This window comes from Rhizobium sp. L9, from assembly GCF_002531885.1.
Lineage (GTDB): Bacteria > Pseudomonadota > Alphaproteobacteria > Rhizobiales > Rhizobiaceae > Rhizobium.
In genome coordinates this window covers 55,783-113,453 of sequence record NZ_NWSZ01000019.1, presented here as the reverse complement: position 1 = coordinate 113,453, position 57,671 = coordinate 55,783, and the positions used below count along the sequence as shown (strand labels likewise).

The following is a 57,671-nucleotide window of genomic DNA, read 5'->3' as shown; positions in this document are numbered from 1 at the left end:
CTTGCTGAAGACGTAGGTGATGTCTTGTCCAAATGTTTGGCTTTTCGCGTCAATCGTGCGCACAGTGACGAACTGCCCGCTGCTCGAATCGCGAACTCGCTTCTCCGTCACCGCGTTGCCACGCACTCCGGAGTTTGGGCCACCAAGCTTTTTGACGACGACTTTTGCCATGTTTACTCCAATTCTTCACGGTCCAATATAGCAAGCATCATCGAGCCCGAAAAGACCAATCCGAGCAGGTTGCGGATGGGATTGTTGGACGGCAGCCGGCCGGTCGAGATACGAGCAACCAGGTTGCAGAAGCATCGTGCAAGCTGCCTGCGCGCATTCTGCTTGGCCAAGTTCCCCAGTGTGGACAATGCTCCCGCGCGCGTGATGGAGTTCAAAGATACTTTGCTGAAAGGCAGACACTGCGGGAACTCTCTTCAGGCATATTCCGGCGCGGCGCCTGATGCGTTCTGCTACACTTGGCTGATAGTCATCTCTATTGCGGTTGCCGGATGCCATTTACCTCCAGCGGCATACCAGGCGACAGATTGTTTCGAGGAGTGACGCCTTAAACGGGACTTTAACACCATCTGCGCGTAACTCCCGTGGTGTGGGTTGCCGAATAACGATTCCGTGACGTTCATTGTCGTCATCCCACGTCGCTTGACTGCGACCAGAAAATGCAATCCAAAACGGCGATGCCGCAACGGTTTCGTCGGTGCGCTTGTACAGATTTTCTTTGAAAGTCTTCTTATATTCCGTCTCGGCTGCAAGGTGATCCTCGCGAATCTTGATTAGTCGGTCACCTCCCTCGACGAATTTTGCTATTTTAACGACAATCCGATCGGCGTTGGTCCGGGCAAGATTGATTTGGCTCAAGTCAGCAAAACGTTCCCGTAGAGCAATAGACCGCAGACCGTCGTAATACATGAAACAACGCATCGTCGGCCCGGCGTACAGATCCTCTCGGCCGCCGGCCAGCCAAAAGGCGAGCAGCGAGTGTCCAACCATCGCCGCTTCTAAAAAATCCATAGGATCTTTCAGGTTGAAGAAATGTCCCATCATCCTACGCAATTCTCGATCAACAAAAAGGCAAAGCGAGCCCACGCCGCCACGACGGTCTGCATCTAGTTCCTCGAGAAAGCGGGACCCGCTAATGTTGGTCCCCACTTTTTCCTTATGGCCATAAAGGCCATGAGAATACTCATGGGCGAGAGCAGTAACCACTGCAGCAACCACGAACGCCATCGGGTCATAATTACGTGCAGGAACCTCGTGCACACTGACAATTAGGTCGAAAAGCCGCTCTACCGAGGCCAGTGCTATTCGCGCGTAGTAGAACAACTCGCCGTCCTTCTTATTCATACCCGCCGGCCCGTTTGGCTCTCCACTCGGGTCAAGGACGAACGTAAATTCAGCCTTAGCTTCTTCTTGAGACGAGGTCGAAACATATCGGGAGATTGTTGCCAAGATAGTCGCCGTCTACCGGACAAGGCGGTCAGCTCTTACGACGTCTTGCGAAGTATGGCGCTGCGGATCGCTAAGATACGCTTCGGCGAGAGCGGCTGCGGCATCGTCGGTCAATTCAGGCATTGGTTCACCAGCGGAAAAGAAATTGAAGTTGCAGATCGATATCGCAAGGAAGCGAAAGAATTAGCTAAGAACAATTTTTGTGCGCGTTTATGCTCGTCGAAGTTCGCTTAGAGATGACAAGGTCCTCACGGCGACACATTCGCAGCATTGACCCCTCTTAAATATCGCCGCAGGCGCTTCACCGTCGCCACGAGGCCGACGCACAATCTTTCTAATCAGTGTCTGGGATTTTCGTCTCGCTGTGGACGACTGTCCGCCGAACGCCGATCCTGAACTTCGGCAGCGAGAACGGACATCCATGTCATTGCCGCCAGCGATTTGCCATCGGCCGCACTCCCGTTATTCCCCGCCCGGCTAGGCTCCTAAGATTCCTAGATAATGTGCCATAGTGAGGTAACAAGTTTTCGGGTCTTCGGTTCTGATCCCTTCAACTGCCGCAGCTTGGTTTTTCGAGTTGGACGCGGCCTGCACTCTCTATCTCTGGGGTACCTCATTCACTTTCCTGGCGATAGTGTGCGGCGTGTGGACCTGGAATATCTTCTCCCCAGGCCTCCCTGTGGCGCTGGTGGCGGGACTGATCATCTCGGAAACGGCTTTCGGTCTCATTGGGTGCCTTGTTGTTCATGGCCGATGGCCGAACATAATGGAAACTACCGGCGTGGCGGTAATGATCGCCGGCGTCGTTTTGGCGACCCCCGTCTTCCATAGTTAGCGGCCCAGATTGATGGCTTTGGCCCGAATGCCTTGAATTGGCGACCCTTCGCATGGTCGTAAGTGCACATGCTACATTAGCCGTCTCCGTCCGAGATTAGCGGCGTTCCATTAAGTTTTATGGCCACGGACGCACGAAATCAGCCCCACGCCCGCCGGATTGCGTCCAAGGCTGCCAATATCGTCGGATCTTGGACGCGAGCCTCCAGGCAAAGGAAACTCAGTGTCGTCGAGATTTTGATATTCTCAGCGATGACAAGGCCGTGTGCCTGTTGTTCATGAAGGGCAATCGACTCTCGGCAAAGGCTCAATCCCACCCCTGTCCGGACCATGGCGACCATGGACGTCTCCTGATCCACCTGGGCGACGATATTTTGCCGGACGCCTAAATCGGCAAACAAGCGCGACAGCAATCGATTGTGGACCGAGGCCTGTGGTGTGCCGATCCAGGGAAGCGATGCGAGTTGCGGCCAATCGGCGCCGCGCACGAAACCGGCAAGCGCTGGCGGAGCGACGACGCGATAGGTCAATTGTGCCAGTTCACGGGCATGAAACAGCGGCGCGGCGTTTTCGCCGGCCCTATCGGCGGAAGGATCGTAGTCGCTTGGGTCGCCGAGAAAGAAACCGGCATCGAGTTCATTTCGCCTTAGCCTCTCCGGAACATCGCCGCTCATTCCGTGACGCAGCGTGGTTTCGATGCCCGGTCCGCTTTCGATAAGCGCCTTCAGAAACGCGCCCAAGCGGGTGAATTCCGGATCGATGATCGTGCCGATCCGCAATTTTCCCCGGACGCGTGTCGATAGATGTCCGGCCGTCTGGCCGAAATCCGTCAGCGCCGCCAACACCTGTTCGGCCTTGGCAGCGAGCAGCGCGCCCTCCTGCGTCAGCTCCAAACCCGTGGAGGTTCGCTGGAACAGGAGGAGGCCGGTCTCTGCAGCAAGACGTTTCAGTTGCAGCGTCACGGCCGGTTGGGTGACATGCAATAGCTCCGCGGCGCGGGTGACATTGCCCTCCCGTGCGACGGTGACGAATGCCCTCAATGTTCTCAGGTCGGCCGACTGCAGCATATTAGTTTCATTTATAATGCCTTCTATCATTTGTCATTGGATTTTCCGGCTGAACCTCCGCTATGGCATTGAACACTGTAGGCAGGGAGGCTGGCATGCAGCGGCAGGATGTCGAAGCTTATGAGTATGCGTGGTTCCGTCTGAACGGGCGGGCAGTACAATGACGCGGGACGCTTCCCTCTCTTCCCATGATGCTTTTGATTATATCGTTGTCGGCGGCGGCTCAGCCGGTTGCCTGCTCGCCAACCGCCTCAGCCGCGATCCGGCGATGCGTGTTCTGCTGCTGGAAGCCGGTCGCAAGGATGACTATCCGTGGATCCATATTCCCGTCGGCTATCTTTATTGCATCGGCAATCCGCGCACCGACTGGCTGTACAAGACCGAGCCGGATGCCGGCCTGAACGGTCGGTCGCTGCGCTACCCGCGCGGCAAGACGCTCGGCGGCTGCTCCTCCATCAACGGCATGATCTACATGCGCGGCCAGGCGCGCGACTTTGACGGCTGGGCCGCGGAAACCGGAGACGCGGCGTGGAACTGGCAGAACTGCCTGCCGGATTTCAAGGCGCATGAGGATCATTACCGGCTGGACGCCGGCGCGGATCCGAAGACCGGCGGCAACAGCCGTTTCTCCGACATGCACGGCCATGGGGGCGAGTGGCGGATCGAGAAGCAGCGGCTGAAATGGGACATTCTCGAATCCTTCGCCGAGGCCGCAGTCGAGGCCGGTATCCCTCGCTCCGACGATTTCAACAGCGGCGACAACGAGGGCGTCGGCTATTTCGAGGTCAACCAGCGCTCAGGTTGGCGCTGGAACACGTCGAAAGCCTTCCTCCGTCCCGTTAAAAACCGTCCGAACCTGACGATATGGACGCAATCCCATGTCGAACGGCTGATCCTGGAAACCGAGGGTTCCGGCCGCAAACGTTGCGCCGGGGTCGTGGTCCGACGGCAGGGGCAGCGGGCAGAGGTTCAGGCGCGCCGGGAGGTCATCCTGTCCGCGGGCGCAATCGGCTCGCCGCAAGTACTGCAACTGTCGGGTATCGGCCCCGCCGGACTGCTGAAGCGCCATGGCATTGAGGTCGTGCATGACTTGCCGGGTGTCGGGGAAAATCTCCAGGACCATCTGCAGATTCGCGCCGTCTTCAAGGTCGGTAATGCAAAGACGCTGAACACGCTCGCCAGCAGCCTGTTCGGCAAGGCGATGATCGGGCTCGAATATGTTCTGAAACGCAGCGGCCCCATGAGCATGTCGCCCTCGCAGCTCGGCGCTTTCACCCGGTCGGACGACAGCCAGGCGCACGCTAATCTTGAATATCACGTCCAGCCGCTGAGCCTCGACTCCTTCGGAGAACCGTTGCACAACGTACCCGCCTTCACCGCGAGTGTGTGCAATCTCAACCCGACCAGCGTCGGAAGCGTGCGCATTCGCTCCGATAAGGCCGCCGACGCCCCGGCGATTGCGCCGAACTATCTGAGCACGGAAGAGGACCGCCGCATCGCTGCCGAGAGCTTGCGGCAAGTGCGCAGTATCGTGTCGCAGCCGGCATTGGCCAAATACCAGCCTGAGGAATGGAAGCCCGGCTTGCAGTTCCAGAGCGACGAGGAACTGGCCAGGTTGGCGGGCGATATCGCCAACACCATTTTTCATCCCGTCGGGACGACGAAGATGGGCCGTGACGACGATCCGATGGCGGTGGTGGACAGCCGTCTCAGAGTGCGGGGCATCGAGGGCCTGCGCGTTGTCGACGCGGGTATCATGCCGAAGATCACCAGCGGCAACACCAACGCACCGACGCTGATGATCGCCGAAAAAGCAGCCGGCTGGATCGTCGCCGATGCTCGGACATAAATGATTTCTGGGAGGACAGTAGCAATGACATCGATCGCGCGTTCCGCGCTTCCGCTTTCAGGCGTCCGGGTGATTGATTTTGGGCAGTATATTGCTGGCCCGGCGGTCGCCATGATTCTTGGCGATCTTGGCGCGACCGTCGTGCATGTCGATCCGCCCAGCGGTCCGCTGTGGGACAATCCCGCCAATGCCATCCTCAATCGCAACAAGCTGATCGTCAACCTCGACCTCAAGACGGAGGAGGGGGTGGAGCAGGCAAAGGCACTGGTCGCCGAGGCCGATATTGTTGTTGAGAATTTCCGCCCCGGCGTGCTCGCCCGGCTCGGGATCGATTTTGCGGCTCTCCGCAAGGCGCGGCCGGAGCTGATCACCCTGTCGATCCCCGGCTTTGCGTCCGACGACGAGCTTCGCCGCGATTGGCGGGCCTTTGAGACAGTGATCGCGGCCTCCTCCGGCGTCTTCACGGATATGGGTCTCAATCGCGTCCTGATGGGCATCAACCCCTCTTTCTCGCCGCTGCCGCTCTCGTCCGCCTACGGCACGATGCTTGCGGCGTCAGCAACGGTGCTGGCGCTTCAGGCGCGCGAGCGCACCGGGCACGGCGATAATATCGAGGTGCCGCTGGCAAGCGCCGTCATGGAGGGCCTGTCCTACAACTCGATCCTGATCGACGACTATCCGGTGCGCTACCAGACCCAGCGCGAGCGGGAGATCGAACGGCGGCGCAGGGAAGGTCTGGCGATGGATATGTCCTATGAAGACCTTCAGGAGTTCCTCGATCCCTTCTATCGCAGCTATATGTGCGCCGATGGGCGGATGTTCTACGTCGTCTGCCCCAGCCACAAAAACCATGCAAAGCGCTGCCTGCAAACGCTCGGTCTATATGACGAACTGGTCGCTGAAGGGCTGCGTGAGGAGGAAGACACCTATCTGCCGGTCTCGCAATGGTCGTCCGACGTCTCCCTTGGCGTCTATCCACTCCCGAAATTCTGGGCCGACAAGATCGCGGCCCGCATGAAGGAAGTTTTCCTCACGAAGACGGCGGCCGAATGGGAACGTATCTTCGGGGATGGCCTGTTTCCGGGCGCACCGCAGCGCTGGCTGAAGGAATGGATCGCCGACGATCACGCCAGGGCTGCCGGCCTGATGATCCAGGTGGACGATCCGGTCCTCGGCCGTATGACCCAGCCGGGGCCGATGGCCTGGCTGCAAGAGAGCGCCGAAGCCATGTTGACGCCGCGCCCACGGCGTTGGGGAACGGCCAAGGATGCCTTGGCGATGCTTGCGGACATGGAGCGCCCTTCCTTACCAGTTCCCGCGACTGACGCCCCCGGTGGCTGGTTGGACGGGGTCAGGGTGCTCGATCTCTGCAATGTGATCGCCGGCCCGCACTCGGTCGCCTATCTCGCCCGCTTCGGTGCGCAGGTGATCAAGATCGATCCTGCCAAGCCGCTCTACGACTGCTGGAACACCGTGATCTTCGGCATGTCGCACATGCGCGGCAAGCAGTCCGTGCTGCTGAATATCGGTTCGCCCGATGGCCGTGTCGTGTTCGAGGAACTGGTGCGCTCTGTGGACGTCGTGGTCTGGAACGCCACCGACCGCCAGGTCAAGACGATGGGACTCGATGCCGAAAGCCTTAAGACGCTCAATCCGAAGGTGATCTTCTGCCAGCTCGATTGCTTCGGCGGCGTGCGCACCGGCCCGCGCACCGACTATCTCGGCTATGACGACCTGGTGCAATCGGCAACCGGCATCATGCTGCGGTTCGGCGGATCGATGGAAACGCCGGAGGAGCATGCCCATGTGGGCACCATCGATGTCATGTGCGGCTTCGGCGCGGCGCTCGGCATTGCCACGGCACTCTACCAGAAATCGAGAACAGGGATCGCGGGCCGTCCGCGCACGTCGCTTTCGGCGCTGACCGGGCTCGCGCAGATACCGTTCTGCTACGACTATGCCGGGCGCGGCCCCTTCGACGAGCCGTCTGGCCGCGAAACCAAGGGGTATGATGCCTTGTCGCGGCTCTACGAAACGTCCTCAGGCGATCATCTGTTGCTATGCGCTTCAGAAACCGACCTGCCGCGCTTCGACAAGGTCGAGGGTATGAGGGGAATACTAGAGATGGCAGCATCGGATCGCGAGGCCCATCTCGCACGGGTTTTCATGACCGCGTCCGCGGAGACCTGGCGGCAACGGCTACACGAAGCGGATATCGGCGTATCGATCTGCGAGAATATCGAAACGATCCGGAGCCGGAGTGCCCGCATTGCCGACGGTACGCCAGGAATTGATCGTGGCAGCTATTCCTTCTCGATCTTCCCCAACCATCCGAGCGGGCACACCGTCACCCAGCTCGATCCCTTTGCCATTCGTCCGACGGTCGGCAAGGTCACGGCCGTCGCGCCGGCCGAGAAGTACGGAACGTCCACACGCACCGTCCTGAAATCCCTAAACCATAGCGAGGCTGAGATCGAAAGGCTGATTGCTTGCGGGACGGTCAGCGAGACATGGAGCGCGGAATATCTGCCGAGCTAGCAAGCAATGGCGGCTTTGGACTCTGAGGAGAATACCGGAGGCGCCGAGGCGCCCGCCTGCGGCAATCAATTGCGCGCGGTTTGACAAATTCGACGCAATCGCCCACCAGCTACGACATCTGTGGCGGGGCCAGCCTTTCTCGAAACCGTTGGAAGTGCCCACTTTGGCAGCTTTAAAGCTACCCGCGCGTGTCCCAAAAGGTTCGGCTCCCGGCGAAACGCTTCGCGTCGGCCAAGAGGATAATGTCCATTATTTAGGCAATCTCACCCTACGCGGTGGCTAGAGCTACATCGTCTTTCATGCTCGATTATCCTGCAGCTTAGCATTAAAGACGTGGAGAATTCTTATGGTTGAACCAGCTCTCTCGCAACTGGAGTCCGATGCTCTCCGTAAGGACCGGTTTCATCTGATTCAGGCCGCCCCGGTAGCCGGAAGTATTGGGGCTGAAGCTCGCGAGCTCATCACGTCTTCCGAAGATGTCTTCGTCTTTGACCAGAGCGGCAGAAAACTGATCGACGGACCGGCAGGCATGTGGTGCATCAACGTCGGGCATCGCAACCAGGCCCTGGCCGATACATTGCACGACCAGGCGATGTCCCTGACCTACTCGACACCATGGTATACAAGCAATGCGCCCGCGGAGAAGCTTGCGCAGATGCTTGCGGAGCGGGCACCGAGCGATCTCAACCATGTGTTTCTTACAACAGGCGGTTCTTCCGCGGTCGAAACAGCCATACGGCTCGTGCAGTTCTACAACAACGTACGCGGACAGCCGCAGAAGAAATTGCTGGTCTCCCGTCAAGGAAGCTACCATGGCTCGACCTACCTGACCGCATCGCTGAACGGCCGCCCACGGGATCACGACTGGATGGATGGCGCAAGCGAACTCGTAAGAAAGTTGACTTGCCCCAATCCCTTCCACAGACCGGCCAACCTGTCAGTGGAGACCTTTGAAGATTTCCTCGTCGATGAGTTTCGCTCGCTCATTGCGCATGAGGGGGCTGGGCGAATCGCCGCTTTTGTTGCCGAACCGATTCAGGCAAGCGGCGGAGTCTTGATGTCGCCGCCGAACTATCTCAAGCGCATGCGCGCGCTCTGCGCAGAAAATGACATCCTCTTTATCGCCGACGAGGTCGTCACCGCCTTCGGACGGCTCGGCCACATTTTCGCATCGGAGGATGTGTTCGGCATCCAGCCAGACTTGATAACCTTCGCGAAGGGCGTCACCTCTGGATATTTTCCCCTCGGTGGCGTCATGGTCTCGGAGCGTTTGTTCGCCGAACTTCGCCGCTCAAACCATCCCAACGCCAATTTCGTGCATGGTCTGACCTATTCCAGCCACCCCATCGGCTGCGCGGTGGCAATCCGCAATATCGAGTTGCTGGAAGACGGCCTCCTCGAGCACGCGCGTGAAATCGGTCCCTATTTTCAGGAGCAGTTGCGAACGCTGGAGGAACTCCCGCTCGTCGGCGAGGTTCGCGGTGCCGGCCTTATGGCGGGGATTGAATGTGTTGCCGACGCTAAGGCCGAGAATCCTCTCGATCTCGATTTGACTGTCGGTAAGCGGATCGACTTTCATTGCCAGGAGAATGGCCTGCTTGTCAGGCCTCTCATCAACATGTGCGTCATGTCCCCGCCGCTTACCATCAGCCGCTCGCAAGTCGACATGATGACCGATGCCCTTCGCAACGGCATTGAAGCCACCGCACAAGACCTGATCCGCGAGAAACTTTGGCGGCCGGCATGACCCGTTGGCTGCCTCTCTTTTGAGCAGAGGGGATGGCTAGACGAGAGGCAAGCAGCCTGCGCAATTTTGCAGCCGGAACTGAGCATTCTGGGGAAGTCTGCAGGTTTCGAAATGTCGGAATACTGGATTATCCAGCCAGAGAACAAGCGAGGGGAAAATGAGATTCACCGTCACATCCGCCGCATTAATTCTTGGCCTGAGCGCCACCGTCGCCCTGGCTGAAGGCAATCTCAACATCTACAACTGGGGCGAATACACCAGCCCCGAGCTGATTGAAAAATTCTCGAAGACATACAACGTCCACGTGACGTTGACGGATTTCGATTCCAACGACACGGCACTTGCGAAAGTGCGCCAAGGCGCCTCCGGATTTGACGTCGTGGTTCCGTCGCAAAGCTTCATCCCCACCTATATTCAAGAAGGGCTGCTTGCCGAAACAAACCCAGGGCAGATGGAAAATGCCAAGAACCTCGAAGAGACGTGGCGGGATCCCGCTTTCGACCCAGGCCGAAAATATTCCGTGCCGTGGCTTTGGTATACGAGCGGCATAAGCGTCAATACCTCAGCCTTCAAAGGCGACATAAATACCTGGAAGGTGATTCTGGATCCGCCGGACGAACTGAAGGGAAAGATCAATATCGTTCCCGAGATGAACGATATCATGTTCGCCGCGATCAAGTTCGAAGGTGGAACCTGGTGCACAAGCGACAAGGCTTTGCTCACCAAGGTCCGTGACCGCCTGGTCGAAGCCAAGAAGAGCTGGCTGTCAATCGACTATGCCGGCATACAGAGAATGGCTACCGGAGATGTCTCGGCGTCCCTCGACTGGAGTGGTTCCGCGTTGAAGCGGCGTACTGAAAACCACAGCATCGCCTATGGCCTTCCCAGAGAAGGCTTCACCTATGGCTCTGACAATGTGGTGGTCCTGAAGGATGCTCCAAATCTGGAGAACGCCAAGCTTTTTCAAAACTTCATCATGGCGCCCGAAAACGCAGCGTTGAATTCGGTCTATGCTAAATATGGAGCGGCCATTATTGGCGCCGAGAAATACTACTCCGACGATATGAAGGGTGCGCCGGAACTCGTCATTCCCGACGATATGAAATCAAAGGGTGAGCTTCTGACGCTTTGCGATCCGAAGATCTCGCAGCTCTACAGTCGCATCTGGCAGGACGTCCAGAAGTAGGTCAGCGAGCATGGCGGCCCGCTACCGATTTCGTTCACTCGCTTCGACGTCAGCGCGCTTGTTCTATCCGCTCCATCGACACTCGCTGCGCGATTTATGTTGAGGACAATATGACAGGTGAGTTTACACCGGGGGTCGCTATTCGACTGAACAAGGTAACCAAGACCTATGGTTCTGGGGATGGCGTCGTCGCAGCGGTCAAGAGCACCACGCTTGACATCTTCAAGAAAGAGTTTTTCACGTTGCTCGGCCCGTCGGGTTGCGGAAAAACCACTCTTTTGCGACTGATAGGCGGCTTCGAATATCCCACAACCGGCACCATCCTTCTCGATGGCAAGGATATTGCGTCGGTACCGCCGTTCCAACGTCCCATCAACACCGTCTTCCAGAATTACGCGCTTTTCCCACACATGACGGTGGCGGAGAATATCGGCTTTGGCCTGCGAATGCTCAAACGGCCGCGCCATGAAATCGCTGCCCGCGTTGATGAAATGTTGAAACTGGTGCGACTGGAAAATCTGTCCGGTCGGCGCACGGGACAGATATCGGGCGGTCAACAGCAGCGCGTCGCGCTGGCGCGCGCGCTCGCATCCGAGCCTAAGGTTTTGCTTCTCGACGAGTCGCTTTCGGCATTGGATTACAAGCTTCGCAAGGAAATGCAGATGGAGCTCAAAGCGCTCCAGGCCGCGACGGGCATCACCTTCATCTTCGTAACCCATGATCAGGAGGAGGCCTTGACGATGTCTGATCGTGTCGCGGTGCTGTCCTCAGGTGAAATAATGCAGGTCGGAACCTCGCACGAAGTCTACAACAGGCCGGCAAATCGTTTCGTGGCGAATTTTGTCGGTGAAACGAACTTCCTCCAGGGAAGAGGGCTCAGCACAGACCATCGCGGGACGATGATCGATCTTCAGGGGATCGGCGCCGTCGCCATTCCGATGAAGGACACGGTCGGCCACGGTGCCCTGGTAAACATCGTCGTCCGGCCCGAGCATTTGCGAATTCTCCCATTGTCCCAAGAACCGGCCAGCCAACTTACCGGGTCGGTGAAGACGGTAAGTTTCTGCGGTCCCGAGACGCAATACACTGTCGAACTGACTAATGGCTCGGGTCTTCTGTTGGTCCGCAAGTACAACACGCCGGACGAAAATCCGTCCATTGCCATCGGGGATTTGGTCTCGGTGAAGTTCACACCGAACACGGCACAGGTGTTGCCCGGCTGAGGAGACGTAGAGATGGCTAGCCTCGAATCCGTACGGTTGAAAACAGAGTGCCGAAGGCGATGGCTTTTGATTAGTCCTGCGATGTTGGTCGTCATTATCGGTGCGATCGCACCGCTTCTGGTCATCGTGATTTACTCATTCCTGACTCCTGGTCCGACAGGCGGCGTGAGTTTTACGCCATCTTTCGAGGCCTGGACGCGCGTGCTCTTCGACCGTGATCTTTTCGATGACACGCTGACGCTGTCTGGGACGAACCTCGAGATTCTGCTGCGCTCGCTTCTCCTGTCGCTGGCGACCACTTTTCTGTGCCTGCTCGTAGGATTTCCTACAGCTTATTTCATCGCGACCCGCAATCCGCTCAACCAGGAAGTCTGGCTTTTACTTGTCACCGTTCCCTTCTGGACAAATCTCCTTATCCGCACCTTCGCCATACAAGATCTCATCCGGAACGAAGGAATCATCAATACCCTTCTGCTCAAAGCAGGATTGATCTCTGAACCGATCCAGATGCTGTTCACGAATTTCGCGATTTGCCTCGGCCTGGTCTATGTCTACCTTCCTCTGATGATCCTGCCTGTTTATGCAAGTCTGGAACGGCTGGATCGAAACCTGCTCGAGGCAGCGTCCGACCTTTACGCCCGTCCATTCAAGGTGCTTTGGGAAATCATCGTGCCACTTGCCCAGCCCGGCATCATTGCCGGCTCCATTCTCGTTTTCATCCCTGCAATCGGTACCTATGTCACCCCCATCCTGCTCGGTGGCGGAAGAAAACTCATGATCGGCAACTATATCGAATTGCAGTTCGGCCAGGGTCGGGACTGGCCGTTCGGCTCCGCTCTTTCGCTGACCCTTATGGGCATCGTGATGGTGGCGCTGCTCGTCTATGTCCGTCATGGCGACACCCACGGACACGAACATGGCTAAGAATTTCCCCGTAACCCATCAGCGTGGCTTCAGTGCCGTGGCCGTCACCGCGTTCATCTTTCTGTACGCACCATTGGCCGTGGCTCTCGTTCTTGCTTTCAACGCGGGAACCAGCGTTGCGAAATGGGGAGGCTTCTCGCTTCGGTGGTTTCAAAGCGCCGCAAACAATCAACAAGTCATCGCGGCTTCTATCCTGTCTCTGAAACTTGCCGCCATATCCGCCGTCCTGGCGACAGCGGTGGCCACGCTGGCTGCATTGGCGATGACGCGGGGACCAAAGTTTCGAGGGTGGACGTTCACCTACGGCATAATCTCGGTCCCGTTGATGGTGCCAGAGATTGTAACCGCCGTGGCGCTCCTGGTTGTGAGCGCGACGTTTCGAGGCTGGACCGGCTATACTGGCCTGGCATATCTGATCGTAGCGCACACGGCATTCTGCGTGCCGTTCGCCTATCTTCCGATCCGCGCTCGTCTCCAAACGATGGACATCAGTTTGGAGCGTGCTGCAGGCGACCTCTACGCATCGCCTTGGAACGCGTTTCGCTTCGTCACGATGCCCCTGCTTTTTCCAGGCGTACTCGCGGGCTTTATCCTCGCCTTTGTCACTTCGCTGGATGACGTCGTGATCACCGAATTCGTAAAGACTGCCGGCCAGGATACGCTGCCGACCTACATGCTGGGCCAGGTCCGTCGCACAATTACACCCGAGGTGAATGCGATAGCAGCCGTGTTCTTCGTGATCTCCGTGGCACTTGTCATCTGCATCTACGCCGTCAATCAGCGAACGAAGATCAACTGAATTCTTAATCTCAGATCCGTCCGGATCTTTGAAACGTGGGTAATGCTCGATGAAAACGATTTTCTCGCCGCGGCAACAGGAACACCAGGGCCAGTTCGAATTTTACAACGGCGCTGTTGTTGAAGGTCATGAGAATACCTCGCGCGCAACGTTCATATTGAGCCGGATCGAGGAGGTGGGCCTCGGACCCGTCCTCGCCCCCCGGCCGCAATCCCTTGAGACCGCCAAACGGATCCACTCGACTGCGTATGTCGATTTTCTGGCGTCGGCGTGGCGGTTTTGGCGGGAAGCCGGACGCACGGGTACAGCTCTTCCCTACGCTTGGCCCGCGAGAGGCAGGTATAAGGATGTTGCGCCCGACTCAATCGACGCGTTGCTTGGACTATATTCGATCGATGCCAGTACGGGCTTTGTCGAAGGCACCTGGGAAGCCGTCAAGGCTTCGCACGACAGTGCCCTCACTGCAGCGGATTTGATCATCGAGGGAGAACAGGCTTGTTTTGCCCTTTGCCGTCCCCCCGGCCATCACGCCGGAACCGATTTCAATGGCGGCTACTGTTTCCTCAACAATGCCGCCATCGCCGCGCAACGCCTGCTGGACGCTGGCGCTTCGCGTGTGACAATCCTCGACATCGACTATCACCACGGAAACGGCACACAAGAGATCTTCTACGAGCGCGGTGACGTTCAGGTTATCAGCCTTCACGCCGATCCCCGCAATGATTATCCGTTCTTCGCTGGCTATGCGGACGAACGCGGTTCCGGCAGCGGAGAAGGGTTCAACCTCAACATACCGCTCCCAGATGGCACCGACTGGATGCAATGGGAGAGGGCACTAGAATTCGCGCTTGGTAGCATTCGGCAGCGTGGCCCTGACGTAGTCGTCATCTCCCTTGGCGTTGACACCTTCGAGGGCGATCCGATCAGTCGCTTCCGACTGTCGCACAGCCATTTTCCTCTTATTGGCGCCCACCTGGCCGGCCTTGGGACGAAAACCCTGTTCGTTCTGGAGGGCGGCTATGCCGTCGAAGACATCGGCGTGAACGTTGTCGGCGTTCTTTCCGGCTATGAGGATGCCATCCGCCGTTGAGGCAGTGGCTGCAACGAACAACAATGTTACTGGAGCAAGCATGCAGTCCGATAACGCACTGAAATTCTATATCGACGGACGATGGGTCATGCCGAGCGGCGCAGACCGAATGGACGTGATCAATCCCGCAAACGAACGTCCGTTTATGCAGATCGCGGTCGCCACCACCGAAGACGCCGACTTGGCCGTGCAAGCGGCCTTCGAGGCCTTCCCGACTTTCTCGCAGACAAGCAAGAGCGAGAGGTTGGAACTCCTGCGCAATGTTCTACGATGCTACAATGATCGCTTCGAAGATATCGCGCAGGCCGTCAGCACCGAACTCGGTGCACCTTTGAAATTTTCCCGCGGGGCGCAAGCCTGGGCGGGGCAGATTCATTTGGAGTCGACAATCGCGGCTCTTGAGGCATTCAGCTTCGACGAGCACAACGGAAGCTCGATGATCACTTGGGAGCCTATCGGCGTTTGCGCGCTCATCACGCCATGGAATTGGCCGCTAAACCAAATCGTTTGCAAAGTCGCGCCGGCTCTCGCAGCGGGTTGCACAGTCGTGCTGAAGCCGTCCGAGTTGGCGCCTCTCAGTGCGCTCATCTTCGCGGAAGTGCTTGAAAGAGCCGGAGTACCCAAAGGTGTCTTCAACCTGATCAATGGCACTGGCCCTGTCGTCGGACAGTATCTCGCCGGTCATCCTCGGGTCGACATGGTGTCCTTCACGGGATCGACCCGCGCGGGCATCATTGTCGCCAAGACGGCTGCGGAGACGGTCAAGCGAGTGGCTCAGGAACTGGGCGGAAAGTCGGCCAATATCGTGTTGACTGACGCTGACCTGGAAGATGCGGTCATCAAGGGCGTCGAAGCATGTTTCAGCAATTCGGGCCAATCCTGCGACGCGCCGACTCGCCTTCTTGTCCCGGCCGAGCGCCATGCCGAGGCGCTTGAGATCGCGAAACGAGCCGCGGCCGCCACGCGCGTCGGAGATCCCCTGTCTGAAAATACCGATATGGGGCCGGTGATCAGCCAGCAGCAATTCGACAAGATTCAGGGGTTGATTGGTGTCGGCATCGAAGAAGGCGCTATTCTGGTTGCAGGCGGACTGGGTAGGCCGGAGGGGCTGGATGTCGGCTATTACGCAAAGCCAACGATCTTTGGTGGTGTGACGCCGGAGATGACGATTGCCCGAGAGGAAATCTTTGGCCCGGTCCTTTCGATCATTCCCTATGATACGGAGGCGGACGCGGTACGGATCGCAAACGACTCGATCTATGGTCTTGCCGCCTATGTACAGGGCGGCGATCTGGAGAGGGCGAGAGCTGTCGCACGGAAACTGCGGGCCGGGTCCGTCTACGTCAACTACGCGCCGTGGGATACACATGCGCCGTTCGGTGGATACAAACAGTCCGGGAATGGCCGCGAGTACAGCCATTGGGGAATCCGCGACTTTATGGAGGTCAAGGGGATCGTAGGCTGGGGGACGTGAGCGTCTCCCTCTGATCCCTCAAATCAGGCGTACTCGCCACGCGGAGATGTCTCGTGCCAATGCATGGCGAGGACAGAGCAAGCTCGGTAGTGGCGGGTACCCGGCAATTCTAACCCCTCAGCGTTTCAGACGGCGTCTCGCCGAAAAGCGACCTATAACGCAACGCAAAGCGGCTCCAGTGAAAGAAGCCCCAGTCCATGGCGATGTCGGAAACCTTCCGCGGCGCGCAACGGGCGTGCAGCAAGTCGCGACGCGCGCCGTTAAGGCGAAGCAAGGTCAGCATTTTGTCGAGAGGTATCTGCGAGAAACTTTGACAGGAAGCCCTGAGATTGAAGGCCGATACACCGAGGTCACGCGATAGCGATCTTACCGTGTGCGGCCTGTCCGGCGCATCGAAAATCCTATCACGAATTCTCTTATAGATTTTTTCGGCCTCAGCTATTTGCGGTGTTTCGCGAACGACGCTTTTCTGGAAAAGAAACTCGAAACGATCCGTAATGACGTCCGCGAGCACGTCATCGACATTTTCCTTGGCGTAAGGACATGATTGTTGACTCGCGGCTTTGAGCAGCGATAACAGCCAATCTGCGAGAAATGCCGCATGTTCTAATGGAGCTTCGACAAGGTGCGCTTTGCTACTGTGGTATTCATCGCATATGGCGTCGCGCCTGAGAACGAGCATCAGCAAATCACTACCAGCATCCATGAAGCCGATGCGATTGGTCCAATTTAGAGCGAAGCCCGAGACGCCGAGCGCTTTCTCGCCGCGAGCCAACTCACTTTCGTCGAGTTTGGGGTAGTAATAGAAGATCACGCTTCCTTCGGGCGCGGAAAACGCTTGTTCCGTGCCGACACTGATGGTCTCGCGCAAGATCTCCACACCGGGGAGCAGAATGGCAGCCGTTCGACCGTCATAGCCGCCGGTGGATACTTGTCGGTACTCTTGCCGCCAGCCCGGCAAGGACGTTTCTTGTTCCACCGCGTCATGGAAGGTGGTCTCAAAATACACGTCCTGCGTACCTCCAGTTACACTTTGATAAACCCGGTCAAGCGCATGCGTGAAAGAAGCTCTAGCATTGCGATACTGCACCAGCTCGGCCGTGTAGTAAACAAAGCCTGGAAATGGCATCGCTACGAACAGCTTTGGTCGGTCCCAGCAGAGCCGCGCAGCTAGCACAACCAGAAATACGTCTAGCCCAACATCGGACGCCGCTCGTTGCTCCCGTACCATGCTCCAATTTCGGCTTCATAGGCGAGCGCGATGCTCAATGCTTCCTGATCGCAATAGGTCTTGCCAACGATCTGAATTCCGGTAGGCACTCCGCTTGGAGCGCGTCCCGAGGGTACGCTGACGACCGGGCAACGGCTGAGCGTGTTGAAGGGATGGGTCATCAACCAGCCGAGCATCGGCTCGACATCCTGACCGTTGATCTGAAGTCCGCCCGAAGGCTCGAAATCCGCGCTGACGGCTGGGAGCGCCAGGGTTGGGCAAATGAAGGCGTCAAAGTTCTCCATCATCGGGCCAAAAGTCCCGTACATCTCGCCGGCGAGCTCGAGAGATCTCAGGTACTCTCTCATTCCCTTAACACGAGCACTTTGAGCGAAGGAGCGGGTATAGCCGCTTAGCTCGTCGCCATGCGTGTCGAGATATTGCGCGACCCATGTCCCAAAGATTGACGCGAGATAATCTCGCGCCGCGTCCTCCGCGCTCAGGCTCCAGCCGAGATCGACTTCGACGACTTCGGCGCCCATGTCTCTGAGACGGTCAATTGCCTCTAGAGTGTTCTTCCGCACATCCTCGCTCACTTGTTTGAAGCCGAGATCGATAGAGTAGGCGATCCGCTTCGATTTCAGGTTTGCAGGTTGGTGCGCTATTTCGATTTTCGGCCGCAAAGAGACCACGTCGAGGGGGTGAGGCCCACTCATAACGTTTTGCATGAGGATGCAGTCGGCAACGTTGCGAGCAAGCGGACCGGGATGGTTGTAAAAATCGAAGCCGAAGGGAGCGAGATCGGCATTCCGGCCATATGGCGGCTTGTAGCCGACCAATCCGCAAGCCGACGCAGGAATGCGAATAGACCCACCGATGTCTGAACCGGAAGCGAGCGTCGTGAACCCCGCTGCCAGAGCCGCCGCGGAACCGCCGGAGGAGCCGCCGGTGGTGAATTCACGGTTCCAGGGATTGCGTGTAACGCCCCACAGGCGCGAATGGGTAAAGCCGGCGCATGAAAACTCGGGCGTTGTGGTTCGGCCCATGATGACCGCCCCGGCATTGATCAGATGCTCGTTCACCGGCGATGTTACAGAAGCGACCTCCTCTTTGAAGATCAACGAACCAAATGTCGTGATCTTGCCAGCAATGAGGCTCTCATCTTTGATGGCCACCGGAATACCCTCCAGTGGCCGCACCTGTTCGCCGCTGCGGTATCGCCGCTCAGCCTCTCTTGCCGCAGCAATCGCGTCGTCCGCATAGAGGAATGAAAATGCGTTAATGTCGGAGCCGATCTCAGCAATGCGCGCCAACTGTGCGTTCAGAAGCTCGACCGGTGACAAACTTCCGTTTCGAAAGGCCGCGAGGGCTTCGGTGGCCGGCAAATAGCAGAGTTCCAAGTCGCTCATTCTTATGCTCCACGCGATGGCCTTCTGATCACAGCTTGCTAACAGGCTGATCGATAAATTGCCCTGGTAGCATTGTCGGACTAGCGGTCTCTATCCTCCCTTGTTTGGTGGTGGAGCCTATTTTTTAGGCTATCGAAAGGAACGTGCATCCTTTCCCTTCTGGTTGGACTAATTCTCGCCAGGTGCGATTGGCGCATCAGACGGCGAGTTGCGTAAGATCCTCGGAAGTCAACCGCAGCGCGGCGGTCCGGGCGAAACTGTCGACCTGCTCGGTCTTCGTTGCCGAGGCGATAGGTGCAACCACCGCCGGCAGAGCCATCAGCCATGCGAGCGCGATCTCGCTGAGGCTTGCTTCGTACCTATCCGCCACCGCTTGAAGAGCGTCGAGAAGGGCGAAACCGCGGGGCGTAAGATATTTCTCGACATCCTCCCCACGGACCGATCGCGATAGGTCCGCTCTGTTGCGATACTTTCCAGAAAGAAAGCCGGAGGCGAGGCTGAAATAGGTGACCGCGGCGATGCCTTCCTGCACGCACAGTTCCTGCATCGGCCCTTCAAAGCCCGAACGGTCGTGCAGATTGTATTCGGGCTGGAGGACCGTGTAGCGAGGCAAGCTGTCTACGGCGAGGGCAAAGGCCGCCTGCATCTGGTCCGCGTCGAAATTAGATGCACCGATCGATCGGATCTTGCCGGCCTGAAGCAGCCTGTCGAAGGCCGAGAGTGTCTCTTCCTGGGGCGTCTCGGGATCCGGCTGATGCGCGAAATAGAGGTCGATAACATCAGTTCCGAGCCTGTAGAGGGAGTGCTCGACGGCCTCGAGGATCCACCGACGCGACAGGCCCTTGCGGCCGTCGCCACCCATATCGGAACCCACCTTGGTAAAGATCACCACCCGCTCGCGCATACCCGGCCGTGCCTTGAGCCAGCGGCCGATCATCGATTCGGATTCGCCCTGGAATTGCCGGGCGCCCAGTTGGAATAAACATCGGCCGTATCGATGGCGTTGAAGCCGTGATCGACGAAGGCATCGAGCAGGCGGAACCCCGTCTGTTCGTCGACGTTCCAGCCGAAGACATTGCCGCCCAGGACTAAGGGAGCGATGGAGAGGCCGGAATGACCCAGTTTGCGTTTGATCATTGTCTTTCTGTCATCCGTTCAAAGTGTAAAACTGGGCCGGAGATGCCTAATGTCCATTCATCGGGCTCAGCATCCTTCCAGCCATTCCGCTGTCGTCATGACTCTTGCGAAGCCCGCGGCCAGGGTCGCGGACGTGCCTGCCTTGATCGTGTCCTGCGCTGCCGTCTCGGACAGGTCGGGGCACCCGGTCGCGTCGACGGGGAAATCGACGAAGTAGTCGAGGTCATGCCCATGCCTCGCCGTCGCTTCGCAGCAGAAATTGGTCATGAATCCGGTCACCACGATCCGCTGTATCGACCTTTCCCGCAGCATCCGGTCGAGACCTGTGCCCACGAAGCTGGAATAGCGCTGCTTGCTGATCGTGAGGGCGCCAGCGGGAATCCTGAGCCTCGGGTCATCATCGACGTCTTCGGTGCCCGCGACAAATCCGAGTTCGCCCACCTCGCCGCTGAAATCGAACATTCGGCCGGCATCCGAGCCATCGGCGCGATGGACATGGCGGATGTGAACCACGAGGTCGCCCGCCGTTTCCGCCGCGGCCACGATAGCGTTGATGTTGGCGATCACGTCGGCATTGCCGACGCAATGCAAGGGCGAAGCCGGGTCGGTATAGACCTTTTGAACGTCGATCACGAGGATTGCGCGCGCCATATCATTCCTTCCGCTAAGCTGGTGCAACATAGTTGCGATGGCCGAAATCCTCAGATTCCCAGCGCAATTCCGTCTTTCCGTGGTTCCGATGCGCCGATGAGTGTGCCGTTCTCCCAGTCGATGCGGATCGCCTGCGCGCCGCCGATCGGGTCCCCCGCGGGAGAGAAGGTGAAGCCCCGCCGTTCGAGTTCGGCTTTGGTTGCGCCGTCAATCGTGTGCTCGGCCTCTACTCTCGTTCCATCGGTTGTCGGCATTACGCGCGGCATATCGATCGCCTCCTGCATATCCATCCCGTAATCGAGAACCTTGGAGATCAAATGCGCATGGCCAAGCGCCTGGTAATAGCCGCCCATCACGCCGAAGGGCATCTCCACCCGGCCATTGCGGGTCACCATGCCCGGGATGATCGTGTGCAGTGGTCGCTTCGAGGGGCCAACACAGTTTGGATGACCGGGTTTAAGCGAGAAGCTCTGGCCGCGATTGTGCAGAATAACGCCGGATCGTGGTCCCACGAGGCCTGTGCCGAAACTGTCGAAGATCGAATTGATGAAGCTTACGGCATTGCGGTCACGGTCGACGACCGAGATATAGACGGTGTCGCGATGAAGCGGCATTTCGAACGGCGGCAGGTCGGTCAATGCTTTCTTCAAGTCGATCATCGCCGCGAGCCTGTCGGCCAACGCGTCCGACAGCAACTCATGGACTGGTACTTCCGCCTTGTCCGGATCGGCAACCCAGGCGTCACGGGCGGCATAGGCCAGGCGTGTCGCCTCGATCTCGATATGCAACCGGTCCGGCGATTGCGGGTCGCCCTTGGCCTCGAAGCGGCTCAGGATGTTGAGGATCAGGAGTGCGATGATGCCCTGGCCGTTGGGCGGGCATTCGTGAATCGCAAAACCGCGAAAGTCGGTGGTGACAGGGGCTACATATTCACCGCGCGCGTTGGCGAAGTCCTCCATCGTGTGATGCCCTCCCAGAGAACGCAGATAGGCGACTATGTCCTCGGCGACGGGGCCGCCATAGAAGCCGTCGCGACCCTCGACGGCGATGCGCTTCAGGGTTTCCGCCAGTTCCGGCTGCCGATGCACCTCGCCGATCTTCGGGGCTCGTCCGCGGGGAAGAAAGATCCGCGCTGCCGTCGCGTCGGCGGCAAGCAGTTTTTCTTCCAGCGACCAATCGCGATTGACGCGCGGCGTGATCGCATAACCATCTTCGGCAAGGCGGATTGCCGGCGCCAGCACGTCAGCGAAAGGGAGTTGGCCGTGATCGGCGTGCAGGCGTGTCCATGCGTCGATCGCCCCGGGGATGGTGACCGCAGCGGGTGACTGGCGCGGCACCTCCGCTAGCCCCCGCTGGTCAAACCAGTCGGCCGTCAGCGCGGCCGGGGTGCGGCCCGAGCCATTGTAGGCGATGACCTTGTCCGACCCGTCGGGCGCATAGAGTGCGAAGCAGTCGCCGCCGATGCCGGTCGAGCCCGGTTCGACGACGCATTGTACCGCGCAGGCGGTGATGGCGGCATCCATGGCATTGCCGCCGCCCTCCATGACCTGCAGCGCCGCAAGTGTCGCTGCGGGGTGCGAGGTCGCCGCCATCGCGTGGCGCGACACGGCAACGGATCGCGTCGGCTTCTCGAAGTTGCGCATTTGGTTCATTCTCCTCGTCATTGGCGGCAGGGCATGCCTCAGGCCCGCGCCCGATAGGGCGTGAGCCGGATTTCGAGCGCGTTCAGCGCCGAGATGATTGCAAAGTTGATCGTGAGATAGATGGTCCCCGCGGCGACAAAGACCTCGACGGCGCGATAGGTCTGCGAGATCAGGTCTTGAGCGATGCCGGTGACCTCCATCAGGGTGATGATTGAGGCCAGCGACGTGCCCTTGACCATGAGGATGATCTCGTTGCTGTAATTCGGGATCGCCTGGCGCAGGGCCAGAGGCAGCACAATCAGGCGCAGCGTCAGAAGCTTCGACATGCCTGAGGCCGTAGCGGCCTCGACCAGGCCGCGCGGCACAGCCTTTATCGCGCCGCGCAGAATTTCGCTTCCATAGGCAGCTTCATTGAGACTGAGCGCGATGATGGCGCACCAGTAAGGCTCGCGGAACAATGACCAGGTTCCGATCGCTTGAAGCCACGGCCGGAACTGACCGAGACCATAATAGATGAGGAAGATCTGCACCAGCAGGGGTGTTCCGCGAAAGACTGCAACGAAGGCACGGATGGGTAAGACCACGATCCGGCGATTTCCCTGTTGGGCGAGTGCGAGCAGCAGGGCCATTAGGAAACCGATGCCCATCGAGGCTGCAGTCAGCTGCAGGGTCAAAGGCAGGCCAGCAAGCAGGACGGGAATGATCTGTAGAAAGAAAGCGACGTCGATCATGCGTGGACCATGCATCTCCAGGCCCGCGCCTCGCCATACCGGAAGACGGAAGCGGTTACCGCGGCGATAACGAAGTAGAGCGCGGCGGCGGCGACATAGAAGATGAAAGGTTCCCGCGTCGAGCCGGCTCCGATCTGCGCCTGGCGCATCAGTTCGACGAGGCCGATGACGGAGATCAGCGCCGAGTCTTTGAGCACCAACTGCCAGACATTGCCGAGCCCCGGCAGGGCGTGGCGCATCAGTTGCGGTACGATGACGAGGCGCAGCGATTGAGATCGGGACAGGCCAAGCGCCTTGCAGGCGTCGGACTGGCCACGGTCCACGGCCTGGTAGGCGCCGCGATAGACCTCCCCCTGGTAAGCGCCCGATATGACGCCGATCGCCAGGACGCCCGTCGCAAAAGTCGGGAGCCCGACGAAGCCGGCAGCGCCCAAAAACCTGCCAATCTGCGTCAGTGCAATACTGCCGCCGTAGTAGAGCAGGTATATCGTCAGCAAGTCGGGCACACCGCGAAATACGGTGCCGTAGACATGGGCGAGCCAAGCGGGGACGCCGCGAGAAGAGAGCCGGCCTGCAGCTGCCGCGGCACCAAACACCGCGCCGAGCAGAAAGCCCAGAACGGACAGCGCAAGCGTAACACTGGATGCGAGAAGCAGCGCAGCTCCCCAGCCTCCCCTTTCCAAGCCCAAAAGATGCATAAGGTTGATCATGTGAGTCCTAGCCTTTCAGCGCGCTGCCCGGCGCAAACGGCCCGCGCCGCTCCGCCGGGCAGGTCTGCCCGCGCCTACTTGACCGGTGTCACATCTGTCTTCACCCATTTCTCCGAGATACGCTTGATGGTGTCGTCGGCGATCGCCTCGTCTATTGCGGTATTCAGCATCTCCTTGAGCTTCGTATCTTCCTTGCGCAGGCCAGCGCCTGTTCCCAGTCCGAACATGCCTCCTACAAAGCCGGGTCCGGCCAAGGTGTAATCGGCAAATTCGGGCTTCGAGAGTGTCGCGGTGAGCGCCGTCTGCTGCGCAAAAATAGCGTCGATCCGCCCCGCGGCCAGGTCGAGGTCATGTTGCTCGGTCGTCTTGTATTCACGGATTTCCACGGTGTCGCCGAAATATTTCTTTACGAACTCCCCCATCATAGTGGCCGACTGTACGCCGACCACCTTACCCTTCAGCAGGGGCTTCAGCTTCTCGATCGCGGCCATGGATGCGGCCTCGTCGTCCAGATTGAACTTTTCCTCGGAAAGGCCGAGCTTGCCGAGCTCGCTGTCCTTGGCAACCGCGAACCCACCCGGGTCAACCGCGTAGGGCTGGGTGAAGTCTATGGTCTCGAGCCGTTTTGGCGTGATGAACATGCCCGCCATGATCACATCGAACTTGCCGACCTTGAGCGACGGAATAAGCCCGTCCCAGTTCTGCGCGATGATCGTGCATGTGATCTTCATGCGCGCGCAGAGATCATTGGCCAGTTCGATTTCGAGCCCGTCCAGTTTGCCGTCGGCATTGGTGAAGTTCCAGGGCGCATAGGCACCCTCGGTCGCGATGGTTATCGCCTTTGGAGCGTCCTGGGCGAGGGCTGTCTGGCCAAAGCCGAGCATGCCAAGTACAGCCGCGACCGCGGCCAGCTGATGAATTTTCATGTCAGTTCCCCTTTTTAACTCTTATCTAGCTGTTCCCGTCGCCCACACCCGATCTGACGCCGGTCTAGGGCATTCTCTCCGGTCGGCGTTGATCACCGGCTTGGAGTTACGAACTCGGCCAGCATTGGTGCCGTGCCGAGAATATGATCCCGCATCACCTGTTCGGCGTGGCGCTCGTCGCCGGAACGCAAAGCCGCAATCAGTGCGGCATGCTCTTCCCGGGCGGAAAGCGGCTTTTCGACATAATCGAACCAGATGCGCATGTAGGGTTCGATCACCGCGTGCAGCGCCGAGATCTGGTGGATGAGCTTGGGCCTGTGGCTCAGCGCGCATATCCTCCCGTGAAATTCCTGGTGCCGGACCACCCAATCATTGCTTCCGCTCTGGCCAGCGCGCTCCATGCGGTCAAGCAGGCGTTCCAAGTCATCGAGTTCGTCGTCGTCGATCCGCGGCATCGACAACCTGACGGCAAGCCCCTCCAGCACGGATCGCATTTCGAAAATCTCGTAGAGTTCATCAACCGTGAGCCCGGCGACGATGCAGCCGCGGTTGGGACGCAGAACCACCAACCCGTCGGACGCAAGGCGCCGGAACGCCTCCCGCACCGGCATCCGGCTCATGCCGATCTCGGCTGCGATGTCCTCAGGAATCAAGCGTTCGCCCGGTTTGTAGCGTCCGAGCCGAAGGGCCTGCTGGATATGTCGATACGCTTCTCCCTCTGCCGTCGAGCTATGCTGTCCAAATGAAGCAATGGAGGAAGACATCGAAGGATCACTCCGGATTTTTGTATCCAATGATACAATCATGAGCCTTCCTCTTCGTCAAGCTTCCTGACCGGCTTCGGTCTCGACCTGTATCGTTGGCTCAGCTGCGTAGGTGAGCCGCCCCCCACAGATCGTGTAGCGCGGCGCGACTTTGACCATTTCGTCGGGCGCGATGGCTTGAAGATCGTGATCCCAGATGACAAGGTCGGCGACGAAGCCCGGTTTCAGCTGGCCCTTCCAGGATTCGGCAAATTCGGCATAGGCACCCCGGACAGTATAGGCGTCCAGCGCCTCCATAAGAGTCTGCCGATTGTCCGGCTGATCGTCGGTCCAGGACTTACGCGTCATGGCCGAATGAATTGACAGCATCGGCGACACTGGGGAAACCGGCCAATCTGTCGAGAAGATCAGGTCGATGCCGGCGTCGCGAATGGCGCGCCAGGCGTACGAGCGCGCCCAGTTCTCTCGGCCTATCCGCGACAGCGTCGGCTCGAGCGGCAGGCCCATCTGGCCAGGGGGGACGGTGGGTTGCATGGAGGCGACGATCTTCATCTTCGCCATGCGGGTAAGATCATCGGCGCGCACCACTTCGATGTGTTCGATCCGGTGGCGGCTGTCGCGTTCGCCGTTGCTGGCTTCGGCGGCCGCGTATCCGTCGATCACATTGGCGACGGCGCCGTCACCGATGGCGTGGACGGCGATCTGCAGCCCGCGCCTGTCCGCCTCCATGCAGACGCGGTCGAAAGTCGCCTGGTCGAAGCGCGGCTCGCCCTTCCAGCCGGGCCGGTCGGCATAATCGTCGTACATGACGGCCGTGTGGGAATCGAGAACGCCGTCCATGAACATCTTGACGGTGCCGGAATTCAGCCATTCGCCATTGAAGTCGGCCTGCATCTGTGCGGCCTTGTCCATCTGCGTGACGATGTCGCCGCCGGTATAATGAAAGGGAATACGTCCCCGGCAGATCAGCCCGCCCTCGGCCTGGATTTCCGACAGAAGCTCCAGTTGGTAGCGATTGCCGTCCATGTTCTGGAAACTCGTGATGCCGTGGGCGGCTAGATGCTGAAGGCCGCGCTTTATGAGGGCACGGTCATAGGCGCGGTCGGCAGCGCTGGGTGCCGGATCCGGTTCGCCGCCGGTACTGAGGCCAAGAAGATCGCGGCCGCCGTTTGCCCCAAGGGCGATGACATCGTCGAAGGCGTAGTGCTCCCGCAGTTCGCCGGTCGCGAGGCCGTCCTCGCCCATCACGATCTCGTTGCCCGGCGGGAGGGTGCGGCCCTCCAGGATGCCTGCCTTTGTCAGCGCGATCGTGTTCGCCCAGATGGTGTGATGGTCCGGCGACATGACGGCCAGTGGCCGGTCTGCCAGAATCGAGTCGAGAACGTGGCGATCCACACCGCGGTTGTCGGCGAGAATAGTGTAGTCGCACCCGTTGGCGAGCAGCAGGCGCTCGGACGGCTTCGATGCTGCGTAAGCCAATATCGAAGCCTTCATGGCGTCATATCCCTTGACGTTGAACAGCGAGAGCTGGTCGAGTTCGCTCGATCCGCCGAACAGGTGGATATGGCTTTCGTTCATGCCGGGCGTGATCGTGGTACCGCCTGCATCGATCACATGCGTTGCTGAGGTGCGATAGGCGGAAATCTCGCTTTCGCTGCCGACGGCCAGAATGCGGCCACGGGCGATCGCAATCGCTTCTGCCTCCGGTTGCTCCGGGTTCATGGAGAGAACGCGGCCATTGGTGATAATCATCTCTGCTGAAGTGGTCATGATCTAACCTCAAGGGGTACGCAAAAGATTGACGCTTTCTGATCCCAAGCCCACGCTCAAGCTGCGCGGGTAATGTGCTTCACGCCGCGATAGGCCGCTAACCCCCAGGGGCCGAGTTCACGACCGATGCCGCTCGCCTTGAAGCCACCCCACGCCGTGTTGGGGAAGATCATCTGGGGCGTGTTTACCCAGACATGACCGGCGTCGAGGCGGCGTGCCACGTCGGCAGCCGCGTCGCCGTCAGTTCCGACGACGGTGGCAGCCAATCCGAACTCGGTATCGTTGGCGAGCGTGACTGCCTCGTCGGTGTTGGTGAAACTACGGATCGCGAGGACAGGCCCGAAAATCTCTTCTCTCCACATCGGATGATCAGTGGGTACGTTGCGGTAGATGGAGGGCTCGACGAAGAAACCCTGCCGATCATGCACGGGGTTGCCGCCGGCGACGCAATCCAGCCCGTCGGCGCGCGCCTTCTCCAGAAATGCCTTCACCTTGGCAAACTGTTCAGCGGTCGTTAGCGGTCCAATTTGCGCACCCGGATCTTCGTGACCCGCCACCAGAAGCTGGTTGGCCTTGGCAACAAGGGCCTCCGTGAAGTCGTCGGCGATCGTGTCAGCCACGAGGAGACGGGAGGTTGCCGAGCACATCTGGCCGCAATTGAAGAAAATCCCCGCAGCAGCAATCTCAACCGCCTGGGAAATATCCGCATCACCGAGGACAACGATGGGGGATTTTCCACCAAGTTCGAGCGACACGGGAACAACGCGCTGAGCGGCTGCCGTCATGACCCGACTGCCGGTCGCGTTCGACCCGGTGAAGGAAATCTTCCGGATGCGTCGATCGGCGCACAATGCTGCGCCGATATCGCCGCCGCCGGGCACGATGTTCAACACACCGACCGGAAGGCCGACCTGCGCTGCCAGATCGCCATAGATCAATTCCGCCAGCGTTGTGAATTCCGAAGGCTTCAGGACGGCGGTGCAACCTGCCGCCAGCGCCGGCGCCAGCTTCCACGCTGTCGTTACCATCGGGAAGTTCCAGGCGACGATCAGGCTGACCGGCCCGATCGGCTCGAAGTGGGTGGCGCCCGTTAACGCACCGTCTGCCAACTCCACGGGCTGGCCCTGCTGGGCGTCCAGATGTTCGGCGAGGCCGGCATAGTATTCAAATGTCGCGGTCGCATCGTCGACATCGATTTCAGCCTCGTATCGCGGCTTTCCGTTGTTGAGTATCTGCAGGGCGACAAGGTGGGACTTCCGTTCCTTCAGCCCCTTGGCGATCGCACGCAGAAAGCCGGACCGCTCGCGACCGCTCGTCCGCCTCCAGTCCTCGAAGGCCCGCGCAGCCGCCTCGCTCGCCTCCGCCACCTGCTCAACGGAGGCCGGCATGAAGCTCGCGAAGGTTTCGCCGGTGGATGGATCGACGGATAGAATGGACGCTGCACCATGCCCGGCATGCCAGCGGCCATCGATGAACACGCTTTCCGGACGGTCAAGAAGAGGAGAGGGGATGCACAGATTGAGCGGAAGGGAGAATGTCGTCATTACAGCGGGAACCCCATTTTATGGACCATGTTTATCCAGTGTTTGCGCCATCCGCCCTTCTGGTCGACCTCGTCGAGTGCATACATAGTCAGTTTCGCGCCGATCCAGCGGAAGGGTTCTGGGGGGATCCAGTTCGGTAAAGTCCGGGCGAAATCGAGGTCTAGATCAGGACCCGATTTCCCATCCAGAATGTCAAGTCCGATGGACGCGCCAAAGCGCGTTGCCGTGACGCCATAACCGGAATAGCCCCCTGCATAGATAGCTTTGCCCCCGTAATACCGCTGAAAATGCACGGCAAGGCGCATGGTGAGGTCGATCGGACCAGACCAGGCATGGGTGAACTTGATATCTGCGAGTTGGGGGAAAGTGGTAAAGAAGTTGCCGGCGAGCCGGTCATAGGTCTCGATCTTGCGATCGTCCGCTGGGTCGGGGTTGTTATTGAAGAAGTAGCCCACACGACCGCCGAAGATAATCCGGTTGTCGCGCGTCAGCCGCATATAATTCAGCTGCGTTCGAGTGTCGTAGACGCCCTGGCGATTCTTCCAGCCAAGCCTCGAGAGTTGCTCTTCTGTCAGCGGCTCGGTCGCCAGAACGCGGTCTCGTGCCGACACGATGCGCGTCTTGATGTTCTTGTGGCCTGCATTCCAGGCGTTGGTAGCAAAGAGGACCTTCGGAGATTTGACCTGGCCGTCATGCGTGACGATGGTCAACATTGTGCCATTGTCTTCCACAACGGTCATCGGAGTATGCTCATAGATGCGCACGCCCAGATTAAGCGCCGTTCGCTTCAGCCCCCAGGCTAGCTTCACCGGATGCACGATTCCGCTGCGCTCTCTCGACCACATGGCGCCTTCGAACAGCGGCGAAGCGAGTTCCGCTCGCGTTTCCTCGCGATCCATCAGAACCACGTCGTGGCCGTAACGCTTGGCGAGATCGAACTCTTCGCGCAATTTACTCATACCCGAGGGGCCTACGGCCACCGTCATCTCGCCCGACCATTCCAAATCCGCATCGATCGCATGATCCTGGATCGTCTTGGTCCAGCCATCGAGGTTGTCCTTGCCAAGTCGCTCGAGCGCTGGCAGATCTTCGGGAAAGATGCGGTTTGCGTTGGAGAGTCCATGCATCACCGAGGTGGAAACGATACCACCCGGTCTCCCGGAAGCACCGTGGCCGACCTTGCCGGCCTCAATAATGATGATATCCCGGCTCGGATTCGCCTGTTTGGCCAGAATGGCGGCCCAGAGTCCGGTGAAGCCGCCGCCGACAATGGCAAGGTCCGCATCGGTACGCCCCACGAGGTGTCTTTCGCTATCGGGAGCGAGCGGGTTGTCGAGCCAGAAGGGATAGAGCGTCGCATCGGACAATGCCTTGGGAATTGCAGTCATTTTGTGTGTGCTCCCAGCAATTTCGGGAGGTCCCCAAAACGCGCGACCAGCGAGAAGATGACGATGGTCAGGATGACGAAGAAGATCGAGGCGGAAGCCATAACGGGCGTGTAGCCGTAGCGGAGCGAGTTGAAGATCCGCATCGGCAATGTCTCCAGAACGGCACCGACCGTCATGTAGGCAATCAGATATTCGTTCAGGGAGACGACAAAGGCGAAGGCGAAGCCGGAGATCACGTAGGGCCGAACCAGGGGAAAGACGACGGTGCGCAGAATTACGCGGTTGTCGGCACCCATGGTCGCGGCGGCTTCCGGCAGGCTTGCGTCGAGGGTGCTGAAACCAAGCGTCAGGGAGACGAGCGGCAGGGACACGAGAAAGATGCCGTGACTGACGATGACGGTAAAATATTGCCCATAGAAGCCGGTTTGCGTCCAGAAGGACAGGAAGCCAAGCGCCGTGATCACCGGCGGCAGAAGAAAGGGAGCGAGGCCGATCGTGGTGACGACCTTTACCCAGCCCAGCCGGTAGCGCCAGTTGAACCAGGCGATCGGGAAGGCGATCGCGACCGCGAAGGCTGCGGAGAATAGCGCGATCATCGCGCTGTTGAGCACGGCGCCTGACCAGTCGGCCGAACGAAAGAGATCTCCATACCAGTCAAGATTGAACCCCTGCGGCGGAAAGGTCAGCGACTTCTTCTCGTTGACGGAGACGCCGAACACGACGAGCAGCGGCGCTGCCAGTATGATGCCGAGCAGGCTGAAGGCAATGCGGCGAAGGGAGACCTGGCTTATCATGCGCGCTCCTTGCGACCGAATTGCACGACGGTGATCACGATCAGAAACGTCACGATCACCAGGAACACTGCAAGCGCTGCGGCGAAGGGGATGTTCGACTGCACAAGCGCCTGGTCGCTGATGGCGACCGACAAGGTCCAGTGCTGGGGACGGCCCAGGATCTGGGGCATCAGATAGGTGCCGAGCGTGAAGACGAGCAGCATCAGAAAGGTCGTGACGATCGTGTTGCGCTGCATGGGCAGCACGACGCCGAAGAAGGTCCGGAGTGGCGACATGCCGAGCGTTCGTGCGGCTTCCTCGATATGCGGATCGACTCGCGACAGGATCGGGTAGAGCACGAGAACGGCATAGGGGAAAGCGGTGTAGACGACACCAGCCACGAGCGCCGCGAGGCCAGGCGTATAGGAAGCCGGCCTATCGATGAATCCGATGAAGACGAGAAAATTGCTGATCCCGGCCGTGCGCGACAAAAGTGTCGACCAGGCAAAACCGACAATCGATTCCGACAGCGACAGGATGGAGAGCAGAAAGATCAGCCAACCGATCTGCGTCGTCCGCGGCGCATGGACCAGAAGGTAGGAGAAGGGAAAGGCGATCACGATCGCGATGGCGGCGACAGCGAAGGCCAGGCCGAAGGTCGCAACGAGCAACCCCACGAAAAAAGGGCTGACCAGGCGCCGGTAGTTCGCAAGCGTGAACGTGGTTTCAGAGGCCCCAAAACCTGAATTCTCATGGAACGACGTCAGGACCATGGTGCCGAAAGGCACCACAAAGAACACGACCAAAAGCACTGCGGGTACGATGATCGGTAGATAACCTGCAATTGTCCTCGGACTTGAAGCGTTCATCGGATCACCTCAGAACAACGCAGGTCGCGCCGTTGACACGAACGTGGACGGGCCGACCCACTGTCAGACCGCTCTCGTGCCGAGAGGGGAGGGCGACAACAACGTCCTTTTCCATGCCCTCGACGGCAACATTGACCTCGATCCCGGACCCTAGGTGGCGCGCGAAGGCAATATGGCCGAAGAAGCTGCTGTCGTTGGCCTCGTCGTGAAGTTCCAGATCTTCTGGGCGGACAGAGAAGGTGAAGGCGCCCGACGCCGGCGCATCGCTGACGGTGACGGTGCCGCCGGGGACGCTGACCCGCCCGGGCGAGACGACACGGCCCTCGATCAGGTTTGCCGCACCGATGAAATCGGCAACGAAGGCGTTGGCCGGGTTGCGGTATATCTCCAGCGGCGGGGCGACCTGCTGGATTACGCCGCCGGACATCAACACCACCAGGTCGGCGGTCGTCATCGCCTCCTTCTGGTCATGCGTGACGAGAAAGGTCGTGATGCCGAGTTCCTGCTGCAGGCGCTTCAACTCGACCTGCATCGCCTCGCGCAGCTTCGCATCGAGCGCTGACATGGGCTCGTCGAGGAGGAACAGTTTCGGTTTGAGTGCCAGGGCGCGGGCGATTGCTACACGCTGGCGCTGGCCACCCGAAAGCTGCGTGATGGACCGGTCCGCCACGCCCGGCAGGTGAACGAGCGAGAGAAGCCTTTCCACCTCCATTTTCTGCACGCGCTTCGACGCGCCGCGGATGCGCAGGGCGAAGGCTATGTTCTCACCGACCGAGAGATGCGGGAAAAGCGCAAGCGACTGAAACACCATGCCGAAATTGCGCATATGGGCAGGCTCGTTGGTAATGTCGCGCCCGTCGAGAAGGATCTGTCCCCCCGAGGCATCCTCGAGGCCCGCGATTATCCGCAGCAACGTGGATTTGCCGCAACCGGACGGCCCCAGAAGGCATAGAAATTTCCCGTTCTCCACATCGAGGGAAATGTTGCTCAAAGCGTTGATGGGGCCATAGGCCTTGTTGATTTCGCGGATAGCCAGTCCGGACATATCTTCCTCCGGCAGGGCACGCTGAAAGCGCCACCTGCTTTACGATTGCTCGCGGCCAAAACGCAGCGCGGCGGTCAGCCCTGCTGCATCTCTGTCCAGACCTGATTGATGAATTCCGTCTTCAGCGCCTGCATCTCGTAATGCGGCCTTACCGGATCGATATCGGAGGAGACGGAATCGAATTCCTCGTCCGTTAGATCCATCGTTGACCGCTCGACGACCGGCGCGCTGCCGAGTTTACGGGCAAGCTTCGCCTGGGTCGAGGGCTGCGACATGTAGTCCATGTAGACATAGGCGAGATCGAGCGAGGAAGCCGCAGCCTTCGTCACTGCCCACGTGCCGTAGTCATAGATGCCGCCTTCGATGGGCATTGTGGACCGAACGTGGAAGCCGTCCCGCACCGCCAATCTCGTCACATCGTGGAAATACTGGCCCATGGGGATTTCGCCTGATTTGAGCGCCTGTTCGAACTGCGCTTCGTCCCGGTACCAGAGACGCACATTCGGCTTCAGCTCGCCGACCTTGGCTGCCGCCTCGCGGATGCCGTCATCGGTGTCGAGATGCTTGATGCCGCCGAAATAGACCTTGGCCGCGACTTCAAGGAGATATGAGTTGCCGACATTGGCGAGAAGACCAAGGCAGTCCTTATATTTTGGGTCCCAAATGTCCTTCCAGGAGGTTGGGGCTTGCGGATAGACATCTGTGTTGGAAACCAGCGTGACATACCAGCTCGTGGCGCCGATCGCGACGATCTCGCCGTTGCCATTCTCGCGCACCAGTTCCGGCTTGATGTATTTGATGCTGGGGATCTTCTTCGGGTCAAGCGGCGCCCAGAGTCCGGAATTCGAACCGCGGATGACGGGAACGCCCGCCATCATCGAGATGTCGACCGGCGACTTGCCGGCCTTGGCGGCCTGCTCCAGCTGGATCAGCCAGACCTCGCCCGTCGGCTCGCCCACACTCTCGACCTCGATACCGGTGGCGGCAGTGAAGTCCGGAAAAATTTCGGCGTCAAACGTGTCTTTGAAGTAGCCGCCATAAAGACCCACGCGCAGCTTTTTCTCCTGCGCCCGTGCGATATTCGGAAACCCGCTGACGATAGGTGCCAGAGCGAGCCCCGACAGCCCCTTCAGCATGCTGCGACGTCCCAAGGACGTGTTTGATGTGCTTTCAATCGGCATGACGTTCCCCTGCATTTTTGGATTTATCGAGGGAATGTCACCGATCGACTCGCGCAAATACATGACAATTTCCGCGCGGTCACTTCGGGAAAACCCGAACTATTTCGGGGTGAAGGTCCACTATGGTCAGTCGTGTCATGAGGAGAATTTTTCAATGGTGGACCAGGCGCATCTCGACGCACTTCGAGCCAAATATGGCAACGCCTCTGGCGGCGATATTTTCGAACCGCATTTTCGGGAGGTTGCACAATCGCAATTCAAGGGCGGCGACAAGCGCAAGTGGCCATTCGCCGGCATTCCGACGCTTCTCGACGCGCCCGGTTTGCCGGAGGCTCAAGACGACGAGCATTTCGGCGGACTGGATATCGCGCTGGTCGGTGTACCCATGGATCTCGGAGTGACCAACCGCAATGGCAGCCGTTTCGGCCCGCGCGCCTTGCGCACCATCGAACGTATCGGCCCTTACGACCATGTCCTGCGTACGTCGCCGATGAGCAAGGCGAAGATCGCTGATATCGGCGATGTCCCGATGTGCAGTCGCTTCGATCTTGCCCAGTGCCACCTCGATATCGAGACATTCTACCGCAGGCTTGCCGGTGCAGGCGTGCGGCCTCTCAGCGTAGGCGGCGACCATTCCATCACGTCGTCGATCCTCAAAGCGCTTGGTGAAAAGGAGCCGGTGGGTCTCATTCACATCGACGCCCATTGCGATACGGCAGGTCCTTATGAGGGAACGAAATTCCAGCACGGTGGGCCGTTCCGCCTGGCGGTGCTTGATGGAGTCCTTGACCCGCGCCGCACGATCCAGATCGGGATCCGCGGCCCCGCCGAATATCTGTGGGAATTTTCTTATGAGAGCGGCATGACGGTGGTGCACGCCGAAGAGGTGGGCGAGGCCAGTCTGCCCCGTCTGATCGAACGGGCGCGCGAAGTCGTCGGCGACGGCCCGACTTATGTCTCCTTCGACATCGATAGCGTGGACCCGGGCTTTGCGCCGGGCACGGGAACGCCGGAAGTGGGCGGCCTCCATCCGCGGGAGGTCCTGCAGATCCTGCGCGGGCTGAACGGCTTGAACATCATCGGCGGAGATGTGGTCGAAGTCGCCCCACAATATGATGCGACGACCAACACGGCGCAGATCGCCGCGCAGGTTCTGCACACGATCCTCTGTCTGATGGTCAACAGCGGTCAGGTCGGTGGAGCCTAGAGGCGCGGACGCACATGCATCACGGCAGGCCGGGGGTTTGCGCTTCCGTGCGTTTGGTGCAATCTGTCGTCATGAAGATATCCGGTTCCGACCTTCACTTGTTTCGTGTGTTCGAAAGTGTCGTGCGCAATGGCGGTATCTCTGCGGCCCAGATGGAGCTCTCACTCAGCCAGCCGACAATCTCCAATCATCTGACCGCGCTTGAGCAACGCCTGGGAGTGAAGTTATGCGAGCGGGGACGCCGCGGGTTCTCCCTGACGGACGACGGACGGCGGGTTTATGACATCAGCGTGGAATTGGGAGAGATGCTGGACGCCAGTTCGGCGCGTTTGTCTTGCCTGCGGAGCGCTCTCGCAGGAAAGGTGAGCCTCGGCATCGTGGACTGCCTGGCGACGGACCCACGTCTGCATATCTCCGGTGCGATCGCCGAACTCTCGAGAACTGCGCCTGAAATCGAACTGAACCTCAAAATCATGCGGCCGAACGACATCACGAGAGCGGTCGCCGCAAACGAGCTCGACGTGGGCATCGGCGGTTCCGACATCAAGGTGTCGGGTCTTTCTTACCGGACCCTGTACCGCGAGGAGCACGCGGTTTTCTGCGGATCGGGCCATCCGCTGTTCGATGCGACGCACGACGCGATCACAAGTGCGGATTGCTACAAATATCCTTGGGTCCACCGCGGCTACTGGAACGGCGTCGCGAGCCAACGCCTCCACAATTCCATCCTGAACCGCATGGCCTTCGACATCGAAGCGGAGATGTTGATGGTGTTGTCGGGGGCCTATCTGGGCGTTCTGCCGGTCCACTATGCGAGCCTGTTCGAGCTGCAGGGGCGCGTCCGCCGGCTGCCCATGCCAGACGAGGACTATTTCGCCGACATCGACCTCGCCATACGGGCGAGCGAGCAGGCTGCCAATGTCAGTTTTGTCGCCGAGGCGATCGTCAGGGCGCACGGCTTACATTTGTAAACGTCAATGTATCGGTTCATTGAACGTTATTTTTAGCGGCTCTGCCGCCGATCTAGTCTGGCGCCCGGGCGGATGGAGGCTCTGGCGAGACGCAGTCTTCCCCGGATACTCTGCTCTGCTCTCCGGCGGGGCGTGCCGACGACGAGTGGGGACGGCAGATGCAAAAATGCGAAAGTAACATCCGCAATCTGATTTCGGTCGACAATGCCGACATCCGTCTCATCCGGATCTTCATCCGGGTCGTGGAAGCCGGGGGCCTCTCGGCGGCACAGGCCGATCTCAACCTCTCCCTGTCCACCATATCGGGAAAGATAACGGCGTTGGAGGAGAGGCTCGGCGTCACGCTCTGCAAGCGGGGTCGCGGCGGTTTCGAACTTACCGAAAGCGGCCGTTTGATCTTCGACGAATGCCAGCGGCTCTTCGGTTCGCTCGACCAATTCAGCCGCAAGGTGTCCGGCTTGCGCTCCAATCTCAGTGGCAATCTTGCCATCGGCCTGGTCGACAACACGATAACCGATCCGGTATCGCCCCTCGTGCGGACCATCGCAAAGCTCGCCGAAATCGCGCCGGCTCTCCACCTGTCCATTGAGATGAAATCGCCGGGTGAATTGCTGCGCGAAGCCGTATCGCGAAAGCTCGATCTTGTCGTCGGCAGCTTCCCGCGTATGGCACTGGGCCTGGCCTACATCGACCTCTACGACGAGACGCAGAATTTCTACTGCGGTGAGGGTCACCCGCTGTTTTCCATGCCTGACGAGAAAATCGGCATTGACGAAGCGCGAACGCACCGGATCATCGGGCGCAACTATTGGGCTGCCCGCGACATCAAGATTTTCGCAATCAGCAGTCCGCACGCGACAGTATCCAGCATGGAGGCTGAAGCCCTCCTGATCCTCTCCGGCTGCTATCTCGGCTATCTTCCCGAACATTATGCCGCGCAGTTCGTGCGCGCGGGACGGATGAGGCTGATCCGGCCGAACCTATTTTCCTACAAGGCCAAGTTCCAGGTCGCGACGCTGGAGGACTGGAAAAGCCGTCCGCCCCTTCGGGCCTTTGTGGATGTCATCAAGAGCACGGTGAATGCCGCAGCGATGCGAGCCGCTTAGCACCAGTTTAAACGACGGCAATCGCGGTTTCTGGCGGGAAATTCTTGAAGAGAAGGAGACCAATCGAACGGCTGGGCCAGCAGCACCTGGGCAGCACCGCTCTGCTGACGAGTCTAACGCCCGACGGGCGCGAGGCCGGCAGCACACGCGTAGGCAAGGAGCGATGCCGACTAAAAGCTGTCGAGTTGCGGAGTTTAGTTGACGACGCGTAGCCCTTCACTTCGGGAAATCACGAACAAAATCCTCAGGCCGTTACCGTAGATAGTTCAGTGTTGTTCATCGGGCAAATCGCAGTTTGCTTGATGACATTCTCTTCGGGAGGAAATCTTGATGGCAAGATCGCTGCGTCGGACTTTAAATCGGCTTGTCGCCGCAGGGTCCATGTTCATTCTGTCGGCGGCAGGCGCTCATGCGGCACAGCTGTTCATATTCAATTTCTCGGACTATTTCGCGCCGGACACCATCTCCAAGTTCATCGAGAAGACCGGCATCGATGCGCGGGTTGATTTCTTCGATTCCCTCGAAGTCCTGGAAACACGCCTGCTGGCAGGCGGCAGTGGGTTCGACGTCGTTTTTCCCAGCGCAACGGTCGGTGAGCGCCTGATCGCCTCCGGCGCGTTGCAGCCGATCGACAAGAGCAAGCTGAAGAATTACGGCAACCTCAATCCCGAACTCCTGAAGATGCTTGGCGAGCATGATAGCGGGAACGCCTATCTCGTTCCCTACATGTGGCTGACCACTGGGATCGCTTATAATCGCGCCATGATCGACGCGAGGCTTCCCGATGCGCCCGTGAACAGCCTCGCCATGGTGTTCGACCCAAAGATTGCGGCAAAGTTTGCCGACTGTGGCATCGGTATCGTGGATGCGCCGAACGAAATTATCCCGATGGCGCTCAACTATCTCGGCCTCGACCCCTATTCCGCGAAGGAGGAGGACCTGCAGAAGGCACAGGACCTGCTGATGGCCCTTCGGCCGAATGTGCGGCACATGCAAAGCGGCAAGCTGATCGCGGACATGGCCTCTGGACAGCTCTGCCTAGCCGTCATGTGGAGTGGCGACACGGGGATTGCGGCTGCGCGGGCGCAGGAGGCGAAGACGGGTCAGGATGTCCGCTATTCCCTCCCGAAGGAGGGCACAATCGTCTCCTTCGATACGCTGGCGATCCCCGCCGGTGCGGCGAATGTCGAACAGGCGCTCCAATTCATCGACTACATCCTCGATCCCCAGGTAATTGCCGATATCAGCAACGCAGTCTTCCTTGCTAATGCGAATGCCAAAGCCACGCCGCTGGTGAGCTCTCAGATCACCAGCGACCCCAACATATACCCGTCTGACGACGTCAGGGCGAAGCTCTTCGCCGACCGGTCCCTGCCGGCCCGCCAGAATAGAGAGCGGACCCGGGTTTGGACCACCTTCCGCGCCGGCAACTGAGCGCGCTATCGTTGAGAGCGGTGGATATGCAGCAGTCTTATTTGACGGTCGACGGTCTGAGCAAGACCTATGGAAGCTTTGTTGCTATCAACGGCGTGTCGCTGGATGTCGGCAAAGGCGAATTCTTCTCGCTTCTCGGACCTTCTGGCTGCGGGAAATCAACCCTGCTGCGCATGATTGCGGGCTTTGAGGCGCCGACCTCGGGTCGTGTGCTGCTGGACCAGTCCGATGTTACCATGGTGCCTGCTGAGAAGCGTCCGACCAACATGATGTTCCAGTCCTACGCGCTCTTTCCACATCTCGACGTCGCGAAAAACATCGCTTTCGGCCTCGTGCAGGAGCGGCTGCCTAGAGCCGAGATTGAGCGCCGCTTGGCCGATGTCGCCCACAAACTGCAGCTGAAGGTCTTGCTGGACCGGAAGCCCTCGCAGCTGTCGGGCGGCCAGCGGCAACGCGTGGCCTTGGCTCGAGCGCTGGTCAAGCGCCCGAAGATACTGCTGCTCGACGAGCCGCTGGGAGCGCTCGACAAGAATCTGAGAACCGAGACCCAGGACGAGCTCGTTCGCCTGCAGAAGGATTTAGGCCTCACCTTCGTCATCGTGACGCATGACCAGCACGAGGCCATGACAGTATCATCACGCATCGCCATCATGCAGTCGGGCCGGGTGCTTCAGGTCGGCTCACCTGAAACGGTGTATGAGGCCCCCATTTCCCGCTATGTCGCGAAGTTTCTTGGGGAGGCCAACATCTTCGAGGTGGCGACTGCCAAGCCAGAAGGCGCGCAGGCGCGGCTCACCCTGTCTGGCTTCGACGGCCAGTTCGGGGCCAGGCTGCCGGCCGGCGTTTCGCCGGATGGTCCGTTCTGGCTATCGGTGCGGCCGGAACGCGTCGAGCTTGGTCGCGGCGGGCCGGGCCTTCCAGGTGTGATCGAAGACATTACATACACCGGCGTACAGCGGCGCTACCGTGTGCGCCTAGCAACGAACGCGACGCTCGACGCCCTCAAGGTCAATTTGGGCAGCGACGACGATCTCACCGTCGGGGTTTCCGTCGTCGCAAGGTGGGCGGATGACGCCGCTCACCTGCTCGGGGAGTGAGCGCAATGATCGCCTCGCACCGGAATCGCCTCGGCCAAAGAATTCTGATCCTGCCGCCCTTCCTCTGGCTTGGCATCATGTTTTTGCTCCCGACCATTCTGGTGGTGGCGATTGCGCTGTCATCCACGCGGGTGGGCATGCCGCCTTTCGAGCCGCTTTTCAGTTGGAATGGCGTCCTCCTGTCGATCAAGCTCAACTTCGAGAACTTGCAATTCGTGCTGCGCGACGGGATCTATGCACGCGCCTACCTGAACAGCCTGAGGGTCGCGTTGGTCGCGACGATCATTACGCTTCTCGTCGCCTACCCGCTGGCCTATGGTATTTCCCGTTGCCGCCGCTCCTGGCGTTCCGTTCTGATCTTCCTCGTCATCGTGCCGTTCTGGAGTTCGCTGCTCATCCGCGTCTATGCGTGGATGGCGATCCTCAGCAGTGACGGGCTGCTGAATGCCGCCTTGTATGCCCTGGGAATCATCGACCATCCGCTGCAGATCATGAACACACAAACGGCGGTTTATGTCGGCATCGTCTACACCTATCTCCCCTTCATGATCCTGCCAATCTATTCGAGCCTGGCGGATGCTGACCGCACTCTTCTGGAGGCTGCCCGCGACCTCGGATGCACGCGCTTCGGAGCTTTTTGGCGCGTCACCTTTCCCTTAAGCCGTTCTGGCGTGGCAGCCGGATGCGCACTGGTCTTCATTCCGGTCGTCGGCGAATTTGTCGTTCCCGACCTGCTCGGCGGTGCTGATACGCAGATGATCGGTCGCACCATCTGGGTCGAATTCTTCAACAACCGGGATTGGCCGGTCGCTGCCGCCGTTACCGTGCTCCTGCTGCTGCTTCTCGTCATCCCAATCGCCTTGCTGCAATCGCGGCTGTCCAAGATGAGGGTCTAGCCGTGTCAGACGCCAATGCCCTGAGCTGGTTCAACCGCCTATCAATCTTTATTGTCATGGCATTCCTCTATCTGCCAATCGCTATCCTGATTGTCTTCAGCTTCAACGAGTCGCGGCTGGTGACCGTGTGGGGCGGGTTCTCGACGCAATGGTACGCATCGGCCCTTTCCAACGCGGCCCTCATCGAAGGGGCGCGGGTCAGCTTCACCGTCGCTGCCGTCTCCGCGACGGTTGCGACCCTGCTTGGCCTGCTGGCCGCGCTTGTGGCGGTACGGATACGGCGCTTCCGCGGGCGCAGGCTCTTCCTCGGTCTTCTGGCGGCGCCCATGGTCATGCCGGAAGTGGTGCTCGGCGTCTCCATGCTTCTGATGTTCGTTACGCTCGGCATCGATCGTGGCCCGTTGACGATCATACTGGCGCACGCCACGTTCACCATGTGCTTTGCGGCGGTCGTCCTGCAGTCGCGGCTGACGGAACTCGATCCCTCACTGGAGGAGGCCGCGCGTGACCTCGGCTGCCAACCGGCGACGGCCTTTCTCAAGGTTGCCCTTCCGAACATTCTGCCGGCTCTGATCTCCGCCTGGCTGCTGTCCTTCACGCTGTCTCTGGACGATCTCGTCATCTCCAGCTTCACAACCGGACCGGGCGCGTCGACACTGCCGATGAAGATCTATTCGCAGATCAAGTTCGGGGTGACACCCGAGATCAACGCGGTCTCGACTATGATCCTCGGTATTGTTGCATTCGGCCTTCTCGTTGTCGCCGTTATCACGCGCCGGTCCGATCAAAGATTTCCGGGACACTGAGGGCGCCGGGCAGCCCCAAAGGAGCAAATAGATTTGCAGGCGAGCAAGGTCCAACATCTGATTTCATTCTATGCCGGATGGCAGTCGCGTTGGAGAAACCCTTCACCAGACAGTTCAATCAGGAGCCTTGGTCTGCGTCGGCCTTGTAAGCGCGGCGCAGCCCGCGCAGGCCAAATCCGTCAAGATCGTGAGGTATTCCGGTGAACAGGCAGCCCCATTCCACGCAAGATCCGATCGAGATGCTGCTCGCAAGTATTGCAGCGCCGGACCTCCCCCAGGCGCTCGTGGCGAGTCGCGTTGCGGCAGCCTATGGCCTCAACGGCAGCTGGCGCCGGCTGGGCGGCGAGAGGGAGCAGAATTTCCGTCTCGTCACCGCAGACGGCGCGCAGTTCGTGGTCAAGGTGGCCTCGCTTGCGGAGCCCACCGAAAGCCTCCAGTTCCAGATCGACGCCCTCGAGCATGTCGCAGCGATCGATCCCGGTTTTCCCGTGCCGCGCGTACGGCGTACGCTAGCAGGCGCCCCGATGGCCGATGTGGCAGACGAGGCCGGCCGGAGCCATGCACTCAGAGTCATGAGCTTCCTGCCGGGGCAAACCCTGCTCGACCAGATCCAGGCATCCGGGCGTTCCTTGGGCGCGCCGGAACTGATGACGCTCGGCGCGATGAGCGGACGACTGGCGCGTGCCTTGCAGGGATTCTACGGTGGTGGGGCACCGAAGCGCATGCCTTGGGACCTCAAGAACGCGCCCCGGCTCCTCGAGCGGCTGCATGTCCGTATGCCTGAACGGATCAAACAGGTGGCGCTTGCCCTGTTACCGGAACTTTCGACGGTCACGACGCAGGCTCTGCCGAAGCTTCGCGCGCAGGTGATCTACAACGACTTCCACGAGTCCAACGTGCTCGCGGAGGTCGATCCGGCTTTCGGCGTCAAGGGTGTCATCGATTTCGGCGACATGGTTTGCGGGCCTGTCGCGCAAGATCTCGCGGTCGCAATCGCCTCACTTATCCACTGGACACCGGATCCCGTCTTCGCTGCAACCTGCCTTGCTCGGGGTTACCAGCGCTTCATGCCGCTCGAAGACGATGATTTGGCCGTGCTCCGCAAGCTTGTTCTCGCCCGTCTTCTGCTGCAGGTTGGCATCGTCTCCTACCAGTCCATCACCAACGTGCCCGGCACATCGCTCGACGATCTTCAGACGCTTTATATGGATGCAATCGAGCGCATCGCTGAGGTGACGGATGCCGCCTTCGTTGCCGGCATGCTGCCGTCAGTTGTCCCCTTCAGCACGGCCGCCGCGGATGCACGGGCCGTGCCCAAGCCCACCCTGCTTAAGCAACGCGAAGCGGTGCTCGGCAAGACCTACACGTTCTACAACGAACCGCTCGAACTCGTTCGCGGCCGCGGCTCAAAGGTCTACGATGCTCTGGGCACCGAGTATCTCGACTGCTACAACAATGTCGCCAATCTCGGACATTGCCACCCTTACGTCGTGGACGCCCTTACCCGGCAGGCAAGCACGCTGAATACGAACACGCGCTATCTCCACGCGGAAATCGTAAGGCTTGGTGAGCGACTGTCTGCGACGCTGCCGTCTCATCTCGATACCTGGATCTTTGTCTGCACCGGCTCGGAGGCCAATGATCTCGCCGTGCGTATGGCGCGCGCCGTGACGGGCAAGGAAGGCATCGTCGTCACCGAGAACAGCTATCACGGCAATACATCAGTCGTGTCGCCGCTCTCGCTCATTGATTACGACGCAAGGGATCGGCCGGCCTGGGTGGAAACGGTGCCGCCGCCGAACCTCTACCGCGGTCTCTACCGGCTCAGTGACGATGACGCCGGCTACAAATATGCCGGCCATATTGATGACGCCGCGCAACGCCTGAAAGAAAAAGGGGAGGGATTTGCGGGACTGCTGACCGATTCCATCTTCGATGCGAATGGCGCACTGGTCCCGCCGGACGACTATCTTGCGCGCGCCTACAGTGCCGCCCGGCGCCACGGTGCGCTGACGATCGCCGACGAAGTCCAGATGGGCTTCGCCCGGTCGGGCACCCACATGTGGGGCTTCCAGGCCTTCGACGTAGAGCCAGATATCGTCACCATGGGCAAGCCGATGGGCAACGGCCATCCGCTGGCGGCACTCGTGACACGGCGCGAGATTGCCGCGACCCTGCAGATGAAGGGCGGCTATTTCAACACCTTTGGAGGCAACACCGTCTCGGCCGCAGTCGGCAATGCGTGTCTCGATGTCCTCTGGGGAGAGGACCTGCAGGGCAACGCTCGCAAGAACGGGGGCATTCTCAAGGTCGGGCTCGACGACCTTCTGAAGCGGCACGAGCTGGTCGGCCACATTCAGGGACGCGGTCTTTTCCTCGGCGTCGAACTCGTAACCGACCGCGACACGAGAGCTCCCGCGAAGCTTGCTGCGCGCTGGGTACGCGAGCGGATGAAGGCGCTCGGCGTTCTCGTATCCTCCACCGGTCCCTTCGGAAACATCATCAAAATCAGGCCACCGCTGGTGTTCAGTGATAGCGATGCTGCGAGGTGTCTTGAAGCTCTTGAAACGGCTCTCGAGGAGGTGCCCTTCCATCTTCGCTCGGCAACCGTCTAGAAAGGTGTCGTCCGTTCAAGTCTGTCACCATTCACTTCAATTCTGTTCACGGAGGCAAGAAAGTGCCAATTGCCGACCTCGTCCATCCCGAACTGGGCGCCTATACGAGCAAGGTTCTCATGCCAGACGACTTTGCCCAATTCTGGACTGAGACCATTGCCGAGGCCCGAAAGGCCAGTGGTACAGTCACCATCGTCAAAGCCGCGACGTCGCTGAAGGCTGTCGAAACTTATGACGTCACCTTCCCGGGCTTCGGCGGCCATCCAATCAAGGGTTGGCTGATCATGCCGGCGCAGCGGGAAGGACGCCTTCCGCTGGTCCTCCAATACATCGGTTACGGCGGCGGTCGGGGATTCCCACACGAGCAGTTGCACTGGGCGGCTTCCGGCTATGCCTATTTCCGCATGGACACACGCGGCCAGGGCAGCGCATGGAGTGTCGGCGATACGGCTGATCCGGTCGGCTCCACGGCATCCTTCCCAGGCTTCATGACGCGCGGGATTCTCGACAGGAACGACTATTATTATCGGCGGCTTCTGACCGACTGCGTGCGCGCCATTGATGCCCTGATAGAGTTGCCGTTCATCGACGCCGAGCGTATCGCTGTCTGCGGCGACAGCCAGGGTGGTGGGATGTCGATCGCTGTCGCGGGTCTCGACCCGCGCGTCAAGGCGGTTATGCCTGATGTCCCATTTCTGTGTGACTTTCCACGCGCGGTCCAGGTGGCGTTACGAGAACCCTATACCGAGATCGTGCAGTTCTTGGCCCAGCATCGCGACAAGAAGGAAAAAGTCTTCGAGACGCTAACCTATTTTGACTGCGTCAATTTTGCGCGGTTGTCGAACGCGCCCGCACTGTTTTCGGTCGCCATGATGGACGAAGTCTGTCCGCCCTCGACAGTATACGCGGCGTTCAATGTCTATGCGGGTAAAAAACAAATTGTGGAATACGACTTCAACAATCACGAAGGCGGCCAAGCTTACCAGGAGCGCCACCAGATGGCTTGGCTCGGCGGGCTTTTCGGGGTCAATTGATTAGCCGTACGTTCTCAATTCGAATATGAGCGCTTCTGAAAACGCCGGCGGCATTGCGCAAGATCGCCGAGGACGATTTCGGCGCTCTGGGAGACACGTCAACGCTCGCCGATCCGGCCGTCGTCGAGGATCTGATCGCCAACCGGCAACATAGGACAGTTCGCCGCCCGTGAGAAAATAGTAATGCCGTCATCTTGTCAGGGTATCGTGTTCCCACCGCAGTGGCTCTGCTCGGTTCCATAAAAAGGCGTTATGCTCTAAGCCAAACATATCAGCCACTTAGTGTATTTAATAAGGGTATCGTCGGTTCAGATCCCTTCAAGAGCAGGGGCATCGACTTTTAGGGACAGTCAGTTCTGCGGTCGCTATCTTACATGCAATGAACCCGGCGCTGCAGCTGAGCCGACACCCTGGACGGAAGAAGACCTTCGAGATTACCGGTGAATCCTCGCTAGCATGTTATGCTTCGATGCGCTGTTGAGTTTGCCGGTCGAAAAAATGAACCTTTGGGCTACTGAAGGACAGTTTTACGCGCTGCTCTGGAACGAGCTCGACGCGTTCACGGACTACCCAAGTTAGCTCCTTGCCCTCTACCTCCACGGCAACATGCGTCTCTGAACCCGTTGGTTCGACCACCCTCACAATCGCGTCCACGCCGTCTTCACCGCCGAGAGCGATGTCCTCCGGACGAATTCCGAGCACCAGCGGCCTGCCCGCCGAGGCACCGGGAGCGTGCGAGAGGTCTATCCGCGAGCCGCCTGCGAGGGTCAGCGCGGGACTGCCAGAGTTCCGCAAGGTTCCCTCCAGGAAGTTCATGGCTGGGGATCCAAGAAAGCCTGCGACGAATACGTTCCGGGGGCGATCATACAGCTCGAGTGGGCTGCCGATCTGCTCCACGCGGCCGCCATGTAGCACGACGATCTTGTCGGCCATGGTCATGGCTTCGATCTGGTCGTGGGTGACGTAGACGATCGTGGTCTTCAGCCGCTGGTGCAGCGCCTTGATCTCGGCGCGCATCTTGACGCGCAGCTTAGCGTCGAGGTTGGAGAGCGGCTCATCGAAGAGGAAGACCTTCGGATCTCGCACGATGGCGCGGCCCATGGCGACGCGCTGGCGCTGGCCGCCGGAAAGCTGGGCCGGCTTGCGATCAAGCAGCGGCTGCAGGCCGAGGATCGCCGCGGCCTCGCCCACCTTCCTGTCGATCTCCGGGCGCTTGGCGCCGGCAAGTTCCAGCGCGAAGCCCATATTCTGGGAGACAGTCATTTGCGGATAGAGGGCGTAGTTCTGGAAGACCATCGCGATGTCGCGGTCCTTTGGCTGGAGGTTGTTCACCACCCGCCCGTCGATACTGATCTCGCCGCCGCTGATGTCTTCGAGCCCGGCGATCATGCGCAGCAAGGTCGACTTGCCGCAGCCGGAGGGGCCGACAAGAATGGTGAATTCGCCATGGGCGATCTCGACGTCAACGCCGTGAATGATATCGACCGGGCCGAAGGACTTCTTCACGTTTCTGATGCTCAAGCCAGACATGGATTTCTCCTTCAGCGTTTGCTGCGTACGCGCAGCGCCTGGTACGGCTTGCGCGGGATCTTCACGCCAAAAGCTGCGTCTGGCTTGCCGCCGCGCACGACCGAGCCATGACGCGTCGGATGCGGAACTGGTGCCGCCACCTTTTCGGCCGGCGTGATCGTCATCTCCCAGGTGTCGATGATGTCGACATCGTAATCGTCGCCGTCGAGAGGGAGGCCGGTGGACCAGATAACCGGCTGATGCTCGCCGAAATAAATCAGGCGGAAATCGCCGTCGCCGTCCCGCGCGCCTGAGACTCGCGACCAGGGCCACTCGCCGATGATGCCGAGCGGTTCGAGCCCGTGCTTGACGTCTGCCTCCAGGAGATCGCGCAGGAAGCCGATGCGCTTCCAGGCCTCGCCGCGCAGCTCTCCGCCCTTGGCCCACCAGATCAGATCCTCGGGATGGGAATAGGTTTCGCCATGGCCGGCATAACCGCCGCGCGCCATGGTGATCCAGAAACGGTGCACGAGCTCGCGCGGATGGAGATTGCCCCAGGACTGCAGGATGTCGCCCTCATATTCCGGCTCGTCGTTGACGACGGGCTTGCCGTAGGCGTCGCGCCATTCCTGGGTGCGCTTGACGTCGGGGTTCTGAATGCAGGTGTGGGTGACCCACGGCTTGCGATGATCGAAATTCGCGGTCACGTCGCCATTATGGATGGAGCGCAGATGCTGGTAGGGGTCGTTTTCCTCCAGAATGTGGAAGTAGCGGTCCCACTGCTCCATAGGCTTGGTGTCGATGAGGAAATCATACTCGTTGGCGAGCGACCACCAGACGTTCCGATAGGCGGCAAGGCGAGCGGCGAGATATTCGACATAGCGGAAATCCTGCTCGGCCGACATGTCGGCATAGCCCCAGCGGTCATAGGGATGGAAGATGATGATATCGGCTTCGATGCCGAGGTCGCAGAGTGCCGCCACCTGCTTTTCGAAGTGCTGGAATGCGGCGGGGTTCGGCCGGTTGAAATCCTCTTTGCCGTCGGCTCCGCGTTCGAAGCAGGCATGCAGCGGCTCATTGACGTTGTAGGGATAGTCCTTCGGAAACACGCCCATGCGCAGCTTGTTGAAGTGCGCCTTCTCAAGTGTCTCCAGCGTCTGCTTCTGCATCTCGAGCGGCTGGTGCGTCCAGGCATAGCAGGTCGTTCCGAAGGAGAGGAACGGGGTGCCGTCGGCATAGGTGAAGTGGAATTTATTGCGCACACGCACCGGGCCGTGATTGCCTGATGAAGGCGCGGTCGCCGTCAATGCGCCGCTCTTGCAGTCGAGGGCTGCCGTCCTGGAGCGCGTCCTGAACGACCACTCGCCTTCTGTATCGGGCATGAAGCGGATGCGGTAGGTCCCGTTGCCGTCATAGAAGCCCGGCACACGGACCTCGCGGCTCTTATGGGTGAAGACGGCATCGAATGCCACGTCGAGATAGGGATTGCCGCCGGCAGGCCCTTCGAAGGAGGCCTCGAACACACCCCATTTTTCGACTGTTGCATCGGACATTCTGTCTCTCCTCGTAAAATGATTTCGCGATCACCCCTTGACGGCGCCGGAGGTGAGGCCGGAGACGAAGTAGCGCTGGAACATGAGATAGACGAGCGTCGCCGGAAGCACGGTCATGACGATCGCGGCGTTGAGCTGGCCGTAGTTGCTGGAAAACTGCCCCTGGAAGGACATCAGGCCAAGCGGCAGCGTCCACATGTGCTGGTCCTGCAGCAGCACCAGCGCCATGGCGAATTCGTTCCAGGTGGAGACGAAGTCGAGGATGAGCAGTGCGGCGAGTACGGGCAAGCACACCGGCAGGAAGATCCGGCGGAAGATGGTGAAGTGGCTTGCCCCGTCGATCAGCGCCGCTTCCGAAAGCTCCTTCGGAATGCTCTTGAAGAAGCCGTGCAGGATGAAAACCTGATAGGGAACGCCGAAGGCGATATAGGGAAGGATGACGCCGGGATAGGTATCGATCAGGCCGAGGGAATTGACGAGCGTGAAGAGCGGCGCAAGCATCACCTGGAAGGGGATCATCGTGCCGAAGACCACGAGCAGCAGCAGGGCCTTGGTGATCTTCAGCCTGATCTTGGCAAGCGCATAGGCGGCCATCGCCGACAGGAACAGGCCGAGCGGCACCTTGATGACAGTGATGATGACGCTGTTGAAGAAGGAGTTAGCGAAATTGCCGCGGCTCCAGGCCGCGCTGTAATTTTCGAAGGCAAGCTCGGCCGGCGGCATGAAGGCGCCGGTGCTCGTCACCGCCGCCGGCGTCTTCAGCGAGGTGAAGACGATAAAGACGAAGGGCGCGACCCAGACGAGCGCGACGAGGACGAGGGCGATCCAGAGACCGATCAGAACGGGATCGCGCTTCATCGACGACGGCTGGACTTCGAGATGCACGGCGGTGTGGTCACTCGATACTGCCGTCACGATTCCACCTCCTCGTGCTTCTGGGTCCATCTGAGATAGGGAATGACGACGGCCATGGTGATCAGCAGCAGCACGACCGAGATCGCCGCGCCGCGGCCGAAATCGAAGATCTGCATGGCCTGCGTGAAGGCCCAGAGCGCCAGCATCTGGGTGGACTGGGCCGGGCCGCCGCCGGTGAGGCCGTAGACGATGTCGAAGGCCTTCAGCGACGAGATGATCGAAAGCACGAGAACGATGGTGATCGTCGGGCGCAATGCCGGCAGAGTCACATGCTTGAACACCGCCCAGCGGCCGGCGCCATCGATGCGCGCCGCTTCGACCAGCGTCTGGGAGACGTTCTGCAGGCCCGCCAGGAACAGCACCATGGAGAAACCGACCGTCTGCCAGAGATAGGCGACGAAGACCGAATAGAGCGCGATGTCCTTATTCCCAAGCCAGTCCTTGATCCAGCCCTGCATGCCCCAGGAGGTCAAGAGCTGGGCGAAGAGGCCGAAGAAGGGATCGTACATCCACTTCCACATGGTGGCGACCGCGATCGGCGCGATGATGACCGGCAGGTAGAAGATGGCGCGCAGGCCATTGCGGCCGAAAATCTTCTGGTTGAGGCTGAGCGCCAGGAGCAGCCCGACCATTGGCGGGAAGATCAGGCTCATCACGGTCCAGATCACCGTGTTGCGGAAAGCCACCCAGAAGACCGGATCGCGGGTAAAGATCGCCGAATAGTTGGCAATGCCGACGAATTGCCGGTTCGGATCGAGCCCGTTCCATTTCTGAAAGCTCAGGATCACGACATTGAGCATCGGGTAGAGCGCAAAGACCGCATAGATCGCCAGCGCCGGCACGAGCAGGATGAGCGCTTGCACGCGCGGATCATGTGTCGATTGTCGAAGTGACATGCTTTCCTCCTGGCAATGCAAGCCGCCGCCAGCTCCTGAGAGAATGTGCCAGCCGATCGAGGCTCGACCGACTGGCGCTTGGGAGGAATCAGCTTCTGCCGGCGATGAAGCTCTGCAGCTGCTTCGCCGCCTCGGCCGGCTCGGTATTGCCGGAGGCGACGTCATTGATGACGCGGAAATATTCCGTCGTCACATCGAGCGGGAAGGCCTGGTCGCCGTTCATGTAGACCTTGCCATACTTCTGGAAGATGCCCAGCCATTCCGCTTCGAGCGGCTTCTGATTGGCATATTGCACGTTCTTGTTGACGGAGGTCGAGCTCAGCTGGCCGAGCAGATCCTGCTGCACCTTCGTCGACAGGAAGTAGTCGAGGAATTTCGCGGCGATGTCGGGATTCTTGCTCTTGGTGCTGATGTAATTGTACTCGGCGAAGCCGTAGAGGCGTTCGGTATTGGTGGGGAAGGGGAAGATGCCGTAATCGTCGAGATTGGCGCCCGAGCCGTTGAGCTGGCTGACCAGCCAGTCGCCTTCGAGCATCATCGCCGCCCGGCCTGCGGTGAAGAGGCTGTAGGACTGCTTATTGTCGATGCCCATGAAGGGCTGCAGCGTATAGTCCTTCGTCCACTTGGCGAATTCTGCGAAGGAGTCGGTCGCGCAGGGCTCCTTGGTCCAGTCGAGCGTCATCGCCTTCAGCGCGTCGTGCCTTTCGGCGCCGCACTTGGTTTCGAGGATGACGTCCATCAGGCGCATGACGTGCCAGTTGACCGTGCCGCCGAAGGTGAAGGCGGGAATGCCGGCGGCCTTCAGCTTCTCGGCCGCGGCGAGAAGCTCTTCATAGGTCTTCGGCTCTTCGGTGATGCCGGCCTGCTCGAAAAGCTTCTTGCTGTAATAGACCGCTTCGCCCTTGAAGGTGAAGGGAACGCCGTGCTTGCCGCCGGGATAAAGATCGGCGAAAGCGGCTGCCGACGGCAGCAGTTCGTCGGTCCACTTATATTCGGTGTAATACTTGTCGAGGGGCAGGGAGAGGCCGGCCTTCACATATTCGCCGCCGAGGCCGAGACCCGCCCAGCTGAAATAGATGTCAGGCCCCTTGTCGGAGCCGGCAGCGACGCGCAGCGCCGTCTTGTGCTCGTCGACGGCGCGCTGAACGATCTCGACATGCGTTCCGGGGTTTGCCGCTTCGAAATCCGAAGCAACCTTCTTCAGCGCCGTATTGGCGGCATTGTTGTCGAAGTTGAGGGTCCAGAGCGTGATGTCTTCGGCAAGAACCGGGGTCGCGGCGAAAGACGCCATGGCGATGGCGACGATGCTCGTAGTCTTCAATTTCGCGGAAAGGGTCAGCATTACCGTCCTCCTCTTGTAAAGCCGGGCCCCTTGTCGCAGGTAATCATTTACATGTCAACTGGTATGATGAGCTAACCATCATGCTGAGCGAATTTTGCAATCGCGGCGATAAAGATGGCGGCCGATGCCGCGCCGGGATCGATGTGCCCGATCACGCGGTCCCCCAGCCGCGACGCGCGGCCCTTGGCGGCCACCATATCCCTCGTCGCTTCGCAGCCCTGGCGCGCAGCTCGCTCTGCCAGATCGAAGCATTGGAGGAGGGAGGCTCCCGCTGCCCAGGCATCAGACGCCGCGTCGGCCGCGGGCTTCCAGGCATCGACCATGGTCTTCTCGCCAGGTTCCGCCTTGCCGCGATCCCGGATGCCCTCGGCCATCGCCGCAAATGCGTACACGAATTCCTCGTCGCTGAGTTCCGGCCGGTTCTTGACGGCGGCTCCGGCGCGCATGAAGGCCGTTGCATAGAGTGGGCCAGACGATGCACCGACCGCGTTCAGGAATGCCTTTGCCGCGGCATTGAAGGCGGCTGTCGGCATAGTGTGCGCCGGGTCGAGCGCGCCGACGGCTTTCGCGGCCGCCTCGCAGCCGGCATCCATGGCAAGGCCGTGATCACCATCGCCGATGGCGCCGTCCAGCTCGCAAAGATGATCGCGATGCACCGCGATATCAGCGGCGATCAGGGCAAAGAGACGCTGCAGGTCTTTGATCGCGATCGGCATCGATCACCTCGTAAACATGGCGCAATCGCAGGGATGGTCGATCAGCCGCTGAAGCTCGTCGTCGAGATGCATCAGCGTGACCGATGCGCCGGCCATTTCGAGCGATGTGCAGTAATTGCCGACGAGCGACGTATGGATGATGAGCCCGGCCGCATCGAGCCGCGCCTTGACGCGCCGCATCATGATATAGAGCTCCATCATCGGCGTCGAGCCGAGCGAATTGACGAGCACGGCGACGCGATCGCCTCGCTCCGCCTTCATCTCCCTCAGAAGATTGTCCATCAGTTCGTCGGTCACCGCATCGGCCGTCTTCAGCGGCCCGCGCGCCACGCCCGGCTCGCCGTGGATGCCCATGCCGATTTCCATCTCCTCCTCGCTGATCTGGAAGTTCGGTTTCAGTGTCTGCGGCAGCGAACAGGGCGAGAGCGCCACCCCCATCGTATAGGTGCGCGCATTGGCATGGCGGGCGGCGCGCTCGGCCTCTTCGAAGGAGTACAGAAGATCGCAGGCCGCGCCAGCGGCCTTGAAGATGAAGACGTTGCCCGCCACGCCGCGCCGCTTCTCCCTCTGGTCGGCCGGAGCGGACGCCACGTCATCGGTGGTGAGCACGGTGCGCACCTCGATCTCGTCGAGCGCCAGCATTTCGGCGGCCATGTCGAAATTCATCACGTCGCCGGCATAATTGCCGTACATGAAGAGCACGCCAGCGCCGCCGTCGACCGCCTTGGCACAGGCGATGATCGGATCGGGCGGCGGCGAAGCGAAGACATTGCCGATCGCCGCCGCATCGGCGAGCCCCTTGCCGACATAGCCGAGAAAGGTCGGCTCGTGGCCGGAGCCGCCGCCGACGACCAGCCCGACCTTGCCTTTGCGCGGCCCGTTTCTGGCGACGATGGCGCGCGGCATGCCTTCTACCGCGTAGAGGTGCTCGGGATGCGCCGCGAGAACGCCCAGCAGCATTTCGTCGACGGCATCCGCGCCTGCATTGATAAGCTTCTTCGTCTTCACGCCGATCCTCCCCAGAACGAGCTCCCACTGCATAGATGCGCCGGGCGGGCCGGTGGTCAATCCGCCAGCGGCAAAGCGGCCGTCGCGAAGGGCGCGAGCCGCAGCTCCTCGGTCAGTGCGCCGCCATCCACCCTTCGCTCTTCGCCTGTGAGATTGACCAAGTAGAGCTTGCCGCCATCGGCATTCCGCACCACGAAAGACAGCACTTCGGAAGGCGACGATGAGACGCATTCCTGCCAGGATGTACCCGTGAGCGCCGACAAGGTCCGCACCGTGTTGAAGAGCGGCCGCCGGCCGCCTTCTTCGGTCGGCTCATCAGGGCCAGCGATGAGACCGAACGGACCAGTCAGCCCCGAGAGCGTCAGGCATTCGAGACCGGCATCGAGCACGCGGATGGCGTAGCCGAGCGCGAAGGCCTCGGCGAAGCGACCGTTGTGGCGCGGATCGCGGTTGGCCATCGGAATGCGCCCGCCGGACGGGTTGTCCATCGTGCGGCTGCCATAGGGGTTCTGCCGCATCGGGATAGTGGACGGGCCGATCCGGTAGGGCTTATCGCCGTAGATGGCGCGGACGGAGCGCGTGATGAAGGGCAGCGCTTCCAATGTCTGCATGACGCTGAGATCGTCGGCCGCATGCACGATCGGATTGGTGCAGTGGCTGACGAAATCGATCTCGCCCGCCGGTACGCGCTTGCGGTTGAGCTCGGTGAAATAACTCAGCATACCGCCGCCGATGCGAATGCCGGGAAAGGCGGCGCGCGCCGCGGCATAGATTTCCTCAAGGGGAGGGCAGTCCGGCCATTGGCTGCCGGGCGGCGTCGATTGCCGGTCGACGGAAGGTGAGATCAGAATCGCATCCGGCCGGAGGCCCGCAACCTGCATCTGGCGGGCGATCTCGGCCGCTTCGCTTGCAGGTGACGATTTGCAGGGAAGGGCGATCTCCAGCGTCGAGCGGCTGCGATGGATGGCAACGATTGCGGCAAAAGTCTTCAGCGCTTCGACGCCGTGGCCGGCATCGGGATCGAAATGGAAGAGAAGCTCGCGTGGCGCGATTTCCGCCAGCAGGGACCGGGCCGAAAGCGTCGCATCGGCCTCCTCGGGCGTCACGATCACACCGATATAGGGCATGGTGCCGGTCCGCGTTCCCAGTTCGAGGCGGATCGCTCCGCCCGGCGTCACCGCCGCAGAGCGTTCCCCGGAACGGCCGGTGTCCCTGATGATGAGCGAGATTTTCTGGCCGACGGCTTGGCCGGCCGGGATCTGATAGGGCCAAGGCAGAGCGAGCGGCCGGACATAGGTCTTGTATGAGGCATCGGACCAGTTCCGCTGGTCCTCCATTTCGAACGTGTCGCCCTCCATCCGGCATTCCGCGGCAACGCCGGGCGTGAGCAGCTGATGGGTGATGGCGCGCATATCCTTGAGCGGCTGCCAGGGCTCGATGAGATCGGGAAAACGCGTCGTGACGATCCTGCCGTCGACATGCTCGACCGTCGCCGGCGAACCGGCGAGGCCGACAATCGGATGCAGGATGCAGAAGCCGCAACGGTTGGTCTCGAAGCCTGTCCCGGTGACGGCTTCCGCCTCGAAGTCGAGCCGGCCCTGAGCTCCGGTAATATGGACGTCGATGACCAGTTTTGTTTCGCCAGGTCCCTCGCAGAGCGCCTGGTAAGCGACCTCGAAACGGTCGCCGCCTTGCTCGACCTTGAGATTGGCAATCTCAGGGCTGTAGGTGCCCCAATCCCGGTCGCGCACGAGATAGGAAATCGCCCGCAGCACTTCGACCCCGTCATAGCGGATCGTGCGGAGGTTGCCGTCGGCGAGATCGGCCGTCAGCTTTCCGGCTGTCAGGCGAACGGGCGGCTTCTCCACTACGCGGGTGCCGTAAAGCTGGAAGGCATCGGTCATCATCGCAGCATCGCTCGGACATTGACCGTCTGACCGCGCGCGGCACTGTCATAGGCGGCTTCGACGAGGGCGAAGGTCTTCAGATTGTCGGCGCCCGAGGTCGAATGTTCCGCCCCGCGTTTGAGCTGGTCGACCCAATGCTGCTCTATCGCATAAACGCTTTCCTGGATGTTGTGCCAGGGCCGAGAGGCCCAGGATAGCAACTTCGGAGAGACATCCATGGTCGTGGTGCCTTTGCCGTTGGTGATTTCGAGACTGTAGCCCTGGCTCAGGCGGATCGTACCCTCGGAGCCGTCGAGTTCGATCAGCGTCTCCGGGAAGGGCTCCTTGGAGAGCTTCGTGGCGTAGCTGACGTCGACGACCGAGGTGGCGCCATTTTCGTGATCGAGCAGAATGGTCGCGACGTCCTCGCCCTTGATCCTGGGATTGACCCGTTTCGTGCGGGCCGTCAGCGCGCTGACGTCGCCGAGGATGTAGCGGGCGATGTCGAGCGTATGAATGCCGAGATCCTCGATGATGAAGCGCTCGCCTTCGGCGAGATAGGGCTGGCCGGAGAAGACGTCGTAGCCCGAGCGGAAGGAGAATCGGCCCCAGAAGGGCGTACCGATGGCGCCGGCTTCGAGCGCCTTGCGCACGGCCTGGATCGGCGTCTGCCAGCGAAAATTCTCGTGCACCATCAGGGCGACGCCGGCCTTGCGGCAGGCCTCGACCATCGCCTTCGCATCCGACAAGGCCTGGGCGAAGGGCTTCTGGCAGATGGCCGGCACTTTGTTGCGGGCGGCCATCTCCACCAGGGCACGGTGGCTCTGGACTGTTGTGGCGATATCGACGAAATCGAAGCCGCCATCGGCAAACATCGCCTCGGCATCGCCGTAGCGACGCTCGACGCCGAACTGGTCGCCGACGATCTTGAGCCTTTCCGGGTCGCGGTCGCAGATCGCGACGATGTCGGCGCCGTCGACATCCTTCCAGGCATGCATCTGGTTGATCGCGAAGAAGCCGCAGCCGATCAGGGCGCCTTTCAATTCGGACATGTCAGCCTGCCTTTGCCATCTGCATGAGGGTGACGCGCTGCTGCAGGCGCCGCTGCGCCTGGTCGACGACCACGGCGATGATGATGACGAGGCCCTTGATGACCATCTGCCAGAAGGAAGAGACGCCCATCATGACGAGCCCGTCGGAGAGAATGCCAATGACGAAGGCACCGATGATCGTGCCGCCGATCGTGCCGCGGCCGCCCGACATCGAGGTGCCGCCGAGTACGGCTGCGGCGATCGCATTGAGCTCGAAGCTTTCGCCGGTCGCCGGATGGGCGGCCATCAGCTCGGAAGAGATGACGACGCCGACGACCGCCGCGCAAAGGCCGGAGAACATGTAGACGAAGATTTTCACCACATCGACGCGGATGCCGGACATGCGCGCCGCTCGCTCATTGCCGCCGACGGCGAAGATGTGGCGGCCGATCGGCGTCGAGCGGGCGACATAGGCTGCCGCAAGCGCCAGCACGATCAGGATCCAGATCGACACCGGCAGGCCGAAGATGCGTCCCGCGCCGAAGAAATCGAAGCCGGTCGTGGCATATTCGGGCCGGCCGACGAGGTTCGGAAAGGTCTGACCATCCGACGACAGCAGCGCCAGGCCGCGGGCGATATAGAGCGTGCCGAGCGTGGCGATGAAGGGCGCGACGTTGAGCTTGGTGATCAACAGGCCGTTGATCAGGCCGATGACGAGCCCGATCGACAGCGTGATCAGCACGATCTCGAAGAGGTTGAAATAGATGGTGTAGCCGATCGGCAGTTCGATGCCATAGAGGATCAGCCCGCCGGCGACCATGCCGCAGAGCCCGACGATCGATCCGACCGAGAGGTCGATGCCGCCGGTGATGATGACGAAGGTCATGCCCATCGCCAGGAAGGCGTTCAGCGCCACATGTTTCGACATCAGGATCATGTTCGCCGTCGAGGTGAAGTTCGGCGCGAAGATCGCAAAGAAGATGATGACGGCGAAAAGCGCAATGAAGGTTCTGAGCTTCATCAGGGTCAGAAGCGCCGAACCGTTGGCGCCCTTCGGCGCAAGAGTGGAGGTTGCCGCCATCATGACGCGAGTTTCCCTTGATGTCCGTGTCCCTTGGCCGAAGCCGCGATAATGGCCTCTTCCGTCGCCTCGCTCCTGTCGAAGACGGCGACGAGCTGGCCGTTGCTCAAGACCGCGATGCGATCGGAAAGCGCCATGACCTCTTCGAGGTCGGAGGTTGAAAACAATATTGCGAGGCCATTTGCCGCCAGTCGGCGCATGGTGCGGAAGACGTCGGCCTTGGCGCCAACATCGATGCCGCGACTCGGTTCGTCCATTAGCAGCACTTTCGGATTGGTCATCAGCGCCTTACCGATAACGACCTTCTGCTGGTTGCCGCCGGACATCGAGGTGACCTCGAAATCCGGGTTCGCAGCCTTGATGGAGAGATCGCGGATCGCTTCCTGGATGGCGTTCTTCTCGGCGCCGCTGTCGATGTGAAACAGCCGGGTGAAACGCGACAGGCTGGCGAGCGTCAGGTTGGAGGCGATGGAGAGCGCCTGCACCAGACCCTCGCGCTGACGGTCTTCGGGAATGAGGGCAAGACCGCGGCGGATGCGCCGCGTCGTATCGCGGGCGCGCACTTCCTTGCCGTCGATGAAGACCTTGCCGGTCGAGTGCGTGTGGCGGCCAATGACGCACTCGAAGA

At 60.1% G+C, this 57,671-nt stretch carries 47 protein-coding genes and 2 pseudogenes (2 of these 49 only partly in view); 19 read left to right on the top strand and 30 right to left on the bottom strand.

The features are described from left to right. Both CO660_RS19950 and CO660_RS19940 read right to left on the bottom strand, forming a co-directional pair. Positions 1-171 carry the 5' portion of a hypothetical protein gene (locus CO660_RS19950; RefSeq protein WP_097600190.1) on the bottom strand. 72 nt of this gene lie to the left of the window's left edge, so 171 of the gene's 243 nt are visible here — the first part of the coding sequence; it begins with the start codon at positions 169-171; its stop codon lies off the left edge, out of view. A 336-nt stretch (positions 172-507) separates the two neighbouring features. Then, the gene (locus tag CO660_RS19940; RefSeq protein WP_141504884.1) at positions 508-1,458 is read right to left on the bottom strand and encodes a hypothetical protein; all 951 of its coding nucleotides are present in this window, start codon (positions 1,456-1,458) and stop codon (positions 508-510) included. Positions 1,459-2,041: 583 nt separating this feature from the next. On the opposite strand from CO660_RS19940, the pseudogene CO660_RS33885 reads away from it, so the two are divergent. Then, positions 2,042-2,293, top strand: a pseudogene (locus CO660_RS33885) (EamA/RhaT family transporter); the annotation flags it as partial. 139 nt (positions 2,294-2,432) lie between these two features. Here CO660_RS33885 and CO660_RS19930 read toward each other — a convergent pair. Then, complete coding sequence (locus CO660_RS19930) at positions 2,433-3,359, bottom strand: LysR family transcriptional regulator (protein ID WP_097600187.1); 927 nt, start codon at positions 3,357-3,359, stop codon at positions 2,433-2,435. 160 nt (positions 3,360-3,519) lie between these two features. On the opposite strand from CO660_RS19930, the gene CO660_RS19925 reads away from it, so the two are divergent. The 9 genes from CO660_RS19925 to CO660_RS19885 all read left to right on the top strand — a co-directional run bounded on the left by CO660_RS19925 (position 3,520) and on the right by CO660_RS19885 (position 16,189). Next, positions 3,520-5,208, top strand: a complete 1,689-nt coding sequence (locus CO660_RS19925) for a GMC family oxidoreductase N-terminal domain-containing protein (protein WP_097600186.1) — start codon at positions 3,520-3,522, stop codon at positions 5,206-5,208. 24 nt (positions 5,209-5,232) lie between these two features. Next, positions 5,233-7,746, top strand: a complete 2,514-nt coding sequence (locus CO660_RS19920; RefSeq protein ID WP_097600185.1) for a CoA transferase — start codon at positions 5,233-5,235, stop codon at positions 7,744-7,746. 346 nt (positions 7,747-8,092) lie between these two features. After that, on the top strand, positions 8,093-9,493 hold the full coding sequence (locus tag CO660_RS19915; RefSeq protein WP_097600184.1) for an aminotransferase: 1,401 nt from the start codon (positions 8,093-8,095) through the stop codon (positions 9,491-9,493). A gap of 157 nt (positions 9,494-9,650) precedes the next feature. Further along, positions 9,651-10,679 (top strand): extracellular solute-binding protein, encoded by a 1,029-nt coding sequence (locus tag CO660_RS19910; protein WP_097600183.1) that lies wholly within the window; start codon positions 9,651-9,653, stop codon positions 10,677-10,679. Between the two features lie 110 nt (positions 10,680-10,789). Beyond that, positions 10,790-11,902, top strand: a complete 1,113-nt coding sequence (locus tag CO660_RS19905; RefSeq protein ID WP_097600182.1) for an ABC transporter ATP-binding protein — start codon at positions 10,790-10,792, stop codon at positions 11,900-11,902. Between the two features lie 12 nt (positions 11,903-11,914). Then, complete coding sequence (locus CO660_RS19900; RefSeq protein ID WP_097600181.1) at positions 11,915-12,826, top strand: ABC transporter permease; 912 nt, start codon at positions 11,915-11,917, stop codon at positions 12,824-12,826. Beyond that, on the top strand, positions 12,819-13,625 hold the full coding sequence (locus tag CO660_RS19895; protein WP_176536328.1) for an ABC transporter permease: 807 nt from the start codon (positions 12,819-12,821) through the stop codon (positions 13,623-13,625). Before CO660_RS19900 ends, CO660_RS19895 begins: the two co-directional genes overlap by 8 nt. A gap of 49 nt (positions 13,626-13,674) precedes the next feature. Continuing rightward, positions 13,675-14,715: a histone deacetylase family protein gene (locus CO660_RS19890; protein WP_097600180.1), complete on the top strand. Its 1,041-nt coding sequence runs from the start codon at positions 13,675-13,677 to the stop codon at positions 14,713-14,715. A gap of 40 nt (positions 14,716-14,755) precedes the next feature. Further along, on the top strand, positions 14,756-16,189 hold the full coding sequence (locus CO660_RS19885; protein WP_097600179.1) for an aldehyde dehydrogenase family protein: 1,434 nt from the start codon (positions 14,756-14,758) through the stop codon (positions 16,187-16,189). A gap of 109 nt (positions 16,190-16,298) precedes the next feature. On the opposite strand, the gene CO660_RS19880 is transcribed toward CO660_RS19885, so the two are convergent. From CO660_RS19880 to CO660_RS19805, 16 genes and pseudogenes are all read right to left on the bottom strand, one after another. Further along, positions 16,299-17,420, bottom strand: a complete 1,122-nt coding sequence (locus CO660_RS19880) for a helix-turn-helix domain-containing protein (RefSeq protein WP_280952996.1) — start codon at positions 17,418-17,420, stop codon at positions 16,299-16,301. Beyond that, the gene (locus CO660_RS19875) at positions 17,381-18,808 is read right to left on the bottom strand and encodes an amidase (RefSeq protein ID WP_097600178.1); all 1,428 of its coding nucleotides are present in this window, start codon (positions 18,806-18,808) and stop codon (positions 17,381-17,383) included. The genes CO660_RS19880 and CO660_RS19875 overlap by 40 nt, the downstream gene beginning before the upstream one ends. 196 nt (positions 18,809-19,004) lie before the next feature. Continuing rightward, a pseudogene (locus CO660_RS19870) lies at positions 19,005-19,945 on the bottom strand (aldo/keto reductase). A gap of 66 nt (positions 19,946-20,011) precedes the next feature. Then, positions 20,012-20,596: an isochorismatase family cysteine hydrolase gene (locus tag CO660_RS19865; protein ID WP_097600177.1), complete on the bottom strand. Its 585-nt coding sequence runs from the start codon at positions 20,594-20,596 to the stop codon at positions 20,012-20,014. 50 nt (positions 20,597-20,646) lie between these two features. Then, positions 20,647-22,239: a gamma-glutamyltransferase gene (gene ggt, locus CO660_RS19860; protein ID WP_097600176.1), complete on the bottom strand. Its 1,593-nt coding sequence runs from the start codon at positions 22,237-22,239 to the stop codon at positions 20,647-20,649. Positions 22,240-22,277: 38 nt separating this feature from the next. Then, positions 22,278-22,970, bottom strand: a complete 693-nt coding sequence (locus CO660_RS19855) for an ABC transporter permease (protein ID WP_097600175.1) — start codon at positions 22,968-22,970, stop codon at positions 22,278-22,280. After that, entirely contained in the window at positions 22,967-23,680 is a 714-nt protein-coding gene (locus CO660_RS19850; RefSeq protein ID WP_097600174.1) for an ABC transporter permease, read from the bottom strand. Before CO660_RS19850 ends, CO660_RS19855 begins: the two co-directional genes overlap by 4 nt. 74 nt (positions 23,681-23,754) lie before the next feature. Then, positions 23,755-24,606, bottom strand: a complete 852-nt coding sequence (locus CO660_RS19845) for a transporter substrate-binding domain-containing protein (protein WP_097600173.1) — start codon at positions 24,604-24,606, stop codon at positions 23,755-23,757. Positions 24,607-24,698: 92 nt separating this feature from the next. Beyond that, positions 24,699-25,370 carry a GntR family transcriptional regulator gene (locus CO660_RS19840; RefSeq protein WP_097600172.1) on the bottom strand — a complete coding sequence of 224 codons (672 nt, stop codon included), beginning with the start codon at positions 25,368-25,370 and terminating at the stop codon, positions 24,699-24,701. A 57-nt stretch (positions 25,371-25,427) separates the two neighbouring features. After that, a complete protein-coding gene (locus CO660_RS19835; RefSeq protein ID WP_097600171.1) occupies positions 25,428-27,140 on the bottom strand; it encodes an amidohydrolase in 1,713 nt (570 codons plus the stop codon). Between the two features lie 56 nt (positions 27,141-27,196). Further along, positions 27,197-28,684, bottom strand: coding sequence for an aldehyde dehydrogenase family protein (locus CO660_RS19830; protein ID WP_097600170.1), 1,488 nt, complete (start codon positions 28,682-28,684; stop codon positions 27,197-27,199). Further along, entirely contained in the window at positions 28,684-30,072 is a 1,389-nt protein-coding gene (locus CO660_RS19825; RefSeq protein ID WP_097600169.1) for an FAD-dependent oxidoreductase, read from the bottom strand. Before CO660_RS19825 ends, CO660_RS19830 begins: the two co-directional genes overlap by 1 nt. After that, complete coding sequence (locus CO660_RS19820; RefSeq protein WP_097600168.1) at positions 30,069-30,866, bottom strand: ABC transporter permease; 798 nt, start codon at positions 30,864-30,866, stop codon at positions 30,069-30,071. The genes CO660_RS19825 and CO660_RS19820 overlap by 4 nt, the downstream gene beginning before the upstream one ends. Continuing rightward, entirely contained in the window at positions 30,863-31,714 is an 852-nt protein-coding gene (locus tag CO660_RS19815; RefSeq protein WP_097600167.1) for an ABC transporter permease, read from the bottom strand. Before CO660_RS19815 ends, CO660_RS19820 begins: the two co-directional genes overlap by 4 nt. 4 nt (positions 31,715-31,718) lie before the next feature. After that, positions 31,719-32,759, bottom strand: coding sequence for an ABC transporter ATP-binding protein (locus tag CO660_RS19810; RefSeq protein ID WP_097600166.1), 1,041 nt, complete (start codon positions 32,757-32,759; stop codon positions 31,719-31,721). Between the two features lie 74 nt (positions 32,760-32,833). Further along, entirely contained in the window at positions 32,834-33,940 is a 1,107-nt protein-coding gene (locus CO660_RS19805) for an extracellular solute-binding protein (protein WP_097600256.1), read from the bottom strand. Positions 33,941-34,094: 154 nt separating this feature from the next. Between CO660_RS19805 and speB the strand changes: the two genes are divergently transcribed. The 9 genes from speB (at position 34,095) to CO660_RS19760 (ending at position 45,106) form a co-directional block, all read left to right on the top strand. Further along, positions 34,095-35,147 carry an agmatinase gene (speB, locus tag CO660_RS19800; protein ID WP_097600165.1) on the top strand — a complete coding sequence of 351 codons (1,053 nt, stop codon included), beginning with the start codon at positions 34,095-34,097 and terminating at the stop codon, positions 35,145-35,147. 71 nt (positions 35,148-35,218) lie between these two features. Next, positions 35,219-36,118 carry a LysR family transcriptional regulator gene (locus CO660_RS19795; RefSeq protein WP_176536327.1) on the top strand — a complete coding sequence of 300 codons (900 nt, stop codon included), beginning with the start codon at positions 35,219-35,221 and terminating at the stop codon, positions 36,116-36,118. Between the two features lie 158 nt (positions 36,119-36,276). Then, a complete protein-coding gene (locus CO660_RS19790) occupies positions 36,277-37,224 on the top strand; it encodes a LysR family transcriptional regulator (RefSeq protein ID WP_210421952.1) in 948 nt (315 codons plus the stop codon). A 330-nt stretch (positions 37,225-37,554) separates the two neighbouring features. Next, positions 37,555-38,658 carry a polyamine ABC transporter substrate-binding protein gene (locus CO660_RS19785; RefSeq protein WP_210421951.1) on the top strand — a complete coding sequence of 368 codons (1,104 nt, stop codon included), beginning with the start codon at positions 37,555-37,557 and terminating at the stop codon, positions 38,656-38,658. A gap of 26 nt (positions 38,659-38,684) precedes the next feature. Next, the gene (locus CO660_RS19780; RefSeq protein ID WP_097600162.1) at positions 38,685-39,755 is read left to right on the top strand and encodes an ABC transporter ATP-binding protein; all 1,071 of its coding nucleotides are present in this window, start codon (positions 38,685-38,687) and stop codon (positions 39,753-39,755) included. 5 nt (positions 39,756-39,760) lie between these two features. After that, positions 39,761-40,651, top strand: a complete 891-nt coding sequence (locus tag CO660_RS19775; RefSeq protein WP_097600161.1) for an ABC transporter permease subunit — start codon at positions 39,761-39,763, stop codon at positions 40,649-40,651. Between the two features lie 56 nt (positions 40,652-40,707). Next, positions 40,708-41,457: an ABC transporter permease gene (locus CO660_RS19770; RefSeq protein WP_097600254.1), complete on the top strand. Its 750-nt coding sequence runs from the start codon at positions 40,708-40,710 to the stop codon at positions 41,455-41,457. Positions 41,458-41,657: 200 nt separating this feature from the next. Then, a complete protein-coding gene (locus CO660_RS19765) occupies positions 41,658-44,072 on the top strand; it encodes an aminotransferase class III-fold pyridoxal phosphate-dependent enzyme (protein ID WP_097600160.1) in 2,415 nt (804 codons plus the stop codon). Between the two features lie 62 nt (positions 44,073-44,134). Continuing rightward, on the top strand, positions 44,135-45,106 hold the full coding sequence (locus CO660_RS19760) for an acetylxylan esterase (RefSeq protein ID WP_097600159.1): 972 nt from the start codon (positions 44,135-44,137) through the stop codon (positions 45,104-45,106). A gap of 459 nt (positions 45,107-45,565) precedes the next feature. Here CO660_RS19760 and ugpC read toward each other — a convergent pair whose 3' ends face one another. The 11 genes from ugpC to CO660_RS19705 all read right to left on the bottom strand — a co-directional run. Then, a complete protein-coding gene (gene ugpC, locus CO660_RS19755; protein ID WP_097600158.1) occupies positions 45,566-46,636 on the bottom strand; it encodes a sn-glycerol-3-phosphate ABC transporter ATP-binding protein UgpC in 1,071 nt (356 codons plus the stop codon). Positions 46,637-46,647: 11 nt separating this feature from the next. Next, positions 46,648-48,168 carry a DUF5060 domain-containing protein gene (locus CO660_RS19750; protein WP_097600157.1) on the bottom strand — a complete coding sequence of 507 codons (1,521 nt, stop codon included), beginning with the start codon at positions 48,166-48,168 and terminating at the stop codon, positions 46,648-46,650. A 30-nt stretch (positions 48,169-48,198) separates the two neighbouring features. Then, positions 48,199-49,083: a carbohydrate ABC transporter permease gene (locus CO660_RS19745; RefSeq protein WP_097600156.1), complete on the bottom strand. Its 885-nt coding sequence runs from the start codon at positions 49,081-49,083 to the stop codon at positions 48,199-48,201. After that, positions 49,080-49,979 (bottom strand): sugar ABC transporter permease, encoded by a 900-nt coding sequence (locus CO660_RS19740; protein ID WP_097600155.1) that lies wholly within the window; start codon positions 49,977-49,979, stop codon positions 49,080-49,082. Before CO660_RS19740 ends, CO660_RS19745 begins: the two co-directional genes overlap by 4 nt. Positions 49,980-50,067: 88 nt before the next feature. After that, a complete protein-coding gene (locus tag CO660_RS19735; protein WP_097600154.1) occupies positions 50,068-51,321 on the bottom strand; it encodes an extracellular solute-binding protein in 1,254 nt (417 codons plus the stop codon). 71 nt (positions 51,322-51,392) lie between these two features. Continuing rightward, positions 51,393-52,037 (bottom strand): dihydroxyacetone kinase subunit DhaL, encoded by a 645-nt coding sequence (gene dhaL, locus CO660_RS19730; RefSeq protein WP_097600153.1) that lies wholly within the window; start codon positions 52,035-52,037, stop codon positions 51,393-51,395. Between the two features lie 3 nt (positions 52,038-52,040). Next, positions 52,041-53,045: a dihydroxyacetone kinase subunit DhaK gene (locus CO660_RS19725; protein WP_097600152.1), complete on the bottom strand. Its 1,005-nt coding sequence runs from the start codon at positions 53,043-53,045 to the stop codon at positions 52,041-52,043. Positions 53,046-53,101: 56 nt separating this feature from the next. After that, the gene (locus CO660_RS19720; RefSeq protein WP_097600151.1) at positions 53,102-54,952 is read right to left on the bottom strand and encodes a hypothetical protein; all 1,851 of its coding nucleotides are present in this window, start codon (positions 54,950-54,952) and stop codon (positions 53,102-53,104) included. Then, a complete protein-coding gene (locus CO660_RS19715; RefSeq protein ID WP_097600150.1) occupies positions 54,949-55,983 on the bottom strand; it encodes a Gfo/Idh/MocA family oxidoreductase in 1,035 nt (344 codons plus the stop codon). Before CO660_RS19715 ends, CO660_RS19720 begins: the two co-directional genes overlap by 4 nt. A 1-nt stretch (position 55,984) precedes the next feature. Next, positions 55,985-57,046 (bottom strand): ABC transporter permease, encoded by a 1,062-nt coding sequence (locus CO660_RS19710; RefSeq protein ID WP_097600149.1) that lies wholly within the window; start codon positions 57,044-57,046, stop codon positions 55,985-55,987. Further along, a protein-coding gene (locus CO660_RS19705) for a sugar ABC transporter ATP-binding protein (RefSeq protein WP_097600148.1) crosses the window boundary here: on the bottom strand, positions 57,043-57,671 show its 3' end. It continues 922 nt past the right edge of the window; 629 of the gene's 1,551 nt are visible here — the last part of the coding sequence; its start codon lies beyond the right edge, outside the window; its stop codon occupies positions 57,043-57,045. The genes CO660_RS19710 and CO660_RS19705 overlap by 4 nt, the downstream gene beginning before the upstream one ends.

Excerpts from the sequence above, each read along its gene's own strand:
- CO660_RS19770 (WP_097600254.1), top strand. The coding sequence starts at position 40,708 with ATGGCATTCCTCTATCTGCCAATCGCTATCCTGATTGTCTTCAGCTTC.
- CO660_RS19890 (WP_097600180.1), top strand. The coding sequence starts at position 13,675 with ATGAAAACGATTTTCTCGCCGCGGCAACAGGAACACCAGGGCCAGTTC.
- CO660_RS19900 (WP_097600181.1), top strand. The coding sequence starts at position 11,915 with ATGGCTAGCCTCGAATCCGTACGGTTGAAAACAGAGTGCCGAAGGCGA.
- CO660_RS19920 (WP_097600185.1), top strand. The coding sequence starts at position 5,233 with ATGACATCGATCGCGCGTTCCGCGCTTCCGCTTTCAGGCGTCCGGGTG.
- CO660_RS19905 (WP_097600182.1), top strand. The coding sequence starts at position 10,790 with ATGACAGGTGAGTTTACACCGGGGGTCGCTATTCGACTGAACAAGGTA.
- CO660_RS19820 (WP_097600168.1), bottom strand. The coding sequence starts at position 30,866 with ATGATAAGCCAGGTCTCCCTTCGCCGCATTGCCTTCAGCCTGCTCGGC.
- CO660_RS19790 (WP_210421952.1), top strand. The coding sequence starts at position 36,277 with ATGCAAAAATGCGAAAGTAACATCCGCAATCTGATTTCGGTCGACAAT.
- CO660_RS19865 (WP_097600177.1), bottom strand. The coding sequence starts at position 20,596 with ATGGCGCGCGCAATCCTCGTGATCGACGTTCAAAAGGTCTATACCGAC.
- ugpC (WP_097600158.1), bottom strand. The coding sequence starts at position 46,636 with ATGTCTGGCTTGAGCATCAGAAACGTGAAGAAGTCCTTCGGCCCGGTC.
- CO660_RS19845 (WP_097600173.1), bottom strand. The coding sequence starts at position 24,606 with ATGAAAATTCATCAGCTGGCCGCGGTCGCGGCTGTACTTGGCATGCTC.
- CO660_RS19915 (WP_097600184.1), top strand. The coding sequence starts at position 8,093 with ATGGTTGAACCAGCTCTCTCGCAACTGGAGTCCGATGCTCTCCGTAAG.
- speB (WP_097600165.1), top strand. The coding sequence starts at position 34,095 with ATGGTGGACCAGGCGCATCTCGACGCACTTCGAGCCAAATATGGCAAC.
- CO660_RS19810 (WP_097600166.1), bottom strand. The coding sequence starts at position 32,759 with ATGTCCGGACTGGCTATCCGCGAAATCAACAAGGCCTATGGCCCCATC.
- CO660_RS19775 (WP_097600161.1), top strand. The coding sequence starts at position 39,761 with ATGATCGCCTCGCACCGGAATCGCCTCGGCCAAAGAATTCTGATCCTG.
- CO660_RS19895 (WP_176536328.1), top strand. The coding sequence starts at position 12,819 with ATGGCTAAGAATTTCCCCGTAACCCATCAGCGTGGCTTCAGTGCCGTG.
- CO660_RS19830 (WP_097600170.1), bottom strand. The coding sequence starts at position 28,684 with ATGACGACATTCTCCCTTCCGCTCAATCTGTGCATCCCCTCTCCTCTT.
- CO660_RS19930 (WP_097600187.1), bottom strand. The coding sequence starts at position 3,359 with ATGCTGCAGTCGGCCGACCTGAGAACATTGAGGGCATTCGTCACCGTC.
- CO660_RS19720 (WP_097600151.1), bottom strand. The coding sequence starts at position 54,952 with ATGATGACCGATGCCTTCCAGCTTTACGGCACCCGCGTAGTGGAGAAG.
- CO660_RS19885 (WP_097600179.1), top strand. The coding sequence starts at position 14,756 with ATGCAGTCCGATAACGCACTGAAATTCTATATCGACGGACGATGGGTC.
- CO660_RS19750 (WP_097600157.1), bottom strand. The coding sequence starts at position 48,168 with ATGTCCGATGCAACAGTCGAAAAATGGGGTGTGTTCGAGGCCTCCTTC.
- dhaL (WP_097600153.1), bottom strand. The coding sequence starts at position 52,037 with ATGCCGATCGCGATCAAAGACCTGCAGCGTCTCTTTGCCCTGATCGCC.
- CO660_RS19805 (WP_097600256.1), bottom strand. The coding sequence starts at position 33,940 with ATGCCGATTGAAAGCACATCAAACACGTCCTTGGGACGTCGCAGCATG.
- CO660_RS19710 (WP_097600149.1), bottom strand. The coding sequence starts at position 57,046 with ATGATGGCGGCAACCTCCACTCTTGCGCCGAAGGGCGCCAACGGTTCG.
- ggt (WP_097600176.1), bottom strand. The coding sequence starts at position 22,239 with ATGCGCAACTTCGAGAAGCCGACGCGATCCGTTGCCGTGTCGCGCCAC.
- CO660_RS19880 (WP_280952996.1), bottom strand. The coding sequence starts at position 17,420 with ATGGTACGGGAGCAACGAGCGGCGTCCGATGTTGGGCTAGACGTATTT.
- CO660_RS19785 (WP_210421951.1), top strand. The coding sequence starts at position 37,555 with ATGGCAAGATCGCTGCGTCGGACTTTAAATCGGCTTGTCGCCGCAGGG.
- CO660_RS19715 (WP_097600150.1), bottom strand. The coding sequence starts at position 55,983 with ATGTCCGAATTGAAAGGCGCCCTGATCGGCTGCGGCTTCTTCGCGATC.
- CO660_RS19855 (WP_097600175.1), bottom strand. The coding sequence starts at position 22,970 with ATGATCGACGTCGCTTTCTTTCTACAGATCATTCCCGTCCTGCTTGCT.
- CO660_RS19875 (WP_097600178.1), bottom strand. The coding sequence starts at position 18,808 with ATGAGCGACTTGGAACTCTGCTATTTGCCGGCCACCGAAGCCCTCGCG.
- CO660_RS19825 (WP_097600169.1), bottom strand. The coding sequence starts at position 30,072 with ATGACTGCAATTCCCAAGGCATTGTCCGATGCGACGCTCTATCCCTTC.
- CO660_RS19850 (WP_097600174.1), bottom strand. The coding sequence starts at position 23,680 with ATGATCAACCTTATGCATCTTTTGGGCTTGGAAAGGGGAGGCTGGGGA.
- CO660_RS19840 (WP_097600172.1), bottom strand. The coding sequence starts at position 25,370 with ATGTCTTCCTCCATTGCTTCATTTGGACAGCATAGCTCGACGGCAGAG.
- CO660_RS19835 (WP_097600171.1), bottom strand. The coding sequence starts at position 27,140 with ATGACCACTTCAGCAGAGATGATTATCACCAATGGCCGCGTTCTCTCC.
- CO660_RS19910 (WP_097600183.1), top strand. The coding sequence starts at position 9,651 with ATGAGATTCACCGTCACATCCGCCGCATTAATTCTTGGCCTGAGCGCC.
- CO660_RS19735 (WP_097600154.1), bottom strand. The coding sequence starts at position 51,321 with ATGCTGACCCTTTCCGCGAAATTGAAGACTACGAGCATCGTCGCCATC.
- CO660_RS19740 (WP_097600155.1), bottom strand. The coding sequence starts at position 49,979 with ATGTCACTTCGACAATCGACACATGATCCGCGCGTGCAAGCGCTCATC.
- CO660_RS19780 (WP_097600162.1), top strand. The coding sequence starts at position 38,685 with ATGCAGCAGTCTTATTTGACGGTCGACGGTCTGAGCAAGACCTATGGA.
- CO660_RS19795 (WP_176536327.1), top strand. The coding sequence starts at position 35,219 with ATGAAGATATCCGGTTCCGACCTTCACTTGTTTCGTGTGTTCGAAAGT.
- CO660_RS19925 (WP_097600186.1), top strand. The coding sequence starts at position 3,520 with ATGACGCGGGACGCTTCCCTCTCTTCCCATGATGCTTTTGATTATATC.
- CO660_RS19815 (WP_097600167.1), bottom strand. The coding sequence starts at position 31,714 with ATGAACGCTTCAAGTCCGAGGACAATTGCAGGTTATCTACCGATCATC.